Annotated in this window: 46 protein-coding genes and 1 riboswitch (2 of these 47 only partly in view); of the genes, 23 read left to right on the top strand and 23 right to left on the bottom strand. The window is 72.1% G+C overall.

The window, feature by feature from the left end:
• The 3 genes in view from CLV68_RS26830 to CLV68_RS26820 are tightly spaced (at most 36 nt apart) and all read left to right on the top strand, a layout consistent with a single transcriptional unit that may run on beyond the window.
• Positions 1-213: the 3' portion of an RNA polymerase sigma factor gene (locus tag CLV68_RS26830; RefSeq protein WP_121393663.1), read on the top strand. Its footprint begins 375 nt before the window's first position; the window shows 213 of its 588 coding nt (coding positions 376-588); its start codon lies beyond the left edge, outside the window; its stop codon occupies positions 211-213.
• Positions 206-1,072 carry a hypothetical protein gene (locus tag CLV68_RS26825; RefSeq protein ID WP_121393662.1) on the top strand — a complete coding sequence of 289 codons (867 nt, stop codon included), beginning with the start codon at positions 206-208 and terminating at the stop codon, positions 1,070-1,072. The genes CLV68_RS26830 and CLV68_RS26825 overlap by 8 nt, the downstream gene beginning before the upstream one ends.
• A gap of 36 nt (positions 1,073-1,108) precedes the next feature.
• Positions 1,109-2,224, top strand: coding sequence for an MFS transporter (locus tag CLV68_RS26820; protein ID WP_121393661.1), 1,116 nt, complete (start codon positions 1,109-1,111; stop codon positions 2,222-2,224).
• Here the strand turns inward: CLV68_RS26820 and CLV68_RS26815 are convergent.
• Entirely contained in the window at positions 2,157-2,945 is a 789-nt protein-coding gene (locus tag CLV68_RS26815) for a class I SAM-dependent DNA methyltransferase (protein WP_121393660.1), read from the bottom strand. The genes CLV68_RS26820 and CLV68_RS26815 overlap by 68 nt on opposite strands.
• Positions 2,946-3,072: 127 nt before the next feature.
• Between CLV68_RS26815 and CLV68_RS26810 the strand changes: the two genes are divergently transcribed.
• The 3 genes from CLV68_RS26810 (at position 3,073) to CLV68_RS26800 (ending at position 6,669) form a co-directional block, all read left to right on the top strand.
• A complete protein-coding gene (locus CLV68_RS26810) occupies positions 3,073-4,110 on the top strand; it encodes a FecCD family ABC transporter permease (protein ID WP_246010131.1) in 1,038 nt (345 codons plus the stop codon).
• A gap of 439 nt (positions 4,111-4,549) precedes the next feature.
• On the top strand, positions 4,550-5,482 hold the full coding sequence (locus CLV68_RS26805) for an ABC transporter ATP-binding protein (protein ID WP_246010130.1): 933 nt from the start codon (positions 4,550-4,552) through the stop codon (positions 5,480-5,482).
• Entirely contained in the window at positions 5,479-6,669 is a 1,191-nt protein-coding gene (locus tag CLV68_RS26800; RefSeq protein WP_121393657.1) for an ABC transporter substrate-binding protein, read from the top strand. The genes CLV68_RS26805 and CLV68_RS26800 overlap by 4 nt, the downstream gene beginning before the upstream one ends.
• Here CLV68_RS26800 and CLV68_RS26795 read toward each other — a convergent pair.
• Genes CLV68_RS26795 through CLV68_RS26785 form a run of 3 tightly spaced genes read right to left on the bottom strand, consistent with a single transcriptional unit; the run spans position 6,656 to position 9,631 of the window.
• The gene (locus CLV68_RS26795; protein WP_121393656.1) at positions 6,656-7,861 is read right to left on the bottom strand and encodes an ATP-grasp domain-containing protein; all 1,206 of its coding nucleotides are present in this window, start codon (positions 7,859-7,861) and stop codon (positions 6,656-6,658) included. The two genes, CLV68_RS26800 and CLV68_RS26795, sit on opposite strands and share 14 nt — an antisense overlap.
• The gene (locus CLV68_RS26790; RefSeq protein ID WP_121393655.1) at positions 7,858-8,901 is read right to left on the bottom strand and encodes a pyridoxal-phosphate dependent enzyme; all 1,044 of its coding nucleotides are present in this window, start codon (positions 8,899-8,901) and stop codon (positions 7,858-7,860) included. Before CLV68_RS26790 ends, CLV68_RS26795 begins: the two co-directional genes overlap by 4 nt.
• Complete coding sequence (locus CLV68_RS26785; protein ID WP_121393654.1) at positions 8,894-9,631, bottom strand: SAM-dependent methyltransferase; 738 nt, start codon at positions 9,629-9,631, stop codon at positions 8,894-8,896. The genes CLV68_RS26790 and CLV68_RS26785 overlap by 8 nt, the downstream gene beginning before the upstream one ends.
• Between CLV68_RS26785 and CLV68_RS26780 the strand changes: the two genes are divergently transcribed.
• On the top strand, positions 9,630-10,964 hold the full coding sequence (locus CLV68_RS26780) for a cytochrome P450 (RefSeq protein WP_246010129.1): 1,335 nt from the start codon (positions 9,630-9,632) through the stop codon (positions 10,962-10,964). The two genes, CLV68_RS26785 and CLV68_RS26780, sit on opposite strands and share 2 nt — an antisense overlap.
• 78 nt (positions 10,965-11,042) lie before the next feature.
• Here CLV68_RS26780 and CLV68_RS26775 read toward each other — a convergent pair whose 3' ends face one another.
• Entirely contained in the window at positions 11,043-11,978 is a 936-nt protein-coding gene (locus tag CLV68_RS26775) for an anti-sigma factor RsbA family regulatory protein (RefSeq protein WP_170224603.1), read from the bottom strand.
• A gap of 190 nt (positions 11,979-12,168) precedes the next feature.
• Between CLV68_RS26775 and CLV68_RS26770 the strand changes: the two genes are divergently transcribed.
• Positions 12,169-13,389: a PP2C family protein-serine/threonine phosphatase gene (locus CLV68_RS26770; RefSeq protein ID WP_246010128.1), complete on the top strand. Its 1,221-nt coding sequence runs from the start codon at positions 12,169-12,171 to the stop codon at positions 13,387-13,389.
• Between the two features lie 401 nt (positions 13,390-13,790).
• Entirely contained in the window at positions 13,791-16,436 is a 2,646-nt protein-coding gene (locus CLV68_RS26765) for an HAD family hydrolase (RefSeq protein ID WP_121393652.1), read from the top strand.
• Here the strand turns inward: CLV68_RS26765 and CLV68_RS26760 are convergent.
• From CLV68_RS26760 to CLV68_RS26740, 5 genes are all read right to left on the bottom strand, one after another.
• Positions 16,387-16,878, bottom strand: coding sequence for a hypothetical protein (locus CLV68_RS26760; protein ID WP_211346777.1), 492 nt, complete (start codon positions 16,876-16,878; stop codon positions 16,387-16,389). The genes CLV68_RS26765 and CLV68_RS26760 overlap by 50 nt on opposite strands.
• Complete coding sequence (locus tag CLV68_RS26755) at positions 16,875-18,149, bottom strand: molybdopterin-dependent oxidoreductase (RefSeq protein ID WP_121393651.1); 1,275 nt, start codon at positions 18,147-18,149, stop codon at positions 16,875-16,877. Before CLV68_RS26755 ends, CLV68_RS26760 begins: the two co-directional genes overlap by 4 nt.
• 555 nt (positions 18,150-18,704) lie before the next feature.
• Complete coding sequence (locus CLV68_RS26750; protein WP_121393650.1) at positions 18,705-19,358, bottom strand: class I SAM-dependent methyltransferase; 654 nt, start codon at positions 19,356-19,358, stop codon at positions 18,705-18,707.
• The gene (locus CLV68_RS26745; protein ID WP_121393649.1) at positions 19,355-20,023 is read right to left on the bottom strand and encodes a TIGR04282 family arsenosugar biosynthesis glycosyltransferase; all 669 of its coding nucleotides are present in this window, start codon (positions 20,021-20,023) and stop codon (positions 19,355-19,357) included. Before CLV68_RS26745 ends, CLV68_RS26750 begins: the two co-directional genes overlap by 4 nt.
• Positions 20,020-20,676: a glycosyltransferase family 2 protein gene (locus tag CLV68_RS26740; protein ID WP_121393648.1), complete on the bottom strand. Its 657-nt coding sequence runs from the start codon at positions 20,674-20,676 to the stop codon at positions 20,020-20,022. The genes CLV68_RS26745 and CLV68_RS26740 overlap by 4 nt, the downstream gene beginning before the upstream one ends.
• Before the next feature lie 164 nt (positions 20,677-20,840).
• On the opposite strand from CLV68_RS26740, the gene CLV68_RS26735 reads away from it, so the two are divergent.
• Entirely contained in the window at positions 20,841-22,124 is a 1,284-nt protein-coding gene (locus CLV68_RS26735; protein WP_211346786.1) for a hypothetical protein, read from the top strand.
• Here the strand turns inward: CLV68_RS26735 and CLV68_RS26730 are convergent, their stop codons facing one another.
• The 3 genes from CLV68_RS26730 to CLV68_RS26725 form a co-directional block, all read right to left on the bottom strand.
• Positions 22,125-23,174, bottom strand: coding sequence for an NAD-dependent epimerase/dehydratase family protein (locus tag CLV68_RS26730; RefSeq protein WP_121393646.1), 1,050 nt, complete (start codon positions 23,172-23,174; stop codon positions 22,125-22,127). It lies immediately after the preceding gene.
• 125 nt (positions 23,175-23,299) lie between these two features.
• Complete coding sequence (locus tag CLV68_RS34250; RefSeq protein ID WP_170224602.1) at positions 23,300-23,470, bottom strand: hypothetical protein; 171 nt, start codon at positions 23,468-23,470, stop codon at positions 23,300-23,302.
• A 118-nt stretch (positions 23,471-23,588) separates the two neighbouring features.
• Positions 23,589-24,296 carry a zf-HC2 domain-containing protein gene (locus CLV68_RS26725; RefSeq protein WP_170224601.1) on the bottom strand — a complete coding sequence of 236 codons (708 nt, stop codon included), beginning with the start codon at positions 24,294-24,296 and terminating at the stop codon, positions 23,589-23,591.
• Positions 24,297-24,360: 64 nt separating this feature from the next.
• Here CLV68_RS26725 and CLV68_RS26720 point away from each other — a divergent pair, with 64 nt between their 5' ends.
• Positions 24,361-24,912 carry a sigma-70 family RNA polymerase sigma factor gene (locus tag CLV68_RS26720; RefSeq protein ID WP_121393644.1) on the top strand — a complete coding sequence of 184 codons (552 nt, stop codon included), beginning with the start codon at positions 24,361-24,363 and terminating at the stop codon, positions 24,910-24,912.
• A 4-nt stretch (positions 24,913-24,916) separates the two neighbouring features.
• On the opposite strand, the gene CLV68_RS26715 is transcribed toward CLV68_RS26720, so the two are convergent.
• The 6 genes from CLV68_RS26715 to CLV68_RS34245 all read right to left on the bottom strand — a co-directional run bounded on the left by CLV68_RS26715 (position 24,917) and on the right by CLV68_RS34245 (position 32,208).
• Positions 24,917-25,171: a hypothetical protein gene (locus CLV68_RS26715; protein ID WP_121393643.1), complete on the bottom strand. Its 255-nt coding sequence runs from the start codon at positions 25,169-25,171 to the stop codon at positions 24,917-24,919.
• Positions 25,168-25,800, bottom strand: a complete 633-nt coding sequence (locus tag CLV68_RS26710; protein WP_121393642.1) for a hypothetical protein — start codon at positions 25,798-25,800, stop codon at positions 25,168-25,170. The genes CLV68_RS26715 and CLV68_RS26710 overlap by 4 nt, the downstream gene beginning before the upstream one ends.
• A gap of 89 nt (positions 25,801-25,889) precedes the next feature.
• Positions 25,890-26,222 carry a PadR family transcriptional regulator gene (locus tag CLV68_RS35790; RefSeq protein ID WP_281274699.1) on the bottom strand — a complete coding sequence of 111 codons (333 nt, stop codon included), beginning with the start codon at positions 26,220-26,222 and terminating at the stop codon, positions 25,890-25,892.
• A gap of 139 nt (positions 26,223-26,361) precedes the next feature.
• Positions 26,362-27,405: a ribonucleotide-diphosphate reductase subunit beta gene (locus CLV68_RS26700; protein WP_246010126.1), complete on the bottom strand. Its 1,044-nt coding sequence runs from the start codon at positions 27,403-27,405 to the stop codon at positions 26,362-26,364.
• Positions 27,402-29,747 carry a ribonucleoside-diphosphate reductase subunit alpha gene (locus tag CLV68_RS26695; RefSeq protein ID WP_246010125.1) on the bottom strand — a complete coding sequence of 782 codons (2,346 nt, stop codon included), beginning with the start codon at positions 29,745-29,747 and terminating at the stop codon, positions 27,402-27,404. Before CLV68_RS26695 ends, CLV68_RS26700 begins: the two co-directional genes overlap by 4 nt.
• 108 nt (positions 29,748-29,855) lie before the next feature.
• Positions 29,856-30,066: riboswitch (cobalamin riboswitch) on the bottom strand.
• Positions 30,067-30,270: 204 nt separating this feature from the next.
• Positions 30,271-32,208 carry a hypothetical protein gene (locus CLV68_RS34245; RefSeq protein ID WP_170224600.1) on the bottom strand — a complete coding sequence of 646 codons (1,938 nt, stop codon included), beginning with the start codon at positions 32,206-32,208 and terminating at the stop codon, positions 30,271-30,273.
• Between the two features lie 195 nt (positions 32,209-32,403).
• Between CLV68_RS34245 and CLV68_RS34240 the strand changes: the two genes are divergently transcribed.
• Positions 32,404-32,580 carry a hypothetical protein gene (locus CLV68_RS34240; RefSeq protein ID WP_170224599.1) on the top strand — a complete coding sequence of 59 codons (177 nt, stop codon included), beginning with the start codon at positions 32,404-32,406 and terminating at the stop codon, positions 32,578-32,580.
• 211 nt (positions 32,581-32,791) lie between these two features.
• Here the strand turns inward: CLV68_RS34240 and CLV68_RS26685 are convergent, their stop codons facing one another.
• Entirely contained in the window at positions 32,792-38,290 is a 5,499-nt protein-coding gene (locus CLV68_RS26685; RefSeq protein WP_121393639.1) for an ATP-binding protein, read from the bottom strand.
• A gap of 529 nt (positions 38,291-38,819) precedes the next feature.
• Between CLV68_RS26685 and CLV68_RS26680 the strand changes: the two genes are divergently transcribed.
• The 6 genes from CLV68_RS26680 to CLV68_RS26655 all read left to right on the top strand — a co-directional run bounded on the left by CLV68_RS26680 (position 38,820) and on the right by CLV68_RS26655 (position 45,289).
• Positions 38,820-39,926 carry an NAD(P)/FAD-dependent oxidoreductase gene (locus tag CLV68_RS26680; RefSeq protein WP_121393638.1) on the top strand — a complete coding sequence of 369 codons (1,107 nt, stop codon included), beginning with the start codon at positions 38,820-38,822 and terminating at the stop codon, positions 39,924-39,926.
• Positions 39,927-40,784: an SDR family oxidoreductase gene (locus tag CLV68_RS26675; RefSeq protein WP_121393637.1), complete on the top strand. Its 858-nt coding sequence runs from the start codon at positions 39,927-39,929 to the stop codon at positions 40,782-40,784.
• A gap of 5 nt (positions 40,785-40,789) precedes the next feature.
• On the top strand, positions 40,790-41,659 hold the full coding sequence (locus CLV68_RS26670; protein ID WP_121393636.1) for an NAD-dependent epimerase/dehydratase family protein: 870 nt from the start codon (positions 40,790-40,792) through the stop codon (positions 41,657-41,659).
• 82 nt (positions 41,660-41,741) lie between these two features.
• A complete protein-coding gene (locus CLV68_RS26665) occupies positions 41,742-42,107 on the top strand; it encodes a VOC family protein (RefSeq protein WP_092774802.1) in 366 nt (121 codons plus the stop codon).
• Between the two features lie 107 nt (positions 42,108-42,214).
• Positions 42,215-44,245 carry a class I adenylate-forming enzyme family protein gene (locus CLV68_RS26660; protein ID WP_121393635.1) on the top strand — a complete coding sequence of 677 codons (2,031 nt, stop codon included), beginning with the start codon at positions 42,215-42,217 and terminating at the stop codon, positions 44,243-44,245.
• A gap of 9 nt (positions 44,246-44,254) precedes the next feature.
• On the top strand, positions 44,255-45,289 hold the full coding sequence (locus tag CLV68_RS26655) for a methyltransferase (protein WP_121393634.1): 1,035 nt from the start codon (positions 44,255-44,257) through the stop codon (positions 45,287-45,289).
• A 162-nt stretch (positions 45,290-45,451) separates the two neighbouring features.
• Here the strand turns inward: CLV68_RS26655 and CLV68_RS26650 are convergent, their stop codons facing one another.
• The 3 genes from CLV68_RS26650 to CLV68_RS26635 all read right to left on the bottom strand — a co-directional run bounded on the left by CLV68_RS26650 (position 45,452) and on the right by CLV68_RS26635 (position 48,952).
• On the bottom strand, positions 45,452-46,555 hold the full coding sequence (locus CLV68_RS26650) for a 3-dehydroquinate synthase II (protein WP_121393633.1): 1,104 nt from the start codon (positions 46,553-46,555) through the stop codon (positions 45,452-45,454).
• A gap of 287 nt (positions 46,556-46,842) precedes the next feature.
• A complete protein-coding gene (locus tag CLV68_RS26640; protein ID WP_121393632.1) occupies positions 46,843-47,664 on the bottom strand; it encodes a 2-amino-3,7-dideoxy-D-threo-hept-6-ulosonate synthase in 822 nt (273 codons plus the stop codon).
• Between the two features lie 37 nt (positions 47,665-47,701).
• Positions 47,702-48,952 (bottom strand): aspartate kinase, encoded by a 1,251-nt coding sequence (locus CLV68_RS26635; protein WP_121393631.1) that lies wholly within the window; start codon positions 48,950-48,952, stop codon positions 47,702-47,704.
• Positions 48,953-49,173: 221 nt separating this feature from the next.
• Between CLV68_RS26635 and CLV68_RS26630 the strand changes: the two genes are divergently transcribed.
• The 5 genes from CLV68_RS26630 to CLV68_RS26610 all read left to right on the top strand — a co-directional run.
• Positions 49,174-51,114 (top strand): FAD/NAD(P)-binding protein, encoded by a 1,941-nt coding sequence (locus CLV68_RS26630; RefSeq protein ID WP_121393630.1) that lies wholly within the window; start codon positions 49,174-49,176, stop codon positions 51,112-51,114.
• A 495-nt stretch (positions 51,115-51,609) separates the two neighbouring features.
• A complete protein-coding gene (locus CLV68_RS26625; protein WP_211346776.1) occupies positions 51,610-52,296 on the top strand; it encodes a DsbA family oxidoreductase in 687 nt (228 codons plus the stop codon).
• 153 nt (positions 52,297-52,449) lie between these two features.
• Positions 52,450-53,055: an NAD(P)H:quinone oxidoreductase gene (gene wrbA / locus CLV68_RS26620; RefSeq protein ID WP_121393629.1), complete on the top strand. Its 606-nt coding sequence runs from the start codon at positions 52,450-52,452 to the stop codon at positions 53,053-53,055.
• A gap of 288 nt (positions 53,056-53,343) precedes the next feature.
• Positions 53,344-56,124: a helix-turn-helix transcriptional regulator gene (locus CLV68_RS26615; RefSeq protein ID WP_246010137.1), complete on the top strand. Its 2,781-nt coding sequence runs from the start codon at positions 53,344-53,346 to the stop codon at positions 56,122-56,124.
• A gap of 1,039 nt (positions 56,125-57,163) precedes the next feature.
• A protein-coding gene (locus CLV68_RS26610) for a methyltransferase (RefSeq protein ID WP_121393627.1) crosses the window boundary here: on the top strand, positions 57,164-57,671 show its beginning. 509 nt of this gene lie beyond the right edge of the window; the window shows 508 of its 1,017 coding nt (coding positions 1-508); the start codon lies at positions 57,164-57,166; its stop codon lies off the right edge, out of view.

Here is a 57,671-nt window from a genome sequence, read left to right as displayed (position 1 = left end):
TGGTCAGCGCTGCTCGGACTGCCGGAGAAGGACCGGCAGGTGCTGGGGTGCCGCTACCTGCTCGGCCTGACCGAGGCGGAGACCGCGCAGGTCCTCGGCTGGCCGCGCGGCTCGGTGAAGTCACGCGCGTTCCGGGCCCTGGCCCGGCTGCGGGAGGTGGTCCCGGTGTCACTGGACCAGCGGCTGGACGACGGGGTGCGCGGCCATGCGTGACGACGACCTGATCACCGAACTGGCGACGGCGGAACAGCACCTGCGCCAACCCCCGAACGACCCGGCGGTGGCAGCGATCATGGCCCGGGTCGCCGCGAGGACATCGAGCAACACCGACAGGGCGGCCCACTCGTGGAAGCCGAGCGGACCGACCAGGACGCCCACCGGATCACCCCGGTCCGGGTTCACCGTCGCTCCGCAACCGGGTCGAGCCGTGGTGGCCCGTGTGGGGAGTGTTGCGGTCGGGACCAAGAAGGGGGTGTGGTTGATCGCCGCGGCGGTGGCGGTGCTGGCGGTGGGGGCGAGCGCCCTGGTGTTGGGCGAGGTGGATCGACCCGGGCAGGTGGTCGGCGCTGGGAGCCCGACCATCGCCGTCGCACCCGAGAGCACGTCCAAGGACGGGTGCGAGGCAGTGGCGAAGGACGAGTTCGTCCCGGTTCCGGACGCCGCGACGGTTGGGTGGGTGTTGCCGTCGAGCCCGTCGCTGGGGGAGCTCACGGGCGTGTACTGGCGGTTCGGCGATACGGCGATGATGACCGCGATGTACCAGGTGGGCGGCGCGCGGGTGGTCGTCGAGCGCTACTCCCCCGCCGTGGGCCGACCCTACGCCGAGCCCGATCACCCGACAGCGGAGGAAGACGTGATCATCGGCCGACACCTGGCCACCTGGACACGAGCCCCTCGGACGAACTCCTACCCGGTGGTCTACACCAGCAAGGGCGGCCGAGCATTGGAGGGCGTCATCATCTGCAAGGGTTCCCGCCTCACCTGGACCAATGGCGGCTACACCTACGCGATCAGCGGACCGGTCAGCGAAGAGGTGCTGCTGAGCGTGGCGAACGTGTTCCTCGGCGACTGAGGGAACCATCCGGGACCGGCGGCCGACCGGTGGATCATGGGTGGGGCGCGGGTTCTGTTGCTGGTGGGCGGGTTCCTGGTCAACGTGGGGACATTCGCGGTGTACCCGTACCTGGCCGTGGTGTTGCGGGAGCGGCTCGGCGTGGGGATGGCGCAGGTCGGGGTGGTGCTCGGGGCGGCGATGTTGGTGCAGTTCGCCAGTGCCCCGGTGATGGCGGCGGTGGCCGAGCGGGTGGGTTTGAAGCGGGCGCTGGTGGGGGCGACGGCGCTGTACGCCGTGGGGGCGGTGGCGTACCTCGGCGGGCCGGTGGTGTTGGGGCTCTTCCTGAGTTGCGCGGCGGGGGCGCTCTACTCCCCCGCCTATCGCGGGTACCTCGCGCACTCGGCGTCGGTGGATGAGCGGGCGCGGTTGGTGTCGGCGGGCAACGCGGCAGGGAACCTGGGGATCGCGGTCGGGCCGGTGGTGGGGGCGGTGTCCCTGGACGACCCGGGGCGGTTGTTCGCGATGACGTCGGTGCTGTACGCGGTGTTGTTGGTGGGGCACGCTTTCCTGCGGCCCGAGCGCGAGAACGCCGTGGTGGAGCCGTTTCGGCGGGTGCTGCACGGCTTGGCGGTGACGCCGTTCGCGGTGACCGTGGTGACGCATTACGTCTACATGCAGTTCTACCAGTACCTGGCGGTGTTCGCGGTCGGGCGGCTGCCGATCACGGGGTACGGCGTGGTGATGATGGGGTACTCGCTGGGGTTGGCGGTGGTGCAGCCGCTGGTCGCGGATCGGGTCGGGCGGGCGCGCTACGTGGTGGCGCTGGGGTTCGGGTTCTCCTTCGTGGCGCTGGGAATGGTGGCATTCGCGGGTGGGACGGTGGGGAGCATCGCGGTGGGGGCGGCGGCGATGAGCGTCGGGACGGCGGTGCTGTTCCTCAAGAACGACCTGGAGGCACTGGCGCGGTCGACCCGGTCGGCCACGGTGACCTTCGGGCAACAACGGCTGGCGGCGGGGCTCGGGGCGTTCCTGAGCGGGGTCGTCGGCGGTGCGGTGTATGGGGTGTTCGAGTCGGTGGTATGGCTGCCGGGGTTCTGGCTGGTCATCGCGGCACAGTGCGTGGTGCTTCCGCCGTTGGCGTTGCTGGGGCGGGCTTCTCGTAGACCGTGACGTACATTCCCTGGCCGCGGAAGGGTTCCCGTTTCCAACCGGACCAGCGGTGGCGTGGTCGCAGGCCCGCGATGCGGGCCATCAGGTCGAGTTCGGCGGGCCAGGCGTAGCGCATCGAGACCGGGGCAAGGCGGATGCCCGCGCCGCTGATGAGGACGTGGTGGCCGTCGAAGCGCTGGTTGAGCGGGTCGTGCCGGACGGTGACCAGGCGGACGTGGTCGAGACCCACGTCGTGCACGTCGACGCTCTGGTCGCGCTGGTAGCGCGCGATGTCCGGCACCGGGCACTCCAGGACGAAGCGGCCGCCGGGCAGCAGGCGGTCGGCGACGTTGGTGAAGCAGCGGACCTGCTCGTCCTGGGTCATCAGGAAGAAGAAGGTGCTGAACACGACGAACACCATCGCGAACCGGTCGTCGGTGCCCGGGTCGACATCGGCCATGTCCCCGATGGCGACCGGGATCCGCTCACCGCCCGGCTTGGCCCGCATCCGCGCCACCATGGCCTCGGAGGCATCGATCCCGCGCAGGTCAACGCCTCGCGCCGCCAACGGGATCGTCACCCGGCCGGTGCCGACCGCCAGTTCCAGCACCGGTCCCGGCGGGCCGAGGGCGATAAGGTCCGCCAGGCACCGCACCGCGTCCGCCGGGTCCAGGTCCGCGTGCCACTCGTCGTACACGTCGGCGTTGAGCTCGCCGTAGGTCTGCGGCCCGTAGTGCTCCATGCAACGCCCTCCCGAACGTCGGCAACCACGGCACAAGTCGGCGCGCGCGCCCCGGGAGTTCCCGGGAACCAGCCGCGGTCGCCGTCCGACTTCCTCGTGGGTGGGCGATCCACCGGAGGGAGGGACCGTGGGCAAGGGCGCGGTGGCGGCGGTGTTCGCGCTGCTGGTGGTCCTGGTGCTGGCCGTGGTGGTCGTGCTGATCACGCAGGGGTCGGTGGCGATCCCGCTCGGCGAGGTGGTCCGGGTGCTGACCGGGCGCGGCGCGGAGTCGGAGATCACCAGGACCATCGTGCTGGACGCCCGGCTGCCCAAGGTCGTCGCCGGGCTGCTGGCCGGGGCGGCGCTCGCGGTCGGCGGGACGCAGATGCAGGCGCTGTTCCGCAACCCGCTGGCCGACCCGTTCGTGCTGGGCGTCAGCTCCGGCGCCATCCTCGGCGCGGCCGTGGTCATCCTGGGCACAGGCGGGGTGGGCTGGCTGGCCGGGCTCGGTGTGGTGAGCCAGCTCGGGGTGACCGGGGCGGCGGTGGCGGGGGCGGGCGCGGTGCTGCTGATCGCGCTGGGCATCGCCAGGCGGGTCGGTGACCCGGTGGTGGTGCTGGTGGTCGGGGTGATGCTGGGCTACCTGGCGGGCGCGATCGTCGACATGCTCGTGTACTACACCGACCCCGACCGCTTGCAGGCGCTGGCGACGTTCACCCGCGGCTCGGTGCGCAACGTGACGTGGGACGAGCTGCGGATCATCTCGATCGCGTGCGCGGTGGTGCTGGGGCTGTCGGTGTACCTGGCGCAGCCGTTGAACGCGTTGCTGCTGGGCGAGCGGTACGCGAGCAGCCTGGGCGTGAACGTCCGCCGCGTGCACTTCCTGTCCCTGGCCAGTGTCGCCGTGCTCTCCGGCATCACCACGGCCTACTGCGGCGCCATCGGCTTCGTCGGCCTCGCCGCCCCCCACCTGGCCCGCGGCCTGCTCCGCACCGCCGACCACCGCCTCGTCCTGCCCGCCAGCGCCCTCATCGGCGCCGTCATCGTACTGGCGTCGGAGTACATCGCGGGCGGCAACGGCCTGACCAGGACCTCCCTCCCCCTCAACTCCGTCACCGCCTTCGTCGGCGCCCCGGTGATCCTGTGGGTCCTGCTCTCCGGCCGAGCCCGAAAGCAGGCTCGATGAGCGGGCGCGCGGTGGTGGCGACGGGGATGGCCGTCGGACACCGGGGGCGGGCAGCCGCGACGCCGCGCGACATCGTGTTCGCCGACATCGGCCCATCGGCCCGCGGTGTGGCCGAGTGCGAAGGCAGGGGTGATGGGCAGGCGGTGGGATCGGTCGCCGGGCACCGGAGATGGGGCGGAGTGGTGAGCCGCATCCGGCCTCGCGGGCGAGGAGATGTCGCGTACCGGCCGTGCGCCGTCGCAGTGCGGCCACCATCCAGGACGCGCATCCACCGTGGCGTCGCAAGAGGACTGTGCGACCTCAGGTCCCCCGGCGGTTGTCGCTCGGATGGCGGCAAGGTGTCGCGGTGTGGCCGAAAGCAGGCGCGATGAGCGGGGAACCGGTGCTGGCGACGGAAGAGTTGGTCGTGGGGTATCGGCGGCGGGGGCGGGAGGTTGTGGTGCTTCGGGGGGTTGAGTTGGCGGCCAGAGCGGGTAAGTTGGTCGCGGTGGTGGGGGCGAACGGGGCTGGGAAGTCGACGTTGTTGCGGACGTTGGTGGGGGCGCAGGGGGCGTTGGCCGGGCGGGTGTTGCTCGACGGGGTGGATCTTGGGGGGCTGTCGGCGAGGGAGCGGGCTCGGCGGGTGGCGGTGATGTTGACCGAGCCGGTTGACGTGGGGTTGATGAGTGTCGAGGCCGTGGTGGCGTTGGGGCGGTTGCCGTACCGGTCGTGGCTGGGTGGGCGGGGGGAACGGGACCAGGAGGTGGTCGACCGGGCGTTGGGCGACGCGGGGGTCGAGCGGTTGCGGGACAGGGTGCTCAGCGACCTGTCCGACGGTGAGCGGCAGCGGGTGATGCTGGCCAGGGCGCTGGCGCAGGAACCGGCGGTGCTGGTGCTGGACGAGCCGACCGCGTTCCTCGACGTGGCGCGGCGGATCGAGTTGGCGGCGGTGTTGAGCAGGTTGGCGGCCACCAGCGGGATGGCGATCGTGCTGTCCACCCACGACCTCGGGTTCGCCTTGCGCCGCGCCGACCAGGTCTGGCTCGTGAGGGGGCAGTCGGTGACCTCGGGCGCGCCCGAGGACCTCGCGTACGGCGGCGCTATCGCCGACTGCTTCGCGGGCGAGAACATGACCTTCGACGACGCCGCGGCCACCATCGTGGTCGCCGACAGCGGCACCGCAGGCGCGACCGTGCGCGTCGACGCGGAAGGGCGCCTGCGGCACTGGGCCGAACACGCCGTCCGACGAGCCGGGTACACACCCACCACAGAGGACTCCAGCCTCACCCTGAAGATCGAGCCAGACGCACGCTGGTGGGTCGACGGCGCCGAGGGCACCGGCCTCGGCGCGCTCGTCACCCACCTCAGGAACCCCGGGAGCACCCCACAGTGAAGAAGCTCATGGTCGTACTGGCCCTGGCCCTCACGGGCTGCGCGACAACGGGTCCGGCAGCGACCGACGACGCCCGACAAGGCTGCGTGACCGACTATGCCGAGGGCCGGGACTACTTCCCCGACAAGAGCACCGTCGACGAGTCGGAGCTGTGGGACATCAGCTACCACAACTCGTATAAGACCATCACCCTGACCGACACCGAGACCACCACCGGCACCAAGCTCCGATACGTGCTCTACCAGTGCGGAACCCCCCAACCCAAGGCGACGGGAGACCTGGAAGGCGCGCTGTTCGTCCAGGTCCCGGTCACGAACGTGGCGGTCACGTCGTTCAACGCGCTGGCGATGGTCGACCGCCTCGGCAAGAACGCCGCCATCACCGGCCTCAGTGGACAGTTGCTCAACAACGCCAAGAAGGACCCCTGGTACGACAGCGTGGTCAAGTCCGCGCGAGAGCCCGTATCCGTCGGCGAGTACACCGACCTCGACAAGGAAGCGCTGCTCGGCAGCAAGACCCAGGCCATCTTCATGTCCGGCTTCGGCCAGGGCTTCGACGACATCTCGAACGCCCGCGCGGCCGGGTTGCCCGGGATCAGCGTGTCCAACCGGATGGAGCGCAACGCCCTGGCCTCCGCCGAGTGGATCAAGATGGTCGGCGCGTTCTCCAACGCCGAGTCCGCCGCGAACACCGAGTTCGACAAGATCAAGACCCGGTACGACGAGGTGGTGCGCACGGTCTCCGGCAAGATCGACAACCGCCGGGTCGGCTACCTGTGCGTCACCCCGGAGCGCGGCTGCGAGTTCGTCTACGGCCACGGCACCGAGACCCTCGTCGGCAGGCTGCTCACCCAACTCGGCGCGACCAACGTCTTCGCGCGCGACAACGGCGCCCCCAACGGCAAGCCGTACGACTTCGAGGCGGGCGTCGGCGCGGGTGCGGACGCGGACTTCTTCGCGGTGTACGACCCGATGAAGATGACCCTCGACACCCTCAAGGCCGACCCCAGGATGGCGCGGTTCCGCCCGTTCAAGGAGGGCAACTTCATCGCGGGGGTCGACAAGAACTTCGAGGAGTGCCGCGCGAAGACCTACCTCGACGTGGACGTGCTGATCCGCGACTTCGCCATCGGCCTCGCGCCGGAGTTGTTCCCCGGCGCGAGCAGCACCTGCTTCACCCGCCGGTGACCCCGTGGCGGGCGGTGACCACAGGGGTGACACCGCCCGCCGCGGCCAACGCGCGGTGCAGCGCGATCTCCGCGGTCGGTCCCTCGGCGAGGACGATCCCGGTGCAGGACCGTTGGTCGGCGAGGTGTTCGACCACCTGCCCCGGCGCCGCGGTCGGGTACCACTGCGGCGCGCCGGGCAGTCTCGGCAGTCTGTCCACACCGGACCACCCGTCCAGCACACCCGGACTCGACGGGTACAGCAGCACGAACCCGGTCGCGCGGTGCACCGGTCGCGGCTCCCGGTCGAGCAACGCGGGGTGCTCGCCCAGCGCCATCGCCACCATGTCCTGGTAGACGTTCGTGTCGAGCGCCCGGCACAGCGCCTCGCCGACCAGGGCGCCGCCGATCCGCGGGTTGATCTCCACGACCTCGGGCCCGTCGGCGGTGAGGACGAACTCGGTGTGCGCGAAGCCCTGCTCGAACCCGGCGACATCGAGCACGCGGCCGATCCAGCGCCCCAGTTCGTCGAGTTCGGCGCCGGGGAACGCGACCGGGAACGCGGCGGCCTCCTCGCGGCGTACCGGTTCTGGCGAGAGTTGCCTGCTCATCACGCCGAGCAGTCGCGTGCGGCCGCCCCAGGTGATGGTTTCGGCGCTGTAGAGCGGTCCCTCGAAGTACGGCTCCGCGATCAGGCGGCCCTTCAACGGTGTGCCAGCAGCGGCGCGCAGTGCCTCGGCCAACTCGTCCGGCGTGCGGGCCAGCCACACCCCGCGCGACGAGGTCCCAGCCGAATCCTTGACCACCAGGGGAAACTCGTCCGCCGTGCAGGGATCAAGCGGGCCGCCCCGGCTGAGCCCGTGCTCGTGCAACCGCGCCCGCACGGCTGCCTTGTCCCGCAACACCCGCACGGCGTCAGCCGATGGCCCCGGCAGCCCCAGTCTGGCGGCAAGCTCGGCGCCAGGGATCGCCCACGTGTCCGTCGAGCTGATCAACCCGGCGAGATCGGGGATTTCCCGCAACGCGGCCTCGCACGCCGCCACGTCAGTGGTGTCGATGTCCACCACTCGCACCCTGGATCCCATTGTGGACAGTTCGTGCCGGTAGATCGACCGGTCCCCCGTCAGCAGCACCAGGTCGTGCTTGGCCGCGGCCGCGGCGTCAGCCAACCTGCCGAGCCCGAACGTCAGGGCCTCCAGCAACACGACCGTCACAGCACGGCGTCCTTCCGTCGACGTTCCTGAGCGGGCACCCGGGCACCGCGCCGCGCCCACTCCATAGTGGACCACGGCATCGCCAGGTCACCGAGATCGCTGATCACCAGCGGCGCCAGGCCCGCCGGGTCAATTGCCTCGCGGTGGCGGGTGAAGACGCGCTGGGTGTAGCGGTGGCCGGTGTCGGCACCGATGACCAGGTGGGTCCGGTCGGGGGCGTCGCGCGCTTCCCACGACGCGACCAGGTGGGCGGCGCCGGTGGACAGGCCCGCGAACACGGCGTGGTCGCGCATGAGGGCGACGGTGGCGGCCATGGCGTGCTGGAAGTCCAGCCAGTGCACCTGGTCGTAGAGGTCGTGGTGGACGTTGTCGAACGCGATGGCGCTGCCGATCCCGGCGATGATGGCGTCGGGGTCGGTGAACCGCTCGCTGCCGAACGTCACGCTGCCGAAGGGTTGGACGCCGACCAGCCGCACCCCGGGGTCGTGGCGGCGCAGCGCGCGGATCAGGCCGCCGGTGGACGCCCCGGTGCCGACGCTGCCGACCACCGTGAGCCGCGCGCCGGGCAGCGCGTGCCGCAGGAGTTCGGCCAGTTCGGCGTACCCCAGGTGGTGCACCGGGTCGTGGTACTGGCGCATCCAATGCAGACCGGGGTCGGTGGCGAGGAGCTCCCGAACCCTTGCGACGCGGCGGTTCTGGTCGAGCCGCAGGTCGTCGGACGGCGGCATCTGGTCCACCGTGGCGCCGAGGATCTCCAGCTGGGCGCGGGTAGCGTCGTCCACGGTGGTGGACGCGACGATGTGGCAGCGCAGGTCGTAGCGGTGGCAGGCCATCGCCAGCGCCAGCGCGTAGATACCACTGGAACTGTCCACAACGGTCTGACCCGGCCGGATCACGCCGGTGTCGAGGAGATGGCGCAGCGCGCCGAGAGCGGCGTAGACCTTGAGCGTCTCGAACCTGATCAGCACGACGTTGGGCGCGAGCCGGACGAGGGCGGGGGTCTTGACCGCGTCGGTGATGTGCTCGTGGACGTCAAGCACGGGTGCCCCGCACGATCAGCCTGCTGGCGTGGTTGTCGTAGGGCGACCCGTCGAAGTCGCCGAAGCACTCGACCTCGGTGAACCCGGCCGCCTCGAAGAGGGTCCGCAGCTCGGCGGCGCTGTAGAGGACACAGTGGATGGACGTGCGCCGGATCTCGTCGCCCCGCACGTAAGTCCAGTCGGTGCGCAGCCGGGTCCAGTCCTCGAGGATGGTGTCGCGCATGAACACCGTGCCGCCGTCGACGTCGACGGCCTGCGGGCGACCGACCCAACCGGCCAGGACTTCCTTGCCCAGCACGTCGACCAGCATCCTGCCGCCGGGCACGAGGCTGGCATTGGCGTTGCGCAGCACGGCGAGGTTGTCGCCGGGGTCGGTGAAGTAGCCGAACGAGGTGTACATGTTGACCACCAGGTCGTAGGAGTCGCGCTCGACGAACTCCCGCATGTCGGCGCGCACCAGCCGGGCGGTCACCCCGGCCCGTTCGCAGGCCGCCCTGGCCATCGCGAGCATCGCCATGCTCAGGTCGACCCCGGTGACCTCCGCGCCCTGGGCGGCCAGCGGCACCACGTGCGTCGCCGGACCGCACGCCAGGTCCAGCACCCGGTCTCCCCCGGCGACCTTGAGCAGCGGCGAGGTCGCCACCAGCCGTTGCGCCTGCGCCGCCCGCCGCGGCGGGAACATCACGTCCGCGAACCCCACCCAGACGTCGTCGTCCTCGTACCAGCCCATGTCCGCTCCCCGCCTGCTCGGCCGTCCCCTACAGGTCGTCGCCGCACGGCGGCGGGTTCCCGGGGTCAACCGACCGGAACTCCGCGCGGTGCCGGGCCGACCACTGGTGGTGACGCCGTTCGTCGCGACCACCGGGAGACCGCCGATGCGACCCGCACGCCAGTACCCGTTCCGCGAGCCGACCGCGCTGGAGCTGGAACCCGAGTACGCCCACCTGCGCGCGCACGAGCCGGTGAGCCGGATCTCGCTGCCGTACGGGGGTGAGGCGTGGTTGGTGGTGCGGTACGAGGACGTGCGGGTGGTGCTGGGCGACCCGAGGTTCAGCCGGGCCGCGCTGCTGGACCGCGACGTGCCGCGCACCTCGCCGCGCAGGCTGACCGACCCGACGCTGCACACCACGGACCCGCCGGAGCACAACCGCTTGCGCCGCCTGGTGTCCGGCGCGTTCAGCCCGCGCAGGCTGGAACGGTTGGCCGCGCACGCTTCTCGGGTGACGGAGGAGCTGCTCGACCGGGTGGAGGAGCAGGGGCCGCCCGCGGACCTGGTGGCGGGGTTGGCGGTGCCGCTGCCGGTGTCGGTGATCTGCCACCTGCTGGGGGTGCCGCTCGTGGACCGGGATCGGTTCGCCTCGTGGGTGGACATCGCCCTGGCCACCACGGCGTTCCCGGCCGCGGAGATCCACGCGGCTTTCGCGGCGCTCAAGGATTACCTGGCGTCATTGGTCGCCCTGCGGCGGCGGGAGCCCGCGGACGACCTGCTCGGGGCGCTGGTGGTGGCCCGCGACCAGGACGGCGGGCTGAGCGAGGAGGAGCTGGTGGTGCTGGGGGTGACGCTGCTCTACGCGGGCCTGGAGACGACGTCCAACCACATCGGCAACTTCGTCCACACCCTGCTGTCGCACCCCGCACAGCTCGCCCGGCTGCGCGCGGACCCCGCCCTGCTCGACTCAGCGGTGGACGAACTGCTGCGGCTGACGCCCACGGTTACCTCCGCCGGTTTCACCCGCATCGCCCTGGAGGACATCCCCCTGGGCGACATCATGATCCACGCGGGCGACGCCGTGATGGTCCACCTCGACGCCGCCAACCGCGACCCGCGCGCATACCCCCACCCGGACGAGCTCGACCTGACCCGCAAACCCAACCCCCACCTGGCCTTCGGCCACGGCCCCCACTACTGCGTCGCCGCCCAACTCGCCAAAGCGGAACTCCGCATCGCCCTCGAAGCCCTGCTCCGCCGCTTCCCCACCCTCCACCCCGCCGAACCCGCCACCCCCCACTGGCGCCAGGGCCGCATGGTCCGCGGCCTCGATCGCCTCCTGGTCACCTGGTGACCGCTGCCAGGGCTTGGTAGCCGACAGACTCCTGGCTCACCTGGGCCCTGGGTGAGCGGGTGGGGCGAGGGTGGCTGGTCAGCCGGTGACGCTGAGGCGGACTGTGAAGCCGGTGGTGTCGTGGGTGTGCAGGACGTGGGTGCAGAGTTGGTGGGCTATCCAGAGGCCGTAGCCGCCGCCGTGGGGGCCCGGGGTGGGGATGAGGCCGGCGAAGGGGTCGGTGGGGCCGGGGCCCGCGTCGTGGACGGTGACGACCATGTGGGCGGGTTCGGTCCAGGCGCGCAGGTGGATGGGGGCGGTGCCGTGGGTGTGGGCGTTGGTGACGACCTCGCTGACCGAGACCACCAGGTCGTCGAGGGCGGCTGGCGACACGGTGCGCACGGCGTGCAGGGCGGCGCGGGCGGCGGCGGGCATCGGGTTGACCAGGTCGACCGCGGGCGGGGTGGACTGGACCGGGAGCGGCTCGGCGCGCCGGGGGCGCCGCAGGAACGACGACGGGTCCACGAAGGCCGGGTTGCTGGGGTGCTCACCGCGGGGGTCGGCGAGGAGCGGGTGGGTGCTGAGCACGTCGTCGACGACCTCGGGGGCGAGCACGCGGGTGTCGTAGGTGCACATGGTGCTGACGGGGAAGCGGTCGAAGGCGCGGTTCACCGCGGCCTCGTACCGCGACCACACGTCCCACTCCCGCTCCATCGCGGCGGGCGGCAGCGCCCCGAGCACCCGCACCGCGCCGACGCCGTCGAGCAGCGTGGTGAACAGGTCGCAATAGGACTTGATGGCCAGCGCCGGGCGCGCGTACTGGCCGCCTGCGGGCAGGGTGGTGACGGCGTCGGGGCGGTCGAGTTCGGCGAGCACCATGTCGGCGCGCTTGGGGTCGAGCGCGATCACCACGGCGTCGCCCCGGTCGACGCCCTCGGCCAGGAACGGGACGGCGCTGTCGAGCAGTTCCCGGTCGCTGGCGTAGCACAGCGCCGTGTGCTCGTAGCCCAGGACCGAGCCGCTGTCCGCACCCACCTCGACCCACACCTCACGATCGCCGAACCCGGATCACCGCCGGACAGTCCTGGAGTGCCACCTCCCGGCCGAACCGAACCCCACTGTACGGGGGCCCACCCTGGCGACCAGTACCGATGCGCCACCCGACCGGGGGCATCCTTGATCAACCCGGGGCGGCGCGCGCCACCGGCCGGCTAGGCTGCCCGGCGTGCCGGAGACCCCCGGCTCCACCGATCGCGTCGGCGTGCTGGAAGCGATCACCGACGTCGGGCTGCGGCAGATGGAGCAGGCGGAGTCGCTGCGGGCGCTGCTGGCCAGGGTCCGCGACGCGTTCGGCGTGGACACCGCCACGATCCTGCTCTACGACAGCGCGGCGGAGCGGCTGCGGGTGCACGCCACGGCCGGCCTGGAGGAAGAGGTCCTGCACGGGGTGACCGTCGAGCTCGGCGCCGGGTTCGCGGGCCGGGTCGCCGCGACCAGGGCGCCGCTGGTCATCGACCGGGTGGACGCCACGACGGTGGCCAACCCGCTGCTGTGGCGGCGGGGGCTGCGGGCGCTGCTCGGCGTGCCGATCCTGGCCCGTGACGACCTGGTCGGGGTGCTGCACGTCGGCTCGACCGGCACCAGGGCGTTCACCGAGGCCGACACCCACCTGCTGCGGCTGGTGGCCGACCGGGTGGCGCTGGCCATCCAGGCGGAGTTGACCAGCGCGGAGCGGGCCGCGACCACGGCGCTGCAGCGCAGCCTGCTGCCCACCCGGTTCCCGGTCGTCGACGACCTGCGCTTCGCCGCCCGCTACGTGCCCGGCGCCACGACCGGCGTCGGCGGGGACTGGTACGACGTGTTCGCCCTGCCCTCCGGCCGGGTCGGCGTCGCGATCGGCGACGTCTCCGGCCACGGCCTGGCCGCCGCGGTCGTGATGGGCAGGTTGCGCAGCGCGCTGCGGGCGTACGCGCTGGAGAACGACGACCCGGCCGAGGTGCTGACCAAGCTGCACCGCAAGGTGTCGCACTTCGAGAAGCGCAGCATGGCCACCGTCGCCTACGCCGTGGTCGACTGCCGCACGCGCCGGGTGACGCTGTCCTCGGCGGGCCACCCGCCCCCGGTCATCGCGGTGCCCGGCGCGGCCTCGGGGCTGGTCGAGGTGCCGCCGGACACGCCAGTCGGCCTCGGGCTCGGTGCCGGGCGGCGCAGGCGCGCCACGGTGGTCGACCTGCCCGACCGCGCCGTGCTCGCCTTCTACACCGACGGCCTGGTCGAGCGCCGCCGCGAACCGATCGACCCGTACCTGCGCCGCTTGGCCGCCGCCGTCACCCCGGAGGACCCGGACACCGTCTGCGCCCAGGTGATGGCGGCGCTGGTCGGCACCGACCCGACCCAGGACGACATCGCGCTGCTGGTCGTGCAGGCGCTGCGCACCGCGAACTGAACGGCCGCCGACAAATGCGGTAGTCCGGCCCGCGCGCTCGGGCCGGAGAATAGGCCGATCGGCGGAAACAATCGGGGCCGACGCAGCCGAAATCCCATTTCAGGGACTTGTGCAGGCGCTCCAGGTTGGCAATCCTCGGCATTTCACCACCGGCACTGGGCGTTACGCAGGGTTCCGCACCGCCTGTGCTGCACCTCGCGCACCCAGCACCAGCCCGGTAACGATCCGTAGCGCAACACGTCCGAGTGATAACGTAAGGTAGCCGAAGAGTCGTGGTGGCCACCGCCGACGACCCGAATCCGCGGCGCTGCGTGAATCCCCAGTCCCGACCGGGAGCGGCGTCGCGAAGATGGTCTATGCTCGCGCGTCGTCCACGACGGACAACCCTCCAGGGGGAAAGAATGGCGAACAGTTCTCCGGATTCGCGGATCGCGAGCCACGGCCAACTCGGCACCGTCGCGCGGATGATCGCCGACGGGTCGTGCTCGGTGCTCTCGCTCGACGTGTTCGACACGGTCCTGTGGCGGCGCGTGCCAAGACCCACCGACCTGTTCGCCGTGCTGGCCGCACACCTGCGCTCGACCGGGCAACTGCCCGCGTGGATCGGTGACGCCGCGTTCCGCAGGATGCGCATCGCCGCGGAGCAGACCGCGCGGGCGCGGCGGGAGTCGCTCGGCTGGGAGGTGTCGCTGTTCGACATCTGGGCGGCGATGCCCGCCGCGGTCCTCGAGCCGGTCGGCCTCGACGAGCTGGTGGCGGCCGAGGTGCGGGTGGAGCGCGCGTTCACCGTCGTCGACCTCGACATCGCCGCGCTCATCGGCGCGGCGCGCGACAACGGCATCCCCCTGGTGCTGGTCTCCGACACCTACTTCACCGAGGAGCACCTCGCGCACCTGCTGGACCGGCCCGAGATCGGGTCGCTCGCCGACGTGCGGGTCTTCCGGTCCCACCAGCACGGCGTGGACAAGGCGCACGGCCTGTGGGAGGTCGTGCTCGGCGACCTCGGCCTCGCCGCCGGTCAGGTGCTGCACATCGGCGACAACCCGGTCGCCGACGTCGAGGCGGCGGGCGAGCTCGGTCTGCGCGCCGTCTTCTACGAACGGGTGGACCGCGATTTCCAGCAGGTCATCGAACGCGAGGCCGAGACGCTGGACTCGTTCGGCCCGTTCGGCGACCTGGTCGACCCCGCGCACGGCGACTTCGGCCTGACCACGCTGCGCGCGCGGACCCTGGGGGCGCGCGCGGCGTCGGAGCCGACGGCGGTGGAGACGTCGTGGCGCTACGGCGCCGCGGTGCTCGGGCCGGTGCTGACCGGGTTCGCCGAGTGGGTCGCGGCCAAGGCGCACGAGGCGGGCACACCGGTGGTGTGGTGCCCGATGCGCGAGGGCGAACTGCTCTCGGTGATGATCGACAACGCCGCGCGGGCCCGGGGGTGGGCCGTGCGGGCCAAGCCGGTGTGGCTCTCGCGGCACGTGGTCTCGGTCGCCACCCTCGACGCCGAGGAACCCGAGGCGGTGCGCGAGTTCCTGCGGCCACGCCACGAGCTCACCGTGCGTCAACTGCTGGAGACGTTGCACCTGCAGCCGGGCGAGGTGCCCGAGCTCGCCGGGTCGCTGGACGCGATGTTCGACAACGAGCACACCATCAGCACGGTGTGCGCCGCGCTGACCGGGACCGCGCACCTGCGCAACCGGCTGGCGGTCATGGTCACCGGGGCCCGCGAGCGGCTGGTGCGGTCCCTGCGCGAGGCCGGGGCGCTCGACGGCGACGAGCTGACCCTGGTCGACATCGGTTGGGGCGGCACCATCCAGCTGCAGCTCTCCAGGCTGCTGCACCGGGTGGGCATCGACATCGAGCCTGCCGGGCTCTACCTGGCCACCAACGAGCGGTGCACCCCGGTGCTGCTGGCCGGTCTGCGGGTCGAGGGCTACCTCGGTCAGGCCGGGCACCCGCGGGAGGTGATCGCCGCGGCCAGCCGCAGCCCCGAGGTGCTCGAGCAGTCGATCAACGCGCTGTGCGGCTCGCTGATCGACTTCACCGAGGGCGGCGAGCCGGTGCTCGGTCCCGTCGCGGGCAACGCCACGCAGCTCACCGAGCGCCGGGCCGTGCAGGACGGCATCCGCGCGTTCCAGGAGAACTGGTACCGCTACGTCGCCACCGACAAGAACTGGCCGCTGCTGACCACCGCGGCACCGCGGCTGGCCGCCATCCTGACCGCCGTGCTCAGGACGCCGACCGCGCGGGAGGCGTCGGTGCTGGGCAACTGGCAGCACGACGACAACTTCGGTTCCGCCGCCGTCACCAGGCTGATCCCGGCGGACCTGGTGCAGGCCATCCCGTACCTGTCCCCCAACGACCTCGACGACCTGCACATGCGGGACTCGTTCTGGCCGTCACTGCTGGCCGCCTCGGACCGCAAGCTCGCCGCCGCGGCCAGGGCGGTGGCCGCGGGGTCGTTGGACCCGGCGGTGTTCGAACCCTCCGGCAAGCCCTTCGAGACGCACCTGCGGTACCGGGCGCGCGACGAGGTCTGGCACGACGGCCCACGCCGCCGGGTGCGGATCAACCACAACGGGCTCTCGTTCGCGCGGATGGGGTTCGCGAGCGAGGACATCACGCACGTGTCCCTGGCGATCCCCGGCCGCCCCGCCCTGGTGCGGGTGGACTGGATCGAGGCACGGGTCATCGCGGGCCACGACCGGGTGGCGAAGGTGCTGCGGTGGGACGACCCGGCGGACTTCGCCGACCTGACCTTCGCCGAGTGCACCTGGCTCGGCGGCAACCTCGTGGAGTTCGACTACCCGTACTCCGCGGTGTGGTTACCGCTCGCGGCCCGCGCCGGGGGCACGGTGTCCTCGGGCCAGGTGACGATCGGGTTCGCCATGCTGCCGCAGCCGGAACCGACGATCGGCCCGCGCCTGGCAGCGGCCGCCCCCCGCCCCCGGGTGGCGGACCGGCTCGTGGCGCAGTACCGCACCCGCGGCCCGGTCGGCGTCATCACCGGCGCGGCCAGGGTCGCCGCCAGGAAGCTGACCGGCGAGCGGTGATCACCGGGGCCCGCTGTCCTCGTGGTCTGCTCAGGAAGACCCGGACCGCGTAGACGGCGGCGCTCGTCGCGATGAAGGCGGCGGTGAGCAGGAGCCAGCGGGCCAGGAACGGGGTCTGGGTCAGGCCGGTCGCGGTGTGGAAGGTCTCGGCGCCTTGGCGGACGATGCCGGGGAAGAACATCAGCAGGAGCAGTGCCGAGGCCAGCAGGGGTGCGCGGATGTGGTTGACCAGTGGGACGCGGGTGTCGAGGCTGGTGATCGCGCGGTCTGCCGCGGTGTAGGCGGGGAAGAGGACCAGGTCGTGGGCGATCGCGGCGGTCAGGAACCACGTCGCCATGCGGGGGAGGCTGGGGTCGTCGGCGATGCGGGTGATGGCGTAGGCGGTCACCGCGAGGCTGCCCAGCAGGGTCGCGGCGTGCCAGGGGCCGTGGGCGTGCGTCACGTCAGGAACTCGATCGAGCGGACCCACTTGGTGTTGTGCACACCGGGCAGGGCGGGGACGATGACCCGCGCGGGGTAGCCGTGGTCCGGGGACAGGTCGGCGCCGTTCACCAGCAGGGCGAGCAGCGCGTCGGGGTCGAGGACCTGGTTCCCCTGCAACATGGCGGAGTTGAAGGCGCCGTCGCGTTCGCACGACCGGACGCGGGCGGCGGTCGGTTCGTCCACTCCCGACAGACGCGCGAGGTCGCGGAGTCGGACACCGGTCCACTCCTGGGTTGTGGACCACCCTTCGACGCAGGCGATCGGCAGCGTGGCGGTGTGCTGGGGCAGGGCGGCGAGTCCCGCGCGGTCCAGGGCGACCCGGGTCGTGCCGGTCAACTGGAGGGTCCAGGCGGGGCCGGTGTCGGTGGCGGTAATGCCCGCCGCGGCGGCGGTGCGGTTGACCGGGAACCCGTTGGGGCCGTCGCCGGGGTCCAGACCGCGGGGCACCAGGAGGGCGAGCGGCCGCAGCCAGCCGACGGTCTGCCCGACGGAGAGCACACCGACGAGCAGCGACCCACCCGCGACCACGCCGAGCGCGCCGCGCCTGCTGATGGTCGGTTTGGTGGGCGCCGTGGCGACCAGTCCGCCGTCTTGCGGCTCCTGGCGGGTATCGGCCCGGGAGGTGCGCAACTCCACGCGCAGCGACCGCGACCTGAGCGCGGCGACCAACGCCGGGAACTTGATCACGAGATGGGCGGCGAGCGCGGCCATGAAGACCCAGGCGCCGTAGTAGTGGGCGGTGTAGAAGCTGAACCCGAAGACGTAGTCGTACTGGATGTTGAGCAGACCGGTGACGATCTCGAACAGGATCGAGCCGACCAGCAGCAGCACGGACAGCCGCTCCAGCAGGTGCGTCACCGAGCGAACCGGCGGCCAGGCGAACAGTCGCGGTAGGACAGACCACAGCTTGGCCAGCACCACCGGGACCAGGACCAGCCCGAGACCGACGTGCAGTCCCTGGGTGAGTTGGTAGAGCCAAGCGGGGTGGGTGGGCCAGTCGAACCCCGGCAACCGCAACCAGCCGACGTCGCCGGGGATGGCTTGGCCGAACTGGGGTCCGTAAGCGATGTAGGACAACAACCCCGTGATGGCGACGATCGGGAGCGCCACGAGGAGCACGAGCCCGAACACAGCGGTCAACCAGGGCCCGCGCAACGGACTCCGCCACCGCTCGGGTCGAAACGGCCAGCGGTCCCGCAGCCACCCCACGGCCTGCTCCTGGACTCTCATGGGCGACTGCCCGTGGTGATGTGCCTGTGGACGTCCGCGAGGTGGCCGCAGCCGGCCGGTTGATGGGAGCCAGCCAGTTCGAGGGAGCCAGCCAGTTCACGGGAACCAGCCGGTTCGAGGGGGTCAGTGGGCATGGGCCCGGCGGTTCCGGTGGCACGACCAGCGAGGCACACGCTTGCGGCACGCCCGCAGGCTCGCTGTCGGGCAGACACCCACTCGGCCGCGCCGGTCCGCCCGCGACGTGAGCAGACCGGCCGACGGAGGCCCGCAGGCGCGGGCCGACTCGGAAACGGTGGCGCGACCGACAACATCGGCGCGCGGCGTTCTGCCGACCTCGGCAAGCATCCGCGTGACCGACCGGGGGATCCGCGGCGGGTAGACCGGCCACCATCACCCGACCCGTGTCGGGGGCCAGTCGATTCGAGCGAACCAGCCAGCCTGAGAGGGTCAGCCGGTTCGAGGGGGTCAGCCGGTTCACGGGAGTCAACCGGTTCGAGAGGGCCAGTCGATTCGAGGGGGTCAGCCGATTCGAGGGAGCCAGTTGGTTCGAGGGGGTCAGTGCGCATGGGATCGCCCCAGTCGGGCGAAGCAGCGGTTGGTGGTGGTGCCGTGTTCGGTCACTCGCAGGCCCGCGCGGGTGGCGACGGTGGCGATGGCGTCGGTGCCGACCTCGGCCCAGGGGAACCAGGGGCCGCGGGGGGTGACCCGGGCGGCGCCGCGCCAGAGGCCGGTGGGGGTGGGGGTGGTCTCGACCAGGATGGTGCCGCCCGCGCGGATCAGGGTGCCCGCGCGGCGCAGGAGTGCCACCGGGTCGCCGCCGATGCCGATGTTGCCGTCGGCGAGCAGGGCGTGGTCCCAGCGGCCCTCGGCGGGCAGGGCGGTGAAGATGTCCGCTCGGCGGACCGGGACGCCGCGGTCGCCGCACTGGGTGATCGCCTGGTCGGACTTGTCGACGCCCAGGGCGGACAGGCCACGGGCGAGCAGGGCCTCGACCAGCCGTCCCGGGCCGCAGCCGAGGTCGACGGTCGGGCCGTGGCAGCGGTCGAGCAGCCAGCGGTCCGCGCCGCAGGCCCGGTCGCGCCAGCGGTCGGGGTGCAACGGGGAGGTGCGACCGTCGGACAGCTCCAGCGCGGCGACCGTCCCCACCAGCGCGGTGGCGAACTCGTCGGGGACCGGGGTTCGGCAGTCCACATCCGACTCCGCGGTCACACCAGTTCCCGAACCGCGGCGGCGAACCGGCTGCCCGGCAGCGACGCGGCGACCATTCGGGCGTCGTCGACAGTGTCCACATCGGTCAGTTGCGGCGCGCCGACCAAGCGCAGCCCGCAACCGCGCAGGGCAGCGGCGGTGCGCTCCCCGGTGTCGTCGCGCGAGGTGGGGACATCGGCGATGGCGGAAGCCCGGCGGGGGTCGCGCAGTCCGAGGACCCACCAGCCGCCGTCCGCCGCGGGGCCGAGTAGCGCGTCGGTGTCGGGGGCGCGCAGGGCGTGGCGGCAGTCGCGGAGCAGGTCGGGGCTGATCTGCGGGGTGTCCATGCCGACCTGGAGGGTCTCGGCGCCGGGGAGCAGGTCGGCGACGTCGTCGTGGGCGGCGGTGATCCGCTCGCCGAGGGTGTCACCGCGCTGGGCGATCACGGGCAGGTCCCGCACGGCGCGGCGGAGTTCGCGGTGGTCGACGGCGTCGTCGAGGTCGCCGGAGAGGACGATCACTGGCTGGGCGCCCGGGACCGCGCACAGGGCGCGGATGGTGTCCAACAGCGCGGCCGCGGCGACCCTGGCCGCCTGCTCGGGTGTCGCGGGTGGGCAGAGCCGGGTCTTGACGAATCCCGGCCGGGGGGACTTGGCCAGCACGAGGAGCGCTGTCGTGGGGGTCATGAGCGCAGAACCGCCGTTCCGAGGTCGCGGACGGCCCGGACGGTGCCGAGCACCGAACCGGACACTTTGGACTTGCCACCCGCGCGCGGGAGGTAGGCCACGTCGACCTCCTCGATCCGCCACCCCGAGTCGGCGGCGCGGCGCAGGAGTTCCACCGGGTACCCGAAAGCGCGATCGGCAACCCCGAGGGCGAGCAACCGCTCCCGGCGCCCCACCCGCACCGAGGCGATGTCGTGCACGGGCACGCCCCGGCGGCGCAGCATCGCCGACAGGACCGCGTTGCCCGCGCGGGCGTGCCAGGGCTGCACGGACCGGTCCGCCGCCACCCGTCGACCCACCGCGAGGTCGGCGCCCCCGGTCACCAGCCGGACCAGGGTGAGCAACTCGGACGGGTGGATCGAGCCGTCGGCGTCGAGCACGGCGACGAGGTCACCGCGCGCCTGCTCCAGGCCGGTGTGGACAGCCGCGCCGTACCCGCGCCTGCGCTCGACCACGACCCGGGCACCGCACCGGCGGGCCACCTCGGCGGTCCCGTCGGTCGAGCCGTTGTCGACCACCAACGCGGTGTAGCCATCGGGCATGGCCCGCAGGACGCCTGGTAGGGCCTCGGCCTCGTTGAGGCACGGGAGGACGACCTCGACAGTTTCGGTCACAAGGGGGATTCGTACTGGACGGCGCCCGGGATTGCTTGTCGATCAGTTTTTCCCGCGTTCTGCGGAACTCCCCCACTGGCCCTACACTGACGCCGGTGCGGTCCCCCCACTCGCCATCTCCTTCTCCCCCAACGGATTCCGATCGCCGATCGACCCGGTACGACCTGGTGGCCGTCGCGGTCGCGGTGGGTGTCGTCGTGGTGGCCGCATTCGTGGGTTGGGATCTCAAACGTGCCGGCGTCAACATTTTCCTGCCATTTCCACCACTGCTCGCCCAATGGCTCCCCCACGTCGGCCCGGGCACCGCGTTCGCCGTCCTGATCGCCGTGGCGGTCGTGGCCTGGGGGCCGGGGCTTGCCGAGCGGCAGGGCTGGAAGCCGTTGCTCGGTCTCGCCTGGCTCACCTCGCTCGGCTGGACGTTCGCGCTGGCGCTGTCCGACGGCTACGGCAAGGGCTTCGCGGGCAGGCTGACCAGCCGCGACGAGTACCTGACCGACGTGCCCAGGGTGACCGACATCCCAGGCATGGTGCGCGACTTCACCTCGCACATCCTCACCGACCAACCCGGCGCGTGGACAACGCACGTCGGTGCCCACCCGCCCGGCGCGTTCCTCCTGTTCGTCTGGCTTGACCGGATCGGCCTGGGTGGCGGCGCGGCCGCGTCGGCGCTGTGCGTGCTCGTCGGCTCCTCGGCGTGCGCGGCGGTGGCGATCGCGGTCAAGGCGCTGGCCGACGAGCGGGTGGCGCGCGCGGTGCTGCCGTTCTCGGTGCTGTTCCCCGGCGCGGTGTGGGTGGGCGTGTCCGCCGATGGACTGTTCGCGGCGGTACTGGCGTGGGGTGTCGCCGGGCTCGCTTGGGCCTCGACCCGGCGCGAGCGGGCGGTGGTCGCCGTGGGAGCGGGCGTGTTGCTCGGCTACTGCCTGTACCTGTCGTACGGCTTGGCGTTGGGCGGTGCGGTGGCACTGGCCGTGGTTGCCGTGACTCGGCAGTGGCGCGCGGCGCTGTTCGCCGTGTTCGGGGCGGCCCTGGTGGTCGTGGCGTTCACGGCGGCGGGGTTCTGGTGGTTCACCGGGTACGAACTGACCAAGGTCCTGTACGCGGGCAGCATCGCGCAATCCCGGCCGTACTGGTACTTCGTGTGGGCGAACCTCGCCGCGTTGGCCTTCGCCTTGGGACCGGCCGTGATCGCGGGCGTGCGGCGGGCCGTGGTCGCCCCTCGGCTGTTCGGGTGGGGCGCGGCGGCATTGGTCGCGGCCGGGCTGGTGGCGGTGCTCGGCGCGGATGTCTCGGGGTTGAGCAAGGCCGAGGTGGAGCGGATCTGGCTGCCGTTCGGGACGTGGTTGGTGGTGGCGTGCGCGTGGCTGCCGCGAGCGGGTGCCAGGTGGTGGCTGGCCGCGCAGGCCGTGCTGGCCCTGGCGGTCAACCACCTCCTGCTCACCGTCTGGTGATCACCCCCGCAGCGGGGCCTTAGCGAACTCGACCATTCCGTCCTCAAAGGACACTTCAGCGACGAACCCGAGTTCCGCGCGCGCCCTGGCCGGATCGGCCACCACGTGCCGGACGTCGCCCGCCCTCGCGCCGCCGACCACGTGCGGCGCTGGGCCGTTCATCGCCTCGGACAGCGCCGTGGCCATCTCGCCGACGGTGTGCGGGGTGCCGGAGCAGACGTTGACCGGTCGGCACACGCCCGCGGGGGCGGGTTCGGCGATCGCGGCCAGGTTCGCGCGCGCCACATCGGTGACGTGCACGAAGTCCCGCCGCTGGTGGCCGTCCTCCATCACCTTCGGCGCCCCACCCCGCTCCAGCGACGACCGGAAGATCGACGCCACCCCCGCGTACGGCGTGTCCCTGGGCATCCGCGGACCGTAGACGTTGTGGTACCGCAACGCCCAGACGTCTCCCCCGGTCTGGCGCGCCCAGGCCGCGCAGAGGTGCTCCTGGGCGAGTTTCGTTGCCGCGTAAGTGCTGCGGGGGTCGAGCGGCGCGTCCTCGGGGACCAGGCCGGGTTCGAGGGGTTCGCCGCAGTGCGGGCAGCCGGGCTCGAACCTGCCCGCCTCGAGGTCCTCCACGCGCCGCTGACCGGGGGTGACGACGCCGTGGCTCGCGCAGTGGTACCGCCCCTCACCGTAGACGACCATCGAACTGGCCAGCACCAGCCGCTGGACCTTGTGCCCGTACATGGCCGCGAGCAGGACCGCGGTCCCGAAGTCGTTGATACCGGCGTACTCCGGCGCGTCCGACGGATCCACCCCGTGCCCCACCATCGCCGCCTGGTGGCACACCACGTCAACCCCGTCGAGCAGCCGATCGAGCACCTCGCGGTCGCGGACGTCCCCCCGCACGACCTCGAACCCGGCCGACCACACCGGAAGATCACCGCTGCCGTGCGCCTGCGGCAACAGGGAATCCAGCACCACCACCGAGTCTCCCCGCTGCCGAACGGCGTCCGCGATGTGCGACCCGATGAACCCGGCACCGCCGGTGAGCAGAATCCGCATCCCCCGACCCTAGGCCGCCCACCCCGTCCCCGCCGGACTCGTCTGGTGCAGCGACGACTACCAAGCGGGTGTCCGGGCCAGCCTGAAGAGGGCGACCGCGTTCACACGTGAAGCGTCGCGGCGTGTCACCAGGTCCGGGTGGCCAGGACGGCGACGGCGTTCTCGGCGTCGCGCCAGACGCCGACGGCCTGGTGACCGGCGGACTCGTCGGTGGGCCAGGCCGTGACCACGGGGACGGTGCCCTCCACGACCGCGCGGGCGATGGCGTCGGCGGCTCTGCTGTCGGGTGGGACCACCTGCGGAGGGTAGCCGGGGCCCGGGCGGGCTCACGGAGGTGGAGCCCGCCCGGGTGGACGCACTGGGCAGTGGGGTTGGACCGCCCTGGCGTGGGTCTGTCCGGTGGGTGGGAGGAGGTCAGGCGGCGTGCTTGGCGGTGGGGCGGAGGTGGCGGGGTTTGCTGCCGGGGGCGGGTTCTGGCGGGTCGGCGACGTCGGTGCCGGTGTCTGTGTGTCCATAGAGGACAGGGGTGCCGGGGGTCGGCTGTTTTCGGAAGGCGCGGGAGACGACGAGCAGCAGGGCCAGGCCGACGACGACCGGGAGGTGGGACAGGACGCGCTCGGCGCTGGCGCTGCCGGTGATGAGGTCGTGGGCGGAGAAGGCGACCAGGACGGCGACGAAACCGGCGAGGGTCGGCAGCAGGCCCGCGGCGCGGTGGGACTGCCAGGCGGCGACGAGGAGGCCGACGCCGAGAGCGAGGTTCCAGGCAGCGCCCTCGTTGAACAGGTGGCCGGTCATGCCGTGGTCGGTGTGGCCGCCGGTGGCGCCGGTGAACAGCTGCGACAGGGCGAGCCCGAGCTGCACCAGGGCGACCACGGCCAGCGCGACCCGCGGCCCGACGGCCCGCCCGCGCGGCGACGGGATGGCCAGCACGGCGTCCACCAGGTCGGGCACCGGTTCGGCCGGTCGAACCCGGATCGACCTGGTCAGCACCTCGGCCCTGTCCAGCCACCCGGCGCAGTCCTGGCACAGCGCGAGGTGGCCGTCGGTCTCGGCGGCGGGCGCGGGCTCGGCCTCACCGTCGAGGCGGGCCGAGAGCGCGGCACGGCAGGTATCGCAGTCCACGTGGTGAATAGTCGCTCCATATGGCGCACGAGTTCCCGGCGGGGTGTGGTTACGATCCGGGATCATGACCCCCGATGACGAGGTGACCCGCTGGGCGCTGCGCGCGCGCACGGGCGACCGGGACGCACTGGAGCGGTTCGTGCGGGCCACCCAGCGCGACGTGTGGCGCTTCGTCGCCCACCTCGCCGACGTGTCGCTCGCCGACGACCTCGCCCAGGAGACCTTCGCCAGAGCGCTGAGCAGCCTGCGCGGCTTCGCCGGTCGCTCCTCGGCCAAGACCTGGCTCCTGGTCATCGCCCGCCGCGTCGTGGTCGACCAGATCCGGATGGCCAAGGCCCGCCCCCGACTGGCGGCCGGGGTGGTGTGGGAACACGAGGCCGACCGCGTGGGGGCGACGTCTGGGTTCGAGGGCGTGGTCGAGCTGAACGTCCTGCTCGACGCGCTCGACCCGGACCGCAGGGAAGCCCTGGTCCTGACCCAGGTCCTCGGCCTCAGCTACGCCGAATCCGCCGAGATCGCCGCCTGCCCGGTCGGCACCATCCGCTCCCGAGTAGCCCGAGCCCGCGACGACCTCATCCGAGCCATGGACAACACCACCGCCACCGAAACCGGCTGACCCCCTACCGCCGAACCCGACGACGGGCGACGACCAGTCCCCCGCCGGTCGCGGTGATGGCCGCGGTGGTGATCGCTGCGGTGGCCGGGTTGGGGGCTAGGACCAAGACGATGGCGCCGAGGATGATCAGGGCGGCGATGGCGGCCGGGATGATCCAGCGCAGCAGCCGCAGGGCTTGGTCGGTGCGAGCGGGGTCGTCGACGACGTAGCCGATCAGGCCGTGGGGGTGCGGGCGCGGGGTGGAGGGAACCCGGGTCACGATGACTTGATCCGCTCGCGTGTTGACGGAGGCGGGGTGAGCAATTCCCGGCGAAGAAAGAGTGCGTGGTGCAGGATTCGGAGCGCGTACACAAGTTGTGTCCACCAGTTGCCGTCTCCCGACGCGAGATCCCACATCTCCGACATGAAGATCTCCCGGTACTGCCCACGGTGGTGTGGAGGCAGCAACCGCACGGCGAGCCCAGTCATCCCGCGCGACATCCGCCCCACCCGGAACGCAGGTGCCTTCTGCTCTCGTCCGCCCGTCTCGGCGACAGCGACGATCGGGTTCAGCGCGCCGATCATGACGTCCAGGCTCGCGGCGACGATCTCGAGTGCCTCCACCAGCTCGGCGTCGACGTGATCGAAGTCGCGGCCGCACCGGGCAACGACGTTGTCAAGGATGCGGAGAAGATCGTGACCACCGATCGGCATGCGGGCGACGTCGAGAGCACTCGCCAGGTCCCGGGCGCTGTCGCGAGCCCGGGACAGGTACAAGTCGCGCGTGCGGGTGAGGTCGAGAACCAGATTGGGACTCAGATAGCCGTCGAGGGGCTTGTTAGGGCGCCCCAGTCTTATGGCGACCTCGCGCTCGTTGGCGACATCGCGGGTGCGGGCCAGATCCCGCACGAGGATGTGCGCGAGTTCGTGGGCTCGACCGCGTGCGACGCCGCCACTTCCGCCACGGACGGGAGCACTACTGCTCGGAGAGGTACCTGTCATCGGGCACCGCCCGCGAGGCCGGGACGCAGGCGGGTGAGGGCGGCTTGTGAGGCTTCGACGCGGGTGAGGGCGGCGCGGATGGGGGCGAGGCTGTTGGGGTCGAGGCCGTAGTAGCGGCGGCGGGGCCTGCCTTCCTGGGCCGGGTCGATGTCCTCCCAGCGGCTGCGCAGCCAGCCGACCCGTTCGAGCCGGGCGAGCAGTGGGTGGATGGTGCCGCTGGGCAGTCCGGCGGCCGCGCAGATCTCGAGCCCGTACATCTCCTGGTCGGGGTTCTCCATCAGGGCGCGCAGCACCAACTGCGTCGGCAACGTCATGCGTGGGCCTGCCATACCCAGAACTCTACCTAGCCCCTATCTAGAGATGCACCATGGTGTCGCGAAGCCGCGAGCCGCTGGCCGGACCAGGCCGGACACGTACGATCGGAGCCGGGCTGGGTCCAGTGGAGGTGCCCAGCCCGGCGGGTGCAACCTAGAAGTCTTCGTCGAAGGAGACGGAGCCGGTTACTGCTACCTGGTAGGCGGAGACTCGGCGTTCGAAGAAGTTGGAGAGTTCTTGGACGTCTTGGAGTTCCATGAAGGCGAAGGGGTTGGGGGAACCGTAGATGGGGGGGATGCCCAGGACCTGGAGGCGGCGGTCGGCCACGTGTTCCAGGTAGGTGCGCATGTCGGCGACGGACATGCCTGCCACGCCGCGGACCAGCAGGTCTTCGGCGAACGCGGTCTCGGCGTCGACGGCTTCGCGGATCATCTGCTTGACCTGGTCGATCAGCTCGTCGTCGAACAGGTCGGGTTCCTCGCGGCGCACGGTGTCCACCACGTCGAAGGCGAAGGCCATGTGCATGGACTCGTCGCGGAAAACCCAGTTCGTGCCCGACGCGAGGCCGTTGAGCAGGCCGCGGGAGCGCAGGAAGTACACGTAGGCGAAGGCGCCGTAGAAGAACAGGCCCTCGATGCAGGCGGCGAAGCAGATGAGGTTGAGCAGGAAGCCGCGGCGGTCCGCCTTGGACTCCAGGCGGGTGAGGCCGGAGATGGAGTCGATCCACTTGTAGCAGAACTCGGCCTTGGCGCGGATCGACGGGATGTTGTCCACCGCCGCGAAAGCCGCGATCCGCTCGTCCTCGTCGGGCAGGTAGGTGTCGAGCAGCGTCAGGTAGAACTGGACGTGCACGGCCTCCTCGAACAGCTGCCGCGACAGGTAGAGCCGGGCCTCCGGCGCGTTGAGGTGCTCGTAGAGGTTGAGCACCAGGTTGTTGGCGACGATGGTGTCGCCGGTCGCGAAGAACGCCACCAGCCGGTTGACCAGGTGCCGCTCGGCAGGCGAGAGCTTGGCCAGGTCGGCGAGGTCGGAGTGCAGGTCGACCTCCTCGACGGTCCAGGTGTTCTTGATGGCGTCGCGGAAGCGGTCGTAGAACAGCGGGTAGCGCATGGGCCGCAGGGTCAGGTCCATGCCGGGGTCGAGCAGCGCGTGGCCGCGGGCGGTGCCCGCCAGGCCGGTGGTCTCAAGAGCCGTCACTGGCATGCCTCGCAGGACTCGGGGTTCTCCAGGGAGCAGGCGATGGCCTCGGCGTCGACCGGGGCGGCTGCCGCGGTCGGCACGGTCGCCTGCTGGATGCGCGTCGCCGGGCGGGAGCGCAGGTAGTACGTGGTCTTCAGCCCGGACTTCCAGGCGTAGAGGTACATCGAGGACAGCTTGCCGATGGTCGGCGACGCCACGAACAGGTTCAGCGACTGGCTCTGGTCGATGTACGGGCCGCGCGCGGCGGCCAGGTCGACCAGTGCCTTCTGCGGCAGCTCCCACGCGGTGCGGAACAGCTCGCGCACGTCGGCAGGCAGCTCGGTGAGCCCCTGCACGGACCCCTCATCGCGCTTGAGCCGCGACCGGACGTCGTCGGTCCACAGCCCGCGCGCCTTGAGCTCGCGCACGAGGTAGGAGTTGATCTGCAGGAACTCCCCGGAGAGGGTCTCGCGCTTGAACGTGTTCGACACCTGCGGCTCGATGCACTCGAAGCAGCCCGCGATGGAGGCGATGGTGGCGGTCGGCGCGACGGCGATCAGCAGCGAGTTGCGCAGGCCGTGCTCGGCGACGCGGGCCCGCACGGCGGTCCACCGCTCGGTCTGCGTCGGCGTGACGCCCCACAGGTCGGGCTGCAGGTCACCGCGGGCGGCGCGGGTCTGCGCGAACGACGGGTGCGCGCCCGACTCCTCGGCCAGCGTGGCAGACGACTCCAGCGCCGTCAGGTAGATCTCCTCGGCGACGCGGGTCGAGAGCTCCCGCGCCCTCGGGGAGTCGAACGGCAGGCCGAGCTTGAAGAAGACGTCCTGCAGGCCCATGACGCCGAGGCCGACCGGCCGCCAGCGCGGGTTGCTGCGGGCAGCCTGCTCGGTCGGGTAGTAGTTGATGTCGATCACACGGTCGAGGAACACCACGGCGGTGCGCACGGTCGCGCGCAGCCGCTCCCAGTCCATGCCGTCGGGAGAGTCGGCGAGCACGTGCGCGCCGAGGTTGACCGAGCCGAGGTTGCAGACCGCGGTCTCCTCGTCGCTGGTGATCTCGAGGATCTCGGTGCACAGGTTGGACAGGTGCACCACGTTGCCCGGCTCGGCGGTCTGGTTGCAGGTCCGGTTCGAGGTGTCCTTGAAGGTCATCCAGCCGTTGCCGGTCTGCGCCAGCGTGCGGATCATCTTGCCGTAGAGGTCGCGGGCCTTGACCGTGCGCACGGCCCGGCCCGCCTCCTCGGCGCCGCGGTAGGCGCGGTCGAAGTCCTCGCCCCACAGGTCGACCAGCTCGGGCAGCTCGTCCGGGTCGAACAGCGACCAGTCGGCGTCGGCCTCGACCCGGCGCATGAACTCGTCGGGGATCCAGTTGGCCAGGTTGAGGTTGTGCGTGCGCCTGGCGTCCTCGCCGGTGTTGTCGCGCAGCTCCAGGAACTCCTCGATGTCCGGGTGCCAGGTCTCGAGGTACACGCAGGCCGCGCCCTTGCGCCTACCGCCCTGGTTGACCGCCGACACCGACGCGTCCAGGGTGCGCAGCCACGGCACGATGCCGTTGGAGTGGCCGTTGGTGCCGCGGATCAGGGCGCCGCGGGAGCGGACCCGGGACCACTGCACGCCGATGCCGCCCGCGAACTTCGACAGCCTGGCGATCTGGGCGTAGCGCTCGTAGATCGACTCCAGCTCGTCGCGCGGGGAGTCGAGCAGGTAGCACGAGGACATCTGGGTGTGCTGGGTGCCGGAGTTGAACAGGGTCGGCGAGCTGGGCAGGTACGCCAGCGACGACATCAGCCGGTAGAACCCGATGGCCTCGGCGGCGGTCGTGGACAGGCCGCAGGCGACCCGCAGCAGCCAGTACTGCGGCATCTCGATCACGGTGCGCTGCTCGGGGTGTCGCAGCAGGTAGCGGTCGTAGACGGTGCGCAGGCCGAAGTACTCGAACCGCCGGTCGGCCGCGGGGTCGACGGCGCCGTCGAGCTCGGTGGCGTTGGCGGCGACGAACGCGGCGGTGGTATCACCGATCAGGCCCTGGTCGTGGCCGAGCGCGATGCTGTCGCTGAACGAGCCGACGCCCTGCCTGCGCACCTCCTTGCCGATGAACGCGGCGAGCAGCCCGGCAGCGAGCTTGGAGTACTCCGGCTCCTCGGCCACCAGCGCGGCGGCGGTCTGGATGGAGAGCTGGTCGAGCTCCTCGGTGCTCGCGCCGTCGTAGAGACCGCTGATCGTCCTGGTCGCCACCCGCAACGGGTCCACATCGGACAGTCCGGTGGCCTGGGCGCGCACCGCCCCGACGATCTTGTTGACGTCGACCGGTTCCAACGTCCCATCGCGCTTGCGCACGCGCATGGTGGTCGTGGCCGTCACAGGTCTCTCCTCGCTCACCGAGCGACCCCGGGCAGCGGAGACCGGGCGGGCGCGCGCGACCGCCACGTCCTCCCGCCCTCCCTCGGGGCCGCGGACACCCGCACGCGGACGCGTGCGGAAGCGCTGGCAGGTCTTCGGACTCGCGGGCACGCCTCATCGGCACCTACCGGCCGCCGCTTCCCAGACCTGTCGTGGCCCAGTGCTTCGTGACGGCTCTCGTTCCCACTCACCGCTGCGGGGCAGCCCCGGACTCACACCGGGTTCCCTCTTGCGACGACCGATCTGGATGATCGGCCGAACCAGCTAGAGGCACAATACATGGGTGCGCGCCCGGCCATCGCACCCCACATCTAGTGGGCGTGTCGCTCGGTTGGAGCAGTGCCCACAGGCACGGTCCGCTGTATCCCACCCGAGCCGATGGCCTGCTCGATGATCGAGACCGAGCCACTGGCGGGCCGAATCGGCAATCAGCCGAAGGCACTCGGTCAGCCGATCTGGATGATCGACTGGCGGGCTTGTCCGGCTAGTGGCTGCTGGGTTCGGGCTCGCGCTCGGAGGGTGGGGCAGGTAGCCGAGGGGCGACCGGGGGGATGGGGTCGGTGGCGGTGGCAGGAGCGGGTATCGGGGGTGGCGGGGGTGTGGGAGTCAGGGGGCGGAGGGTGGTGTAGTTGACCGTGGTGGGGGCGCCCGGGTGGATGGTGAGGGTGCCGGGGCCGATCTTGCCCTGGAAGGCGTTGCCCGCGTTGTCGATGGCGAAGATGAAGGGCGCGCCCTCGCCGGTGAAGTGGATTCCGCCGTCGGCTGAGGGGTTGGCGCGGAAGTTCCAGGTGTTGCCGCTGAGTTCGGTGAGGCGGGGGAACAGGACGCGAGTGGCGGCGGCGCGGTCGGCGGGGGGTGTGTCGAGGATGATCTGGCGGGCGGCTTCGAAGCGGGCGTTGTTGCTCTCGCCGGGGATCGGGACGGTGTGCGGGTCGACGGGGGCGCGGACGGGTTCGACGGGAGCTCGTTCGGCGAACAGCTTCTTGGCGCCGCCCGCGACCAGCAGGGCCAGGTTGACCACGCCCTGGGTGCCGCGTTCCCACCGTTCGAAGTCGCTCATCCCGGTCGGGGCGAAGGCGCGCTGGCCCACCGCGGCCTCCACGATGTACGGAATGCCGGTCAGGTCCGCGATGCCGAGACCCACCAAGCCAAGTCCGGCAAGGAATCCCGGTCCGTTGCCGCCGTGATCCGCCTTGTACTCCTGCCAACGCCCGTAGATCCCCAGACCGACGCCCACGACCAGTAGACCCGCGAGCACCGTCCACCCGACCGGCCCGGCCAGCAGCAACCCGACCCCGATGATGATCGTCGGAATCGAGAGGATCAGCCCGGACAGGATGCCGCCGAGCACGTCGCCGCACTTCTCGCGCAGCCAGTTCCGCATCCGGCCGACGATCTCCGCCAACCACCGCTGCACCGGCTGCGACCGAGCCTGCCCGGTCAACCGCTCGGCCTCACCCGCGAACCTGACCGCCCCCTGCGCCCCACGGGAACGCGCGTCGGACACCCACCCCCGCTGCGCCTCGACAGACCGGTCCACCGCCCCGGCATGACCATCCACAGTAGACCGGTGTCGAGCACCCAACGCGTCACCCGCCACAGCGGGCACCCGATCCAGCTCTGCCGTCATCGCGTCCCGCGTCTGCCCGGCCTGCCCGGCGAACGCCGCCGCACCCTGCCGCAGCGCCGCACCCGCCGCCTCCCCCACCCGACCGAACGCCCCAGCCGCCTGCTCCCCCACTCCCCCAACGGCCTCCTGGTGCCCGGAAGCGAGCTGCCCCGCCCCCTCGACCAGCCCACCCGCCGCGTCGTCAATCCCCTGCGACACCTGGTCCCCAGCGGCCCGAACCACACCGACCGGGTCCTCCACCGGCCGCGCCCGCCCCGCGACCAACCCGGCCAACGACCGCGCGTGATCGACCAACCCAGCCCCGAGCCGAGCCGCCGTGTCCCGCAACCGGCCACGGCTCTCCGCGCCCCACGCGGCCAGATCCCCCACTGCCGTCTGCCGCCCCGCACGCAAGGCCGCCACAAACCGCTGATGCCCCCGCGCGGCCGTCTCGACCGTCCGCGAACCCGTTGCCCGCAAAGCGGAAACCGCAGTGGCCGTCCCCTCCACCAACGCCCGGTCGGTCTGGTCAGCCGCGTCCCGCACCTGCGAGGCGGCGCTCTCCTTCGCCGGGTCGTACAGACTCGACTGTGCCGCGGCGACCCCCGCCCGGACCTGCCCCGCCGCCTCCCCGCCCGACCGCGCCAACTCGCCACCGGCCTTGTCCGCCACGGCTTGCCCGATGCGATCCTGCCCAGCGGCGATGTCCGGATCCCCCGCCGCGGCAGGCGGACGCGCGGCCGAGGCAGCGGGCGTCTCACGAACCGCGCGCTCAGCCTCCCGCTGTCCGGCCGCGCGGGACTCCTCCCCCATCACATCGATCCGAGCGTGCGCGGCCGTCACCCCGGCCCCCGCCCGAGCCCGGACCGTCGCACGGGTACCCGTGGAAGCAGCCTGGGCCGCGGCGGCCTGAGCAGACGACTGCGCGCTTACGTTGGCACGCAACGAACCCAGCGCTGCGACAGCCGTGGCCTCCTGGGTACTGACAGTCGCGGACAACCGGTCCTGATGAGCCCGGACCGCCTGGTCCACCCGCTCCCCGGCCCGCTCAGCCGACTCCCCGACGGCCAGCCGCTGCTCCTCGGCCACCCGCACGACCTCGCCCGGCACACCCGCGTCGGGCACCGGCACCGCGACGTCCGCAGGCGGCTCGACCTCGGTCCGCGCGGGAACGCCGAGCAGTGACGCCACCGCCGTGTTCCCGGCCGCCCGCTGCAACGCGAGCAGGCCAGATCCCCGCTGGTCCGCCCCCGGGGAAGGGGGCGGACCAGTAGAAGACACCTCGCGCCGCCGCCGCACCGCTCAACAACACCACGGCACGGCCCGCCCGGGCCATGGCCCCCGGTCCGCCCCTTCGGGCAACACCGACCGGCCACAAGGGACACCTAGCGACCGGTCACACCTTCATCCCGTGCTCGATCGCCTCGATGATCCGCGGCCGCAGCTGCGCGACGCTGACGATCGCGTCCACCGAGCCGACCTCGACCGCGCGCTGGATGCTGTGCACCCGGTCGAACTCGGCGGCGACCTCGCTGAGCTTCTCCGCGCGCACGGAGGCGCGCACCTCGGCGAGGCTGGTGTTGAGCGCGGCCCGCTCGGCGCCCTCGGCGGCGGCCACCCGCGCCTGGAGCTCGGTCACCCTGGGGTCGGTCGCGGTGCGGTTGTTCACGTCGCCGGAGAACACCACCGCCGCCGCCGGGGCACCACCGAGGACGGACGCGAACGAGCCCTCCAGCGCCAGCACCGTCATGTTCGGGTTGAGCGCCTTGGAGAACACGACGAACGCGCCGCCGTGGTAGCGGGAGATCACGCAGAACACGATCGGGCCCTGGAAGTTGACGATCGCCCGGCCGATCTCCGCCCCGTACTCCAACTGGAGCTTGCGCATCGACTCCGGCGAACCGTCGAATCCGGACAGGTTCGCCAGCACGACCAGCGGCCGGTTGCCCGACGCCGAGTTGATGGCGCGCGCGGTCTTCTTCGACGACCGGGGGAACAGCGTGCCCGCGGTGTAGGTGTCGGGGCCGTCGGTGGGCGGGAAACCGCGCCTGGACACCGAACGCGACTCGATGCCGACCAGGCAGACCGGCCAGCCGCCGATGTGGACGTCCTGCACCACCGAGGTGTCCGCGTCGGCCATGCCCGCCCAGCGCTCCAGCACCCGGTGGTCCTGATCGGACAGCGCGCGCATCACCGTGCGGATGTCGAAGGGCTTCTTGCGGTCGGGGTTGTGCTCGACGGAGAAGACCTCGCCGACGGTGGCGAAGTCGCTGCCCACCACCGCGTGCGGGAAGCTGGACACGTCGCGGGTCACCGGGTCGGTGGTCTCCGCGCGGCGCGGCGCGATCTCGCCAGGCACGACGTAGGTGTGGTCGTAGTGCGCCATCAGGACATCGCGCGCGCCGGACAGGTTCGGCGCCCAGTACTGGGCCTGGCCGTTGGGGCCCATGACCCGGTCGTAGCCGCCGATGCCGAAGTTGTCCTCCGCGGACACGCCGCCGGAGAAGTCCAGCGACTGCTTGCCGGTGAGCACCATCGCCGAGTCCGGGGTCATCACCAGGATGCCCTTGGTGTGCATGAGCATCGTGGCCTCGGCGTTCCAGTACGGCTGGGCGCCGACGGTGATCCCGGCGACCACGATGTTGATCTCGCCGCCGTCCTGGGTGAAGGTGACGATCCGCTTGAGCGCGGCGGCCACCCAGTCCATGTTCTCGGTGCCCGACGCCATCGAGATCCGGGCACCGGCCGAGAGCGCGAACCACTCCAGCGGCACGCGCTTGCGCTCGGCGAGGTCGAGCGCGGCGATCACCCTGGCGCACTCGGGTTCGGAGAGGGCGCCGAGCGCCTTGGTCGGGTCGCCGAGCAGCACGACACGGGTGACGCCCTCGGGGTGGCGCTCGGTGGGGGTCGTGACGACACCGGCGACGATCGCGGCGGTGTTGCGGCCGCGGGGCCGGTCGACCGGCACGAGTTCGCCCGCGGCGTCGAGGTCGTGTTCGACGAACTCGCCGTTGGCACCGGCCAACAGCCCGGTCAGCTCGTACGGGTAGACGTTGCCGCGGCGGGCCGCGCGCAGGACCTTCTGGTCGTAGTCGTCCAGCGGCCGCACGGGCTCGGTGGTCGGCTCACCGACCTCGAACCGCGCCTCCTGCCCCGGCGACAGGGTGATCCGGACCGCGACCTCGTGCAGCTCGCCCGCGGAGTTGCGCCTGCGGGCCAGGAACAGCACCTCTTCCAGCCCGGCGCCCACCGTGGTCGGCAGGATCCGCTGGACGAGGGTGTTGACCTCCTCGGCGACCAGGTCGGTCGGCGGCCAGACGTACATGACGATGCGGTTGGTGTCGAACCGCTTGTTCTGCGGGCGGCGCGCCTGGATGCCGCGGATGGCGTCGAGGCAGGCGATGAAGGTGTCCTCCACCGCGGGCAGCGACACCAGCCTGCCGTCGGTCTCGCGCAGTGCGGTCAGGTCGCGGACCTGGGCCATGGCGACCAACCGCTCGTCGGCCTGGTTGCCGTGCGCGACGGCGTTGAACAGGTAGATCTCCTCGTCGACCGAGGGCAGCCGGGTGAGGTCGAACTCGCTGAACCGGCGCAGCTGCAACCGCTGCGCGATCTGCGGGTGCAGGCCGCGGATGAGCCGGTCCTCGGTCAGCACCGTGGCGTCCGGGCCGTCGGGGCGGAAGGTGAAGTGGTGGTGCATGACCGCGCCGCTGGTGCCCGCGACGGTCGTGGTGATCCGGCGGACCCCGGCGGGCAGCGGCTGCTCGGCGAGCAGTTCCCCGAGCCGCACCGCCATCGCGTCGGCGTCCGGCTGGTCCTCCCAGATCAGGTACAGGTCGGCGACCAGGCTCCGCTCGGCGACGTCGGCGGCGAGCACCCCGACCGCGCCGATCGCGGCGGGCAGCGCGTCGATGTCGACGGCCGTGGTGACAACCCTGGTGACACCGAGGGGTTCGGCGTGGTCGGCGGTGACGAACCGGCAGCCGGAGCACTCCCGCGTGGTGACCTCGGACAGCCCGCTGTTGCCGTAGTAGCGGCGGGTCAGGACCTCCAGCAGCGGCGCGTGGTCGTTGCCCGCGTGGCCGAGGCGCTGGCCGATCAACCGGACCAGCGGCTCGGCACTGGCCACCATGGCCTGGATCCGCTCGGCGCGGTCCGGTGCGTCGGGGGCCTCGTCGAGGTGGCGCAGCTGGGCGCGCACGGCGGCGTACACCCTGGCCCGGTTGCGGCGCAGCAGCGGCTGGGCGAACCAGCGGAACACCACACCGCGGGCCAGGTCGGCGACGGCCGGGAACCGGACCTGGGTGGCCTCGACCAGGCGTTCCAGGGTGAGGCCGAGCGGCTCGCGCAGCGCCTCGGCTGGTGCGGAACCCGCCAGCCAGCGGCGCAGCAGCTCGGAGACCACGGCAACGTCGGTGGCCATCCGCTGCTGCGACAGGAAGATCCGGAAGACCGCCGCCTCCAGCGCGGGGGTGCGGTCGAGGTCGGTGACGCCGTGGTGGGCCAAGACCCGCTTGAGCTTGGCCTGGAACCCCTCGGTCAGGCCCGCGCGCTCGGCGTCGAGGCTCTGCAGGTAGCTGTGGAAGTACTCGCGGGGGCTGTGCACCGGGCTGCCCGGCTCGACCTCCAGCTCGTTGCCCGGCCGGTTGCGGCTGAGCTCGGAGAGGTCGGCGAACACGGTCAGCAGGTCCAGCTCACCGGCGGAGGGCCGGTTGCCCAGCTCGGCCCTGGCGGCGAGGTAGTCGGCCAGCACCGGGCCGCGCTCGTCGGGGTCGACGTCGTAGCCGAGCAGCAGGGCGCGCAGGTCCCGCAGGCCGCGCGCCACCCGCTCGTCGGCGGTCAGGTCGGCCGGGCCGGTGGGCAGGTCGATCTCGACGGCCGCGGCGGCCGAGTCGTCGGCCGCCTCGGTGTCGTCGGCGTCGACCAGCGGCTCCAGGCGCATCAGCGGGGCGCCGGTCTCGACCTGGCTGCCGACCGACACCGGGTACTCGCGGACCCGGGCGCGGAACGGCGCGCGCAGCACCGTCTCCATCTTCATGCTCTCCAGCACCACGATCGGCGCGCCGGCCTCGACCTCGTCGCCGACCGAGAGCGGGGTGGCCACGACCAGCGCGGGCGCCGGGGAGCGGACGACGCCGCCCTCGTCGCGGCTGATGCGGTGTGTGACGCCGTCGACCTCGACCAGGTGGGTCGGGCCGTGGGTGGCGGAGATGAGCCGGAACCGCTGCCCGTTGACCACGACCTGGCCGGTGTGGGCGTCGAACCGGTTGACCTCGACCTCGGCGCGGTGCGTCTGGGCGCCCTGGGTGATGACGACCTGGAAGCGCTGGGGTCCGACCCGGGTGACGCCGACCTGGTAGCCGACGCCGCGCAGCTTCAGCCCCAGCGGGCGGCCGCTCTCGTGCCGGACCTGGGGGCGGCCGCCGTGCGCGGTGGACAGCAACTGCCTGCGGCTGACCTCCTCCTCGTCCTGGTACGCCTCGATGGCGGCCGCGGCCAGGGCGATGGCGGAGTGCCGGTGGGTGACCAGGCGGCCCTCGGCGCGGACCCGGTCGATCCAGCCGGTGTCGCAGGTGGCGTCGATGACCTCGGGCTGGTCGAGCAGGTCGAGCACGAAGCTCTTGTTGGTGGCGCCGCCCTCGATGATGACGGTGGTCTCGGCTATCGCGCGGCGCAGCCTGGCCAGCGCCTCGGCGCGGTCGCGGCCGTGCGCGATGACCTTGGCGATCATCGAGTCGAAGTCGGCCGGGATGGTGTCGCCCTCGCTGACGCCGGTGTCGACCCGGATGCCGGGGCCCGCGGGCAGCACCAGCCGGGCGATGCGGCCGGGTGAGGGGGCGAAGTCGCGGTCGGGGTCCTCGGCGTTGAGCCTGGCCTCCACGGCGTGGCCGCTCTCGACCGGCTGCGGACCGTCGAGGGTGCCGCCGCCCGCCACGTGCAGTTGCAGCTTGACCAGGTCGGTGCCGGTGGTGATCTCGGTGATCGGGTGCTCCACCTGGAGCCGGGTGTTGACCTCGAGGAAGGCGAACAGCTTGTCGCCGGGGTGGTAGAGGAACTCGACGGTGCACGCGCCGCGGTAGCCGACGGCGACGGCGAGCCGCTCGGCGGACGCCTTGAGCTCGGCGGTCTGCTCGGGGGCGAGCACCGGCGACGCGGACTCCTCGATGATCTTCTGGTTGCGCCGCTGCACCGAGCAGTCGCGCACGCCCAGCGCCCACGCGGTGCCCTGGCCGTCGGCGATGACCTGCACCTCGACGTGCCGGGCGCCGGTGACCAGGCGCTCGAGGAAGACGACGCCGGAGCCGAACGCGCGCAACGCCTCCTGGCTCGTGCGCTCGTACGCCTCGGTGAGGTCGGCGCCGGAGGCGACCATGCGGATGCCGCGCCCACCGCCGCCCGCGGTCGCCTTGAGCATGAGCGGGTAGCCGATGCGCTCACCCGCGGCCAGCGCGTCCGCCAGGGTCGCGACCTCGCCGCGGCTCCACGGCGCGACCGGGACCCCGACCTCCTCGGCGATCAGCTTCGCGCCGATCTTGTCGCCGAGCTTGCGCATCGCCTCGGCGCTGGGGCCGACGAAGGTCACGCCGACCTTCTCGCACAGCTGCGCGAACGCCGGGTCCTCGGCGACGAAGCCCCAGCCGACCCAGGCGGCGTCGGCGCCGGTCTCCACCAGCGCGCGCTCCAGCACGGCGTGGTCGAGGTACGGGCGGGCCGAGGCCGGGCCGAGCGGGTAGGTGATGTCGGCCGCGCGGACGAAGGTCGCGTCGCGGTCGGCGTCGGTGTAGAGCGCGACCGTCTCGATCCGCGCCCCGGTCTCCGCCGAGAGGTCCCGGACGGCGTGGATGAGCCGCATCGCGGCCTCTCCACGGTTGACGATGGCGACACGACTGAACACCGGCTGAGCCTCCCCAGTTCCCGCGCGAAGAAGGCGACGTCCGGGTCCCGGAGCGTCGCCTGCACTCGCCACTACCCTGCTGGGTTACCGGCGGGTCCACCACTGCCCGAACCACGCGTGCCGGCCCCACCATTTTGTAGGGTTCCCACAAAACACGAGCGGGACTGGCCCAACCGCCCGCCCGCGCGCGCCGTGTCTGCTACAAAGCGCGACCACCGCCACGACCAGCGTGACCACGGCCACCCGCGCGGCGCCGACCGGCCGGTGACCACCCGGTTGACGGCAGGGATCGGGCCGGTGACATCGACGGCGGGCGCCAACAGCCGACCCCGGGGGTCGCGCCCCGGGACTCGGGGTCGCCCGCCGCGCGGATCGGGGTCGGTTGTGGCCACCGGGCAGTCGGGACTCCACAGTGGAGCGTCGAGCGGACGGGCGCGGGGAGATCACGCGAACACGGGATGATCCCGGGCACCCGGTGCGGCGACGCTCGGAGGTGTCCTAGGAGGGAACTTCGGCGCGGGAGACGGCAATGACTCACCGGCGGGAACTCGACATCGCTGTGATCGGGGCGGGGATCCTGGGCTTGGCCACCGCGGAGGCCCTGCTCCGCCGGGGTGCCGAGGTGGCCGTGTTCGACGGGCGACCGCCGGGGGCGGGCCTGTCCGGCGGGCTGACCAGGACCTTCCGGCACCGGCACGACAGCGAGGCGCTGGTGGCGATGGCGGTCGAGGGGCGACGGGGGTTCGCCCGGTGGGAGGAGCGCCTCGGCCGCGAGCTGATCGGCCAGGAGGGCGCGGTCTACCACGGCATGGACGACTCGTGGGTCACCGGCATGGTGGCGCAGGGGGTCGAGCACTCGTTCGTCCCCGGCGCGGAGCTGTTCCCCGCGTTGTCGCCGGTCGACCGGCCGGTGCTGGTGGACCCGGGCGCGGGCGCGATCAGGGCCAAGCGGACCATCGACGCCCTGGTCGGCTGGGTCGGGGACCGGATCATCCCGTTCGACGTGCACAGCGTGACGGTGCCCGCGGACGGCGCGGGCGCGGAGGTGCAGACAACCGAGGCGATCTACCGGGCCAGGCACGTGGTGATCTGCGCGGGCACGGCGGTGCCCTGGCTGGCCTCCAGCACGGGGCTGGACATCCCGCTGGTGAGCGCGCTGCACGCCCGGCCGCACTTCCGGGTCCGGCCGCACCTGCTCGGCACGCCGCTGCCGTGCTGGGTGGACGTCTCCGAGGAGTTCGGCGCGAAGGTCTACGGATCCCCCATCGGCGAGACCGGGACGTACGTGGTCGGCTTGATCGGCGCCGACGTGGACGTCCCCTTCGGGCCGGGCGGCGCGCTGCCCGCCGGGACCGGGATGGAGGACCACGTGCGGCGGGTGAGCGCCTACGTGGCCAGGGCGCTGCCGGGCCTGGACCCGGAACCGGTCGGCGCGCGGGTGTGCGTGATGACCAAGCTGCCCAAGGGGAGCGACGCGCTGCGGGCGTGGCACCGGCCGGGGGTCACCGCGATCGCGGGCCACAACCTGTTCAAGATGGCGCCCGCGCTCGGCGACCTGCTGGCGGAGACCGCGCTGAAGGACCAACTGCCGGAGACCCTGGAGCGGGCGGGCGCCGACGCACTCGAGGCGGCGTAGATGGCCATCGCGGTCACCGGGGGCACCGGCACGGTCGGGTCCCGGCTGGTGTCGCGGCTGACCGGTCGCGGGCAGCGGGTGCGCGCCCTGGTCCGGCCGGGCGGCAGGCGCCCGGCCGGGGACCTGGTCGAGGCCGTCGAGGCCGACCTGGAACGCCCGGAGGCGGTGCTCGACGCGCTCTCCGGCATCACCGACCTGTTCCTGCTGACCCCGCTGCACCCCGACCAGGCGTCGCTGCACCGGGGCCTGGTGGACGCGGCGAAGCGGGCCGGGGTGGAGCACGTGGTCCGGCTCTCGGCGCTCGGGGCCGACCCGCGCTCACCGGTGCCGATCCACCGCCAGCACGGCGAGGGCGACCAGGCGGTCATCGAGTCCGGCCTGCGGTACACGGTGTTGCGCCCCAACTCCTTCATGCAGAACGCGGCGCAGTGGGCGCACACAATCAAGGCACGGGACACCATCGTCCTCCCGGTCGGCGACGCGAAGGTCAGCATGATCGACGCGGGCGACATCGCGGAAGTGGCGGCGGTGGCACTGACCGAGGGCGGCGCCGACGGCCAGGCCCTGGACCTGACCGGCCCCCGCGCGATCAGCTACGCCACCGCCGCCGCCATAGTGTCCACAGTGGTCGGCCGCCGAATCTCCCATGTGGACATCGCCCCGGACGAGGCGGGCCGGGTCATGGCGTCCAACGGGGTACCGGAGTGGGCCATCGCGGCTCGGCTGGGCCTGTACGGGACCTTGCGCGCGGGCGAGGCGGAGCACGTGACGACGACGGTCGCCGACTGGACCGGGAGGCAACCACGTGACTTCGCCGAGGTGGCACCGGACCTCGCCGCGGTACTACGGGACGGGTGAGCGGGATGCGGGTCTTCGCGATCGGCGCTACGGGCGTGCTGGGTGGGCGGTTGGTGCCGCTGCTGCTGGAGCACGGCCATGACGTGGTGGTGATGGCGCCGGATGACCGGCTTGGCCTGCTGCCAGAGGGGGTGCGTGGGGTCAGCGGGGATCTGCTGGACCCGGGGATCACCGAGGTGCTGGCCGGGGAGTTGACCGGGGTGGACGTGGTCGTCAACGCGGCGACGGCCATTCCCCGGGACTTCAGCGCGCCGGGGGCGTGGGAGCGCAACACCGGGTTGCGGCGCCACGGGACGGTGCGGGTGCTTGAGGCCGTGCTGACGGCCGGGGTTCCCGCCGTGGTGCAGATGAGTGTCACCATGGCCTACGCCGACGGGGGCGATGACTGGCTGACCGAGCAGGCACCGTTCGACACCGATCCGGCCCGCGGCTCCATAGTGGACCCCGTTGCGGCGATGGAACGGGCCGTGACGGAGATCGGTGGGGACAGGATCGCGTGGTCGATACTGCGCGGGGCGCGGTTCGTCGGCGCGGGCACGACCCAGGACGCGATCCGGGCGCGGCTGCGGGAAGGCACGCTGCACGCGCACCCCGACGACCGCTACGTCTCGCTCGTGCACGTCGCGGACTTCGCCGCTGCCGTCACCGCCGCCATCGAGCGGCGCACGAGCGGCGTGGTCCTCAACATCGCCGACGACCCGCTCCTGGTGGCCGACTACCTGGGCCGCCTCGCCGAACTCGACGGCGCCCCGGAGCCGGGCACGTCGACCGACGCGGCGCGCGAGGTGTCGCACCGGGTGTCGAGCGCCGCCGCGCGGCAACTGCTGGACTGGCAGCCGAGAACCGGGGTGTGGCCAGTCCGCTTCGGACAGTGAGATCACGCGAACGCGTGATGATCGCCCGGCAGCGCCCGGGTGATGCTGGGACGGCCAGTGCCGATGTCGACAGGGAGAACCCATGCCCAACAACGCGATCGGACCGAACTTCCTCACCCTGCAGGTCCGCGACCTGGACCGCGCCCGCGACTTCTACACCAACGTCGTGGGGTTCACCACCACCGAGACCGCCGCGCCCAACGCCGTCGTGCTCGACACCCAGCCGATCAAGCTGGCGCTGCGCAAGGCGGTCATCGACCTGGACTCGGTGCCCGAGCTCGGCTGGGGCGTGGTGCTCTGGGTGAAGGCGGAGGACCCGGACAAGCTGGCCGAGGTCGTCTCGGCGGCCGGGGTCACCATCACCAAGCCGCCGTGCGACGGCTTCTGCGGCCGCGAGTTCCAGTTCAAGGACCCCGACGGCTACGAGCTGACCGTCTACGAGGGCTGAGCGGGACGGGACCGGGTGCCGCACGGCGCCCGGTCCCGCCCTCGTTCCCACGAACCCAGGCGAACCCGCACCCCGCGTACCACGCGCACCCTGACGGGAACCCCACGATGACTGACACACTCGGCATCACCACGGCGGCGGCGATGCCGCTGCCCGCCCGACTGCGGCTGCTCGCCGACGGCGAGCTGGGGGTCGGCAACTTCCTCGACAAGGCCAGGGCGCTGAGCCGGGACCCGGCGGCGCCGTTCCTGTTCGCCCAGCGGGTCACCGACCGCGGCAGCGCGGTGGAACCGTTGAGCCTCAACCGGATCACCGAGATCCGCGACGCCTACGCCGCCTGGTACCACGCGAACGGGGTGCGCAAGGGCAACCCCGTCGCGGTGTACCTCGGCGAGGGCGTCGACCCGTTCCTGCACTTCCTGGCGCTGAGCTCGCTCGGCGCCGTCGCCGCCCTGGTCAACGGGCGGATGGACCCCGCGATCGCGGCGGCCTACACCGGGCGGATCGGCGCTGTGGGCGTCGTCGCCGACCGCAAGAGGCTGGACGCGCTGGTGGCCTCCGGCGAGCTGCCCGACACCGCGAAGTTCCTTGTGGCGGCGGAAGAACTGCCCACCGACGCGCCGGACCGCAGCGCGCTGCCGTCCCTTTTCCCTTACCCGCCAGGCGATGACGACCCGGTGATGCTGTGCCACACCTCGGGCACCACCGGCCCGCCGAAGTCCGCGGTGTTCGCGCACCGCCAGTTCTTCCTCGGCAAGCGCCACCGGCTGTGGAGCTTCCCGGCCGCGCGCCGCAACCGGGCGCTCTCGGCGCTGCCGCAGTCGCACTCGGCGGGGATCAGCTACCTGATGACCGCGACGCTGCTCGGCCTGCCGATCGTGGTCATGGCCGACACCTCCGGGGAGGCCGTGCGCGAGATGATGCTGCGGGTCGAGCCGACGCTGGTGATCGCCTTCCCGCAGACGTGGGCCGAACTGGCCCAGCTGGACCTGACCGGCGCCGCGGACCGGGTGCACACCTGGATCAACACCGGCGACTCCGCGCACGAGGCGCACATCAAGGCGTTGGTGCGCCACGGTTTCCGGCCGGGCAAGCGCGGCCGCCGGAGCCGGGCGGGCTCGGAGTTCGTCGACGGGCTCGGTTCGTCGGAGATGGGCATGGCGCTGTTCCGCAAGGTGAGCGACCCGACCAGCACCGACTACGGCCGCTGCGTCGGGGTGCCGGTCAAGGTCGTCACCGAGGCCACCGTGCTCGACGACGACGGCCGCAAGCTGGGACCGGGCGAGGTGGGCAGGCTCGGCGTGCGCACCCCGACCCGCACCCCGGGGTACTGGAACGCCTCCGAGCTGACCGCGCAGTCGTCGCTGTCGGGCTTCTGGCTCACCGGCGACGTGGTGTACCGCGACGAGCAGGGCCGGTTCTTCCACGTCGACCGGGTGCCGGACGTGATCCACACCGAGGCGGGCCCGGTGTACAGCCTGCCGCTGGAGGAGGCCATCCTGGTCGGCTGCCCGCGGGTGGCCGACTGCGCGGTGGTCGCCGTCGACGCCCCCGAGGGCGGCTCGGCGCCGTTCGCGACCGTCAAGCTCGGCCCCGGCCACGGCCCGTCCGACGACATCCTGGCCACGCTCAACGACGCCCTGGTGCGCCGGGGGCTGACCCGGCTGCGCGGCGCGGTCGTCGCCACCGACGACGCGGACTTCCCGACCGGCGCGACCGGCAAGGTCCTCAAGCGCAGGCTCCGGGAGCGCTTCGCCTCGGTGCTGACCGACCCCGCGGCGACCGGGACCGGGTCGACTAGCGCAGTATCGGCCGGGACTGAGTCGACCGGCGCTGCACCGACCGAGAGTGCGTCGACCGGCTCGGTACCGACCGGGACTGCACCGATCGGGGGTGCGCCGACCGGCGCTGCACCGACCGGGACTGAGTCGACAGGTGCTGCGTCGACCAAGACCGAGTCGACCGGCATTGCGTCGACCAGCCCGGGACCGACCGGGAATGCGCCGACCGACGCTGAGTCGACCAGCGCTGTACCGACCGGGAGTACATCGACCGGCGGTGTGTCGACCGGGAATGCGCCGACCGGTGCTGGTTCGCCGGGAACAGCGGGCCGCGTCGGCGTGCCCGAGCGGCCGTGAGGGAGCGCCATGACCAACACCCACCCCGGCCCCGCCGACGTCCCGCCCTCGGTGCGGATGTACGAGATGCTCTACAGCTCGCTGGTCAGCCAGGTGCTCATCGCGGTCGCCGACATCGGGGTCGCCGACGCCTTCGACGACGGCCCCAGCCACGTCGACGACCTCGCCGACCGCCTGGGCTGCCACGCCGAGTCGCTGTACCGGGCGCTGCGGGCGCTGGCCAGCGTCGGCGTGTTCAGCGAGGTCGCGCCGCGCACGTTCACCCTGACCCCGCTGGCCAGGACCCTGCGCGGCGACGGGCCGGACTCGATGCGCGACCTCGCCCGCTACCTGGGCAGACCGGAGCGCCAGCTGTCGTTCGGGGCGATGGCGCACACGTTGCGCACCGGTCGGCCCGCGTTCGACCACGTCAACGGGACCGACCTGTGGTCACTGCTGGGGTCGCGCAGCGATCTCGGCACGCTGTTCGACCGGGCGATGGGCAACATGGCGCGGATGGTCAACTCCTCCACACTGGCCGCGCACGACCTGTCCGCCGCCCGCCGGTTGGTCGACGTCGGCGGCGGGCACGGGCACCTGGTCGCCACGCTGCTCACCCGGTACTCGGAGCTGACCGCGGTGGTGTTCGACCTGCCGCGGGTCATCCCCGAGGCCGTGGCCGTGCTCGGCGCGGCGGGCGTGCTGGACCGGGTCGAGTGCGTCGCCGGTGACTTCTTCACATCGGTGCCCGAGGGCGGCGACACCTACCTGCTGTCCTGGACCATCCACGACTGGGACGACGAGGACTCCGTCCGCATCCTGCGCAACGTCCGCGCCGCCATGGGCGACACCGGCCGGGAGCTGATCCTCATCGACGACGTGCTGCCGGAGGGTGATGCCCCGCACTTCGGCAAGTTCGAGGACATCGTCATCCTGACCCTGCTCACCGGCCGCTCCCGCACCGAGTCCGAGTTCGCCAAGTTGTTGTCCGCGGCGGGTTTCCGACACGTGGAGACGCGCCCGACTTCAGCGCCCACCAGCTTGCTCATCGCTCATCCTGTGTAACTCTCCCCCGCCACCCGCCCCCTCGTCCCCACCCGGCATCGTTCCCGGCCGGGCAGGTCGTCCACCGAAGCCCCTGTGGTGACTGGAATCCCGTCACCACAGGGGTTTTGTCTGCACGAGAAAGCCCGGCCACCGTGGTGGCCGGGCTCTGCTGGTCGCGGGCTACTTCTCCAGGCAGAACTCGTCGATCGGGTACCCGACGTGGCGGTCGGCGGAGGGCAGGTAGCCCAGGACGACGTCGCCGGGGCGCAGCTCGGTGCTGTTGAGGACGCTGCCGCCGGGGCCGAGGACCCGGACGTGCCAGTCGTCCTGCAGGATCAGGTTGACCTCGGTGCCGTTGGGGGCGACCGCGTCGATGGAGATCAGCGGCCGGGTCTCGATCTTGACCCGGCCCACGGTGACCAGCCGGGTCTGGCCCTTGACGTCGACGGCGAGGACCTTGCTGCCGGACTTGAGCTCGCTGAGGTAGTTGGTGCGCTCGTCCTGCGAGAGCGTGTAGGAGTGGATGGCGCCCGCGTTGACCCGGAACGGGCGGGTGGGCATGTAGGGCAGCGGGTGGGTCTCGCTGACGCAGAGGATCATGCCCTTGGAGTGCGAGCCGACCAGGATGCCCTCGTCCTCGCGGAAGTACGTGCAGGTGTCCACACAGGCCCGCTCGCCCATGCCGATGTGCGTGGTCCTGGTGACCTGGAGCTCGACGAGGTCCAGCTCGGGGGTGGTGGCGATCGCGGCGGCCTTGAGCTTGGTCGCGTCGCCGACCTTCGCCGGTGCCATCAGCACCCCGTCGGAGCCCAGCTCCAGGACACCGTAGATGATCTCGGCCTCCTCGACGTCGGCGGCGATGGTGACGATGCTGCCGGTGGCCCTGGCCGCCGCGGCGATGACGATCTCCAGCGGGATCTTGGTGGGGTCGCGGAACAGCAGCACCGCCCAGCGCTCGGTGCGCGCGGCCTGGCAGGCCAACTCCAGGGTGTCGGCGTCGACGATCTCGACGAACCGCCCGATCTCGACCGCCGGGTACCTGGCGGTGAGTTCACCGACGTCACCGTCCCGATCCGGGTCGACAACCAGCACGTCCACCCCGTCGAGGCTCTCGGGCAGCGCCTTGCCACGCGGCAACAACACCTTGGTCACCGTCGGCGGCAACTCCCCCAACACCGCGACATCATCGACGACGACGCCGTCCACCCGCTGGTGCAGCGCCTCCTCCAGGATCGCGGCCCGGGACGACCCGGTGTCGCGGACATCAAGCCAGCAGAGCTTCATGGCGGTCTCGCTCCTCGTCACATTCGGCGTGGTCTGCATCGGGGTAATCGGTATCGGCGCAGTCGGTATCGGTGCGGTCGGTATCGGTGCGGTCGGCGTGATCGGCACAGTCGGAGTCACCGTGGCCTGCACACCCGGCGCGGCAGGTGTCGACTCGATCGGCACCTCCGGCGCGGGCGCGATCGGCGGGGTTGGCGTCGGTCCGGCAGCAGTTGCCCGCACGGTGGCCTCGGCAGGCGCGGTGGTCTCGGCAGGGGTCGGCGCGGGGGCGGCCGGGGTCGGGGAGGTCATCGGCGGGGCAGGCTCGCGGCCAGTTCGAGTTCCAGCGACGGCCCGGTGCCGCCGGAGTGGATGAGGGTGGCGATCTCACCCGCGCGGGCACCGGGGTCGGGGGCCTGGAAGACGTTGCGGCCCATGGCGACACCAGCGGCCCCCGCCCGCAGTATCTCGTCCACATAGGACTTCACCGCGTCCAGGCCGGACTTGCGCGGTCCACCGGCGACGATCACCGGGACCGGGCAGGCGCGCACCACGTCGGCCATCGCGGCCACCGAGCCAGCGTAGACCGACTTCACCACGTCAGCGCCGAGGTCGGCGGCCAGGGTGGCCACGTGCGCCACCAGTTCCGGGGTCGGCGTGCCCACCCGCGGGCCCCTCGGGTACATCATGGCCAGCAGCGGGATGTTCCACCTGTCGCAGGCGTCGGCGACCGCGGCGAGGTCGGCGACCTGCCTGCGCTCGTCGTTGGAGCCGACGTTGACGTGCACGCTGACCGCGTCCGCGCCCAGCCGCAGCGCCTGCTCCACTGTGGACACCAGGTACTTGGCGTCCGGGTCGGGGGCGTGCGCGGTGCTGGCGCTCAGGTGCACGATGAGCGAGGTGCCGGTGAACACCCTGGCGTCGAGGCCGCGCAGGCTGCCCTTGTGCAGCACCACGGCGTCCACCCCGTTGGCGGCCAGCGAGCCGACCAGGCCGGGCAGGTCGCCGTTGGCCAGGATCGGGCCGTCGGAGACCGAGTGGTCGAGCGGGACGACGAGCAGCCGGTTGGCGGCGTGCCGGAACAACCGCTGCAGCCGAACCTGGGAGCCGAAAGACCTGTTGGCGGACACCTGGTGCCCCCTTTCTCTTCGCGGACCGGGCCGGGGATCAGGCCAGGGTCATGGACTCGACGGGCAGGTCGTCGGCGTCCAACTCGAACTCGCGGTGCACCGCGATGACCGCCTCGGTGAGCCGGGACGCGGGCACCAGCACCGAGATCCGCGACTGCGCGGTGGCGAACCAGTCCGGTGCCACGTCGATGGTGGCCAGCGCGGCCAGCATCCTGGCCAGGAACTCCGGCCGGTTGAGCAGCCCGGTGCCCACCACCGACAGCTTGCCGACGCCCTCGTCGAGCTCGGTGCCCAGCCCGTGCGTGGTGGCCAACTGCCGCAGCAGGGCGCGGGCGGCTACCAGTTGGCCGCGGTGCACGGCGAAGCCGACCTGGTCGACCGCGCCGCGGTCGGTGTGCCAGGCGAGCATGTCGACCGGCACCGCGGCGCGGGCGAAGGCGCCGAGCACGGCGGTGACCAGGTCCACCTCCCGCCGCCCGCGGCGCAGCACCACCCGCGCCACCGCCCGGTCGTGGGTGACCGCGGCTATGAAGCCCCTCGTCTCGATCATGTCGCTGCTCCGTCCCAGGATCGTCGTGCCACCCGCACCGGTCATGGTGTTGCGCACCAGCACATCCAGCCCGTGCACCGAGGCCAGCTCCACCGCGCGCGAGTGCATGACCTGCGCGCCGGAGAAGGCCATCTCGGCCATCACCAGCGGGTCGACGGTCGCCAGCACGCGGGCGGTGGGCACCAGCCGGGGGTCGGCGGTGAACACACCGTCGACGTCGGTGTAGATCTCGCAGGCCCGCGCGCCCAGCTCCACCGCGAGCGCGACCGCGGTGGTGTCCGACCCGCCCCGGCCCAGGGTGACGATGTCGCCGTCGTCGCACTCGCCCTGGAACCCGGCGACCACGACCACCCGGCCGCGGGCCAGGTGCGCGGTGATCCGCTGCGGGTCGACCGCGGCGATCATCCCGGCACCGTGCGGTCCGGCGGCGAGGATGCCCGCCTGCGGCCCGGTCAGCGACACCGCGGGCACGCCCCGGTCGAGCAGCGCCAGCGCGACCAGGGCCGCCGAGGCGTTCTCGCCGGTGGCCAGCAACTGGTCGGTCTCGCGGGCCGACGGCGCATCGGTCAGCGCGGTCGCGGCGGCGATCAGGTCGTCGGTGGTCTTGCCGCGCGCGGAGACGACGACCACGGTGGCGGTGCCCCCGGCGTGCGTGCCGTGCGCGATCGCCGCCACCCGGCGGATCTTCTCGGTGGTCGCCAATGAGGTGCCACCGAACTTCAGCACGGTCGTGGTCATCGCACCCTCACCGGGTTATCCCGCAGCGGACCCTTCCCTTTCTACCGACGCGGCCGCGGCCGGTAATCCCGGGAACGCGTGATGTTGGCGGTGGCGGGGCGCGAACATCACGTCAAGACGGGATGCGGTCGCGGGTGCGCGGACTACAGTGTGGGGCAGGCGATGCCGCGACGGCCACCGTCCTGTGTGGAGCCCGTCGGGCCCGGACCGGGGAGACCATCATGACCGCTGGCGATGACGGCGCGACGGCACGGATCTGCGTGGTCGGCGCGGGACCGCGCGGGATCTCGGTGGTGGAACGGCTGTGCGCCAACGCCGCGGTGGCCGGTCCCGCTCACCGGGTTGTGATCGACGTCGTCGACCCGCACGTGCACGAGGGTGGTCGGGTGTGGCGGGTCGGGCAGCCGGACCTGCTGCTGATGAACACGATCGCCTCGCAGGTCACCCTGTTCACCGACGACAGCGTGGGCTGCGCCGGGCCGGTGGTGCCCGGTCCGAGCCTGCACGAGTGGGCGCGGTTCCTGCTCTCGATGGCCGATTTCGACGACTACCCGGCGGGTGTCCGGCGGGAGGCGGCCGCGCTCGGGCCGGATTCCTACCCGTCACGGGCGTTCTACGGGCACTACCTGGTGTGGGTGCTGCGGCGGCTCGTGATCACGGCGCCGCCGGGGGTCACGGTTCGGCTGCACGACGCGGTGGCGGTGGCGGTGGCGGACGCGGCCGATGGCACGCAGGTCGTCACCCTGGCCGACGGGCAGGTGTTGGCGGGGCTGACGTCGGTGGTGTTGGCGCAGGGGCACGTGGACATGCCGATTGGCGAGCGGGAGCAACGGTTCGCCGAGTTGGCGGCCGAGCACGGGTTGCGCTACCTGCCGCCGTCGAATCCCGCGGACGCGGACCTGAGCCGGATCGCGCCGGGTGAACGCGTTGGTCTGCGCGGGATGGGGCTGAACTTCTTCGACTACATGGCGTTGCTGACCTCAGGTCGCGGGGGCACGTTCAGCCGAGGCCCAGACGGGCTGGTCTACGCGCCGTCCGGGGCGGAGCCGGTGTTGATCGCGGGGTCGCGGCGGGGTGTGCCGTACCACGCGCGGGGCGAGAACGAGAAGGGCGTCTCCGGTCGGCACGAGCCGCTGTTCGTGACGCCCGAGGTGATCGCGGACCTGCGGGCGCGGCGGGCTGGGTTCACCGCCGAGGTGTGGCCCCTGGTGTCCAAAGAGGTCACTGTGTCGTACTACCGGGCGCTGTTGGCGTTGCGCGGCCAGGACTTCCTGGGGTTCCAGCGGGCGTTCGTCGCCGGGGCGGATGAGGCGTCGCTGCTGGACGAGTACGGGATCGAGCCTGCGGCGCGGTGGGACTGGGACCTGGTCGCCAAGCCCTACGCGGGCCTGGAGTTCGCGGACCCGGGGCGGTTCCGGGAGTGGCTGCTCGACCACCTGCGCGCCGACGTCGTCGCGGCCAGGCGCGGCAACGTCACCGACCCGCTCAAGGCGGCGCTGGACGTGCTGCGGGACCTGCGCAACGAGATCCGGCTGGTGGTCGACCACAGCGGCATCCCCGGCGAGTCGTACCGGACGGAGCTGCAGCGCTGGTACACCCCGCTCAACGCGTACCTGTCGATCGGGCCGCCGACCAGCCGGATCGAGGAGATGATCGCGCTGGTGCGGGCCGGGGTGCTGCGCGTGCTCGGCCCCGGCATGGCGGTCGAGCCCCGGCCGGACGGGTTCCTGCTGCGGGCGGACGGGGTGCCCGGGTCGGCCGAGGTCGTCGACACGCTCATCGAGGCCCGGCTGCCGGAGGTCGACATCCGGCACACCGACGACACCCTCATCACCCACCTGCGCACCACCGGCGGCTGCGCGCCGTACCGCATCGACACCTACGAGACCGGCGGCCTCGCCGTGACCCGCCGCCCCTACCGGGTCCTGGACGCCACCGGCACCGCCCACCCCCACCGCTACGCCTTCGGCATCCCCACCGAGGCCGTCCACTGGGTAACCGCCGCAGGCATCCGCCCCGGCGTCGACTCCGTGATCCTCGGCGACGCCGACGCCATAGCCCGCGCCTGCCTCACCCCCCGCCTCTACACCACCACCCACATCCCCCTGGCCTGGCTCCCCACCAGCGCCCCCACCCCCATCTACGCCCCGGCAGGCTCCTGACCCCCACCCCGGCTGCGACGACCTCGCCCGTCAATCGCAGCGCAATCCCCGGTTCCAGCCGGCGCCCCCCTCCGCCCCAAGATCGACACCAGCGCTTCCGGAGACCCTCCCCGCCAACCCCAGCCCCCACCCTCTCCGGGGGGCGTCCCCGAAGCCAGTCTATCGGACCACGGTTGCGGGGCCAGAGGGTCGGCCGAAGTTGTGGACAACCGCGGCGTTGTGGATAACGCGACCTGGGCGTTCACCACCCGAGGAGTCGCACCGGCGGAGGAACTCACCCGATAGAGGCACCACGGCACGCACGGAAGACCTCCTGCCCACCCCGGGCCGGAGGTCTTCCCCGTTTCGCCACCACCCCCAGACCGGCACAGAATCGGAATTGGCTCCGGTTGTTGCGCACCGGAGCTGGTTCCGGTTAACCTGACAGCAGCATGTGGAGCCAGTTCCGCTTAGGCGAACCCGGGGCTCCAGGGGAACTCAGCGAGGAGTACCAGCGTGGACACCCAGGTCATCGACGTCGCACCAGGGACGATCGTCTTCTACGCCGACATCGGGTGCCCGTGGGCGCACATCGCGGCGTACCGGCTGCACACCACCCGCGAGCGGCTCGGGCTCACCGAGCGGGTGCGCTTCGACGTCAGGGCGTTCCCGCTGGAGCTGATCAACGACATGGCGACGCCGAAGTTGATCCTGGACGCGGAGATCCCGGTCGCCGGTGGGTTGGCGCCGGAGGCCGGGTGGCAGGTGTGGCAGGGGCCGACGCACGAGTACCCGGTGACCACCGTGCTGGCGATGGAGGCCGTCGAGGTCGCCAAGAAGCAGGGCCTCGAGGCCAGCGAGCGGTTGGACCGGGCGCTGCGGTTGGCGCTGTTCGGGCAGAGCCGCAACATCTCCATGCGACACGTGGTGCTGCAGATCGCGGGCGAGGCCGGGGTGGACGTCGAGTCGGTCAAGGCCGGGCTGGTCGAGGGGTGGGCGCGGGCGGAGATCGAGCGCCAGGTGCCGCTGTGCGCCGGGGACACCGTGCAGGGCAGCCCGACGCTGTTCCTGCCCGACGGGTCCGCCCACCACAACCCCGGGGTGCGCCTGCACTGGGAGGGCGAGTGGGGAATCGGATTCCCGGTGATCGACCAGGACGAACCGGCAGTGTACGAGGACCTGCTCCGCCGGGCACTCGGCTGACCGGGTAGCAGAGTTCTATAGCGCGTTTCCAGTCCTCAATGGCCAGTGAATGCAACGGCCGCGGACGACATTCGCGGATAACGGACGCGACGACGCGCGGTGCAATGGCGCGCCGCTCACATCGGTAAACAACAACAGACGAAGGAAGCAACAATGGGCGTCAAGGTCGCGGTCATCTACTACAGCTCGACCGGGCACGTGCACCAGTTGGCGAAGGCGATCGAGGAGGGCGCGATCGACGCGGGCGCCGAGGTCCGACTGCGCAAGGTCGCCGAACTGGCCCCCGCCTCGGTCGTCGCCGGTAGCCCGGACTGGGCCGAGCACGCCAAGGCGACCGAGGACGTGCCGGAGGCGACGCTGGATGACCTGCTGTGGGCCGACGCGTACCTGTTCGGCTCGCCGACCCGCTACGGCAACGTCGCCGCGCAGCTCAAGCAGTTCATCGACACCACCGGCGGGCTCTGGTTCGAGCGCAAGCTGGTCGACAAGGTGGTCAGCGGGTTCACCAGCTCCGACGAGGTGCACGGCGGCCAGGAGTCGACGATCATCAGCCTGTACAACGTGTTCATGCACTGGGGCGCGATCATCGTGACCCCCGGCTACGCCGACGACGTGGTCTCGGCCGCTGGCGGCAACCCCTACGGCGCCAGCAGCATCCACGTGGACAAGAACCCCACCAAGGAAGAGTTGGCGGCGGCGAACTTCCAGGGCAGGCGGGTCGCGGAGAAGGCGGCGCAGTTCGTCGCGGGCCGAGGCTGAGCGCTGACCCGGGTCGGCGCACTGCGCTGAACGGCCCCCGAGCACTATCCATGGCAGGATGACAAAGAGTGGGGCCGGTGCGCCCAGCGGGTCCCACTCTTTCATTTCCACCCCCGCCGTCGAGTAGTTGTCGAGCGGGAAAGGTGGGTACATCTCGTACAAGATCAACTAGACAGACCGGTAGTTTGTTGCCCTTTCACCCTAATGGTGGTCGGTGTCCCGGCGGCGGTCCAGAAAGATGCTGCGTGGACATCCGAGGAATCCGTCACGGGGAGGGGTGTGCTGGAGATGGTCCAAATTCCGCTGGTCGGCCGGGACTCGGCGCTGGCCGAGCTGACCGAGGCAGCGCTGGGGGTCGTGAGCGGTACCGGCGGCTGCTACGTGGTCGAGGGCCAGGCCGGTACCGGCAAGAGCCGCCTGGTCGGTGCCGTGGCCGACGCGGTGTCCGGACGGCTGGGCACGGCGTTCGGCCGCGCCGCCCACCTGGACCGGGCCGCCCCGCTGCGCACCCTGCGCACCCTGTTGCGCGCCAACGGCATCCACGTGCTCGACGAGTCCGACACCGCCGACCCCGCGGCCAACCCGGTGCGGCTGGCCGACAAGCTCGGCGAGCGGATCAGCCGGTGCGCCGCGGCCCGCCCGCTGCTCGTGGTGCTCGACGACGCCCACTGGGCGGACGAGTTGACCGCGCACATCCTGCGCGGCCTCATCCCGGCCCTCGCCGACGCCCCGGTGCTCTGGCTCCTGGCCCGCCGCCCCTCCCCCAGCCGCGGCTTCACCCAGGACACCATCGACTGGCTGATCGGCGAGGGCGCCCCCCGGCTCACCCTCGGCCCGCTCGACGCCGACGCCGTCACCGGGCTGTGCGCGCAGGTGCTCGGCGGCGTGCCCGACCCGCGGGTGCTGGCGATGGTCGAGCGCACCGGCGGGAACCCGTTCCTGCTCAGGGAACTGCTCGCCGCCCTGCACCGGACCGGTACCGCGCGGGTCGCCGACGGGGTGGCCACCGTCGAGAGCGACGAGGTGCCCGCCGGGTTCCTCAACACCGTCGAGCGCCGCCTCGGCGGGCTCTCGGAGCGGACCCGCTGGCTGCTCGACGCCGGGTCGGTGTTCGGCAGGCCGTTCACCGTGCACGAGGTCGCCGGGCTGCTGGGCCAGGCCGCGGTCGACATCATGCCGCTGATCAACGAACTGGTCGACGACGACGTCCTGGTCACCGACGGCACCGAGTTGGCGCTGCGGCAGGACCTGGTGCGCGAGGCGCTCTACGCCGCGCTGCCCGGCCCGGTCCGGTTGGCGCTGCACCGGGAGGCGGCCAAGGTCGTGCACGGCGAGGGCCGCTCCAGCGTCGAGGTCGCCGAGCACCTGGTCCGCAGCGGCCGGTGCGGTGACGCGCAAGCCCTTGGCGTGCTGGGCAACGCGGTCCGGCAACTGGCGCCGACCGCGCCGCACACCGCGGCCGACCTGATCCTGCGGATGCTGGACCTGATGGGCGAGCACGACGAGCCGCGGCCCCGGCTGGTGGCGCACGCGGTGCGGCTGCTGGCGTCGGCCGGTCGGTTCGCGCACGCCAGGGAACTGGGCGAGAAGTCGTTGCACGCCGGGCTGAGCGTGGACGACGAGGCGACGCTGCTGCTGGGCCTGTCGGAGGCGATGTACGTCGCCGGGCACACCGCGCCGGTGGTCGACTACACCGCGCGGGCGTTGGCGCGCACCGGGTTGGCCGGTCCGGTGCGGGCGCAGCTGATGGCGATCCGGGCGTACGCGCTGCTGGACGCGCCCAGCGTCGAGGAGGCGGCCACGACCGGCCGGGACGCGGCCGCGCTCGGGGAGACGATCGGCGTCAACACCGCCTGGGTGTGCGGGAACGCCGCACGCGGGGTCGCGACGCGGATCCAGGGCAAGCTCGCGGAGGCCGTCACCCACGGGGAGACCGCGGTGGGGTTGGCCGACAGCATCGGCGGGGTCGTGCGCCACCAGCACCCGCAGCTGTGGCTGGGCCGCACGCTGACGGCGGTCGACCGCTTCGCCGACGCGGACGCGGCGTTCACCATGGGCCAGCGCGAGGCCGACCAACTGGGCACGGCGTGGTCGCAGCCGCTGTGGCACTTCCACCGCGCGGAACTGATGCTCGCCTGGGGTCGGCTCAGCGAGGCCCAGACGCAGGCGGAGGCGGGGATCGCGGTCGGCACACCCGCCAGGACCGTGCCGCTGCTGGCCCTGCTGGCCCGCATCGCCCTGCTGCGCGACGACATGGACCTGGCCCGCACCCACCTCGACCGGGCCGAGGCGCTGATCGCGGCCGGTGTCGCGTCCGAGGAAGTGGTCTGGACCGCAGCGTTGCTGCACGACGCGGCGGGTAGTCAGGCCGAGGCGCTCGGATGTCTGGCCGGGGTGTTCGCGGCGGTGCCGGACCGGTTGTACCTGTTCACGCACGACACGGGGATGGCCGCGCAGGTGGTGCGCATCGCCATGGGCACGGGGCTCGACGAGCAGGCATCGACCGCGGTCGCGGCAGCGCAACTGCTGGCATCACTCAACAGCGACGTGCCCTCGCTCGTCGCGGCCGCCATGCACGCGGAGGGCTTGTTGCGGGGCGACCTCGGGTTGTTGCGCGCCGCTGTGCGGACGTACCGGTCGAGCCCGCGCCCCCTCGCCCGCGCGGCGGCCATGGCGGACACAGCACTCGCCGAAGACCTGGCCGGACGCGGCGGGGACGCGGTCGACCTGATGGAAGAAGCCCTGGGCGTGTGGATCGACTGCGGCGCCACCCGGGAAGCAGCCCGAGCGAAGAAGTGCCTGCGCCGCATGGGCGTGAAACGCAAGTTCCGCCGCGAGACCCCTGCGGGGCGGTCTGGTGGGTGGGCGAGCCTGACCCAGTCAGAACTGCGCGTGGTGCGTCTGGTGGCGGAGGGCCTGACGAACCGGGAGGTGGCCAGCAGGCTGTTCCTCTCACCGCACACAGTGGACAGCCACCTCCGCCACAGCTTCAGCAAACTCGGCGTGAACAGCCGGGTCGAACTGACGCGCAAGGTGGTGGTTCGTGATCGGGACGAGGTCACCACTTGAGTGTCTACTGAGGACGTTCCGGGTTGCTGGCGGCCATTCGTTGATCTTCCGCTGGACGACTTCGTCTTGGCTGGTGCTGCTGTTGCCGCGTAACCGCTGCTGACCTGCGACTTCTTTCACGGTCGGGTGGCGACATTCACCTGGTTCAGGGACAGAAGTTATCCACATGTGGATCTTCGAGGCGCTGTGTGGAGATCGTTTGTCGGGGGGTACCGGTAGGCTGGGACCTGGGACGCCCCCCGGAGAGGGTGGGGGCTGGGGCAGGACTGGCGTGCGCGCGCGAAGCGGTTGTGGTGGGGGTTAGAGCGGGCGGTAGAGGTGTCGGGGCGCGGTGGGGGTAAGCGACAGACGGCGGGGGTGGCGGCTGGCTGTGGGATAGCGGCCACCGAGTGGGGTAGCGGCAAGCGGTAGGGGTAACGGTGGGCGGTGGGGCCGTCTGGGCGCGGTGCGGGAAGCAGCCGACAGGCGGGCGTGGGCGGGCGGTAGAGGTGTCTCGGCTCGGTGGGCGCCGACGAGTTGTGGTGGCACTCAGCAGATCGCAGGAACGCCCATGGGTGGTGGGTAGCGGGGTGGGGTGCGTGAAGGCGGTATCGGCGGATGGCGCGGGCTCTTGGGCGGCGTAGCAGGGACGGGGCTGGCGGAGAACTCCACACCACGCCCATCGACAGCCGCTATCTCCTCAGCGCGCCAAGCCCCTGCCCGCCACACCACTGCCTCGCCGCCCATGCACTCGCACCGCGCCGAGGCGCCTCACCGAGGCAGCAGGCAGCAGGCAGCAGGGGTGGCTGGCTCGATAGGCGCATCAAGCGGGTAGTGGCGTGCCGGTGAGCGGGCAGTGGCACCAACCCGGCAAGGTCGAGTCGCGCGTGGTGGGTCGCGTGATCGCGTGATGTGTGGGCGGGTGGGGCGGCGGGAGGATGGCTGGGCAGGTGCCTGGGGCGCGGCGTGTGTCGGGTGGCTGTGGGACCGGTGGGGCGGGTGCGTGCCCGTGTGCCGTGTCGACTTGGGCAGTAGCGATCCCTGACCTGATGGAGATGTGATGTCCCAGGACGTGCCGCCTGCCGTGCGGATGTACGAGATGCTCTACGGCTCGTTGACCAGTCACCTGTTGGTCGTCGTCGCCGAGCTCGGGGTGGCGGACCACTTGCGGGAGGGTGAGCCCAAGCACGTCGACGAGTTGGCGAAGCTGACCGAGAGCCACCCGCGCAGCCTCTACCGGGCGCTGCGGGCGTTGGCCAGTGTCGAGGTGTTCACCGAGGTCGAGGACCACGTCTTCGGCCTCACCCCCCTCGCGGCCACCCTACGCGGCGACACCGAGGCATCCATGCGCGACTTGGCCCGCTACGTCGGTCTGGCGCCGCGGCAGCAGGCGTTCGGGGCGTTGCTGCACAGCGTCCGCACCGGGCAGCCCGCGTTCAACCACGTGCACGGCACCAGCTGGTGGGAGTACCTCACCTCCCACGGCGAGCTGGCGTCGGTGTTCAACGCCGCCATGGGGAACATGTCGCAGCTGGTCAACGGCGCCACGCTCGACAGCTACGACCTCA

The sequence above is a fragment of the Actinokineospora cianjurensis genome (assembly GCF_003663795.1).
Taxonomy (GTDB): Bacteria; Actinomycetota; Actinomycetes; order Mycobacteriales; family Pseudonocardiaceae; genus Actinokineospora; species Actinokineospora terrae.
This window is presented reverse-complemented; position numbering and strand designations above follow the sequence as displayed.

Coding starts and splice junctions, on each gene's coding strand:
- CLV68_RS26650 (WP_121393633.1), bottom strand. CDS start 46,555: ATGAAGCTCTGCTGGCTTGATGTCCGCGACACCGGGTCGTCCCGGGCC.
- CLV68_RS26675 (WP_121393637.1), top strand. CDS start 39,927: ATGGCCATCGCGGTCACCGGGGGCACCGGCACGGTCGGGTCCCGGCTG.
- CLV68_RS26720 (WP_121393644.1), top strand. CDS start 24,361: ATGACCCCCGATGACGAGGTGACCCGCTGGGCGCTGCGCGCGCGCACG.
- CLV68_RS34240 (WP_170224599.1), top strand. CDS start 32,404: ATGAGCCCGGACCGCCTGGTCCACCCGCTCCCCGGCCCGCTCAGCCGA.
- CLV68_RS26755 (WP_121393651.1), bottom strand. CDS start 18,149: ATGAGAGTCCAGGAGCAGGCCGTGGGGTGGCTGCGGGACCGCTGGCCG.
- CLV68_RS26780 (WP_246010129.1), top strand. CDS start 9,630: ATGTCCGCTCCCCGCCTGCTCGGCCGTCCCCTACAGGTCGTCGCCGCA.
- CLV68_RS26615 (WP_246010137.1), top strand. CDS start 53,344: ATGGTCCAAATTCCGCTGGTCGGCCGGGACTCGGCGCTGGCCGAGCTG.
- wrbA (WP_121393629.1), top strand. CDS start 52,450: ATGGGCGTCAAGGTCGCGGTCATCTACTACAGCTCGACCGGGCACGTG.
- CLV68_RS26730 (WP_121393646.1), bottom strand. CDS start 23,174: ATGCGGATTCTGCTCACCGGCGGTGCCGGGTTCATCGGGTCGCACATC.
- CLV68_RS34245 (WP_170224600.1), bottom strand. CDS start 32,208: ATGGGGGAGGAGTCCCGCGCGGCCGGACAGCGGGAGGCTGAGCGCGCG.
- CLV68_RS26745 (WP_121393649.1), bottom strand. CDS start 20,023: ATGACCCCCACGACAGCGCTCCTCGTGCTGGCCAAGTCCCCCCGGCCG.
- CLV68_RS26680 (WP_121393638.1), top strand. CDS start 38,820: ATGACTCACCGGCGGGAACTCGACATCGCTGTGATCGGGGCGGGGATC.
- CLV68_RS26670 (WP_121393636.1), top strand. CDS start 40,790: ATGCGGGTCTTCGCGATCGGCGCTACGGGCGTGCTGGGTGGGCGGTTG.
- CLV68_RS26655 (WP_121393634.1), top strand. CDS start 44,255: ATGACCAACACCCACCCCGGCCCCGCCGACGTCCCGCCCTCGGTGCGG.
- CLV68_RS26825 (WP_121393662.1), top strand. CDS start 206: ATGCGTGACGACGACCTGATCACCGAACTGGCGACGGCGGAACAGCAC.
- CLV68_RS35790 (WP_281274699.1), bottom strand. CDS start 26,222: ATGGCAGGCCCACGCATGACGTTGCCGACGCAGTTGGTGCTGCGCGCC.
- CLV68_RS26820 (WP_121393661.1), top strand. CDS start 1,109: ATGGGTGGGGCGCGGGTTCTGTTGCTGGTGGGCGGGTTCCTGGTCAAC.
- CLV68_RS26630 (WP_121393630.1), top strand. CDS start 49,174: ATGACCGCTGGCGATGACGGCGCGACGGCACGGATCTGCGTGGTCGGC.
- CLV68_RS26785 (WP_121393654.1), bottom strand. CDS start 9,631: ATGGGCTGGTACGAGGACGACGACGTCTGGGTGGGGTTCGCGGACGTG.
- CLV68_RS26660 (WP_121393635.1), top strand. CDS start 42,215: ATGACTGACACACTCGGCATCACCACGGCGGCGGCGATGCCGCTGCCC.
- CLV68_RS26665 (WP_092774802.1), top strand. CDS start 41,742: ATGCCCAACAACGCGATCGGACCGAACTTCCTCACCCTGCAGGTCCGC.
- CLV68_RS26635 (WP_121393631.1), bottom strand. CDS start 48,952: ATGACCACGACCGTGCTGAAGTTCGGTGGCACCTCATTGGCGACCACC.
- CLV68_RS26765 (WP_121393652.1), top strand. CDS start 13,791: ATGGCGAACAGTTCTCCGGATTCGCGGATCGCGAGCCACGGCCAACTC.
- CLV68_RS26815 (WP_121393660.1), bottom strand. CDS start 2,945: ATGGAGCACTACGGGCCGCAGACCTACGGCGAGCTCAACGCCGACGTG.